At 59.1% G+C, this 57,671-nt stretch carries 47 protein-coding genes and 1 tRNA gene (2 of these 48 cut by a window edge); 19 read left to right on the top strand and 29 right to left on the bottom strand.

All coding sequences use genetic code 11. The features are described 5' to 3' along the window. Nucleotides 1–5,220 carry the 5' portion of a non-ribosomal peptide synthetase gene (locus Poly24_RS25180; RefSeq protein WP_145102082.1) on the bottom strand. Its footprint begins 90 nt before the window's first position, so 5,220 of the gene's 5,310 nt are visible here — the first part of the coding sequence; it begins with the start codon at nt 5,218–5,220; the stop codon falls past the left edge of the window. 279 nt (nt 5,221–5,499) lie between these two features. On the opposite strand from Poly24_RS25180, the gene Poly24_RS25175 reads away from it, so the two are divergent. After that, nucleotides 5,500–6,393 carry a hypothetical protein gene (locus tag Poly24_RS25175; protein ID WP_145102080.1) on the top strand — a complete coding sequence of 298 codons (894 nt, stop codon included), beginning with the start codon at nt 5,500–5,502 and terminating at the stop codon, nt 6,391–6,393. A 27-nt stretch (nt 6,394–6,420) separates the two neighbouring features. Here Poly24_RS25175 and Poly24_RS25170 read toward each other — a convergent pair whose 3' ends face one another. The 6 genes from Poly24_RS25170 to Poly24_RS25145 form a co-directional block, all read right to left on the bottom strand. Further along, a complete protein-coding gene (locus Poly24_RS25170) occupies nt 6,421–7,065 on the bottom strand; it encodes a peroxiredoxin-like family protein (RefSeq protein ID WP_145102078.1) in 645 nt (214 codons plus the stop codon). A 250-nt stretch (nt 7,066–7,315) separates the two neighbouring features. Continuing rightward, the gene (locus tag Poly24_RS25165; RefSeq protein WP_145102076.1) at nt 7,316–8,605 is read right to left on the bottom strand and encodes a trypsin-like peptidase domain-containing protein; all 1,290 of its coding nucleotides are present in this window, start codon (nt 8,603–8,605) and stop codon (nt 7,316–7,318) included. A 268-nt stretch (nt 8,606–8,873) separates the two neighbouring features. Continuing rightward, complete coding sequence (locus Poly24_RS25160; protein WP_145102074.1) at nt 8,874–9,746, bottom strand: dihydroorotate dehydrogenase electron transfer subunit; 873 nt, start codon at nt 9,744–9,746, stop codon at nt 8,874–8,876. 188 nt (nt 9,747–9,934) lie between these two features. Further along, nucleotides 9,935–11,119 carry a pseudouridine synthase gene (locus tag Poly24_RS25155; protein ID WP_145102072.1) on the bottom strand — a complete coding sequence of 395 codons (1,185 nt, stop codon included), beginning with the start codon at nt 11,117–11,119 and terminating at the stop codon, nt 9,935–9,937. A gap of 171 nt (nt 11,120–11,290) precedes the next feature. Beyond that, a complete protein-coding gene (locus tag Poly24_RS25150) occupies nt 11,291–11,545 on the bottom strand; it encodes a membrane or secreted protein (RefSeq protein WP_145102070.1) in 255 nt (84 codons plus the stop codon). A gap of 245 nt (nt 11,546–11,790) precedes the next feature. Next, nucleotides 11,791–12,759: a type I phosphomannose isomerase catalytic subunit gene (locus Poly24_RS25145; RefSeq protein ID WP_145102068.1), complete on the bottom strand. Its 969-nt coding sequence runs from the start codon at nt 12,757–12,759 to the stop codon at nt 11,791–11,793. A 502-nt stretch (nt 12,760–13,261) separates the two neighbouring features. Here Poly24_RS25145 and tatC point away from each other — a divergent pair. Continuing rightward, a complete protein-coding gene (gene tatC, locus Poly24_RS25140) occupies nt 13,262–14,524 on the top strand; it encodes a twin-arginine translocase subunit TatC (protein WP_231753343.1) in 1,263 nt (420 codons plus the stop codon). A 2,036-nt stretch (nt 14,525–16,560) separates the two neighbouring features. Here the strand turns inward: tatC and Poly24_RS25135 are convergent. The 9 genes from Poly24_RS25135 to Poly24_RS25095 form a co-directional block, all read right to left on the bottom strand. Beyond that, nucleotides 16,561–16,908: a P-II family nitrogen regulator gene (locus Poly24_RS25135; protein ID WP_145102065.1), complete on the bottom strand. Its 348-nt coding sequence runs from the start codon at nt 16,906–16,908 to the stop codon at nt 16,561–16,563. Nucleotides 16,909–17,231: 323 nt separating this feature from the next. After that, entirely contained in the window at nt 17,232–18,689 is a 1,458-nt protein-coding gene (locus Poly24_RS25130; protein ID WP_231753342.1) for an ammonium transporter, read from the bottom strand. A gap of 753 nt (nt 18,690–19,442) precedes the next feature. After that, a complete protein-coding gene (locus tag Poly24_RS25125; protein ID WP_145102063.1) occupies nt 19,443–19,724 on the bottom strand; it encodes a hypothetical protein in 282 nt (93 codons plus the stop codon). 288 nt (nt 19,725–20,012) lie between these two features. After that, nucleotides 20,013–20,867: a metalloprotease gene (locus tag Poly24_RS25120; protein ID WP_145102061.1), complete on the bottom strand. Its 855-nt coding sequence runs from the start codon at nt 20,865–20,867 to the stop codon at nt 20,013–20,015. 18 nt (nt 20,868–20,885) lie between these two features. Next, nucleotides 20,886–22,097 (bottom strand): MFS transporter, encoded by a 1,212-nt coding sequence (locus Poly24_RS25115; RefSeq protein ID WP_197452162.1) that lies wholly within the window; start codon nt 22,095–22,097, stop codon nt 20,886–20,888. Between the two features lie 312 nt (nt 22,098–22,409). Further along, a complete protein-coding gene (cyaB, locus tag Poly24_RS25110; protein ID WP_145102057.1) occupies nt 22,410–22,973 on the bottom strand; it encodes a class IV adenylate cyclase in 564 nt (187 codons plus the stop codon). Between the two features lie 403 nt (nt 22,974–23,376). Continuing rightward, complete coding sequence (locus tag Poly24_RS25105) at nt 23,377–24,273, bottom strand: hypothetical protein (RefSeq protein WP_145102055.1); 897 nt, start codon at nt 24,271–24,273, stop codon at nt 23,377–23,379. Nucleotides 24,274–24,281: 8 nt separating this feature from the next. Then, nucleotides 24,282–25,355 carry a thiamine phosphate synthase gene (locus Poly24_RS25100; RefSeq protein WP_145102053.1) on the bottom strand — a complete coding sequence of 358 codons (1,074 nt, stop codon included), beginning with the start codon at nt 25,353–25,355 and terminating at the stop codon, nt 24,282–24,284. A 77-nt stretch (nt 25,356–25,432) separates the two neighbouring features. Further along, nucleotides 25,433–26,908, bottom strand: a complete 1,476-nt coding sequence (locus Poly24_RS25095) for an outer membrane protein assembly factor BamB family protein (protein WP_197452161.1) — start codon at nt 26,906–26,908, stop codon at nt 25,433–25,435. A 168-nt stretch (nt 26,909–27,076) separates the two neighbouring features. Between Poly24_RS25095 and Poly24_RS25090 the strand changes: the two genes are divergently transcribed. Further along, nucleotides 27,077–27,150 (top strand) — tRNA-Arg (locus Poly24_RS25090). 8 nt (nt 27,151–27,158) lie between these two features. Here the strand turns inward: Poly24_RS25090 and Poly24_RS25085 are convergent. Continuing rightward, on the bottom strand, nt 27,159–27,341 hold the full coding sequence (locus tag Poly24_RS25085) for a hypothetical protein (RefSeq protein ID WP_145102049.1): 183 nt from the start codon (nt 27,339–27,341) through the stop codon (nt 27,159–27,161). 1,013 nt (nt 27,342–28,354) lie between these two features. Here Poly24_RS25085 and Poly24_RS25080 point away from each other — a divergent pair. From Poly24_RS25080 to Poly24_RS25055, 6 genes are all read left to right on the top strand, one after another. Beyond that, on the top strand, nt 28,355–28,798 hold the full coding sequence (locus Poly24_RS25080) for a transposase (protein ID WP_145102047.1): 444 nt from the start codon (nt 28,355–28,357) through the stop codon (nt 28,796–28,798). 99 nt (nt 28,799–28,897) lie between these two features. Further along, on the top strand, nt 28,898–29,617 hold the full coding sequence (locus Poly24_RS25075; RefSeq protein WP_231753341.1) for a polysaccharide lyase family 7 protein: 720 nt from the start codon (nt 28,898–28,900) through the stop codon (nt 29,615–29,617). 181 nt (nt 29,618–29,798) lie between these two features. Next, entirely contained in the window at nt 29,799–31,322 is a 1,524-nt protein-coding gene (locus tag Poly24_RS25070; RefSeq protein WP_145102045.1) for a sulfatase family protein, read from the top strand. A gap of 97 nt (nt 31,323–31,419) precedes the next feature. Beyond that, nucleotides 31,420–32,577 (top strand): glycosyltransferase, encoded by a 1,158-nt coding sequence (locus tag Poly24_RS25065; RefSeq protein ID WP_145102043.1) that lies wholly within the window; start codon nt 31,420–31,422, stop codon nt 32,575–32,577. A gap of 15 nt (nt 32,578–32,592) precedes the next feature. Continuing rightward, entirely contained in the window at nt 32,593–33,597 is a 1,005-nt protein-coding gene (locus Poly24_RS25060; protein WP_145102041.1) for a vWA domain-containing protein, read from the top strand. 132 nt (nt 33,598–33,729) lie between these two features. Beyond that, a complete protein-coding gene (locus tag Poly24_RS25055; protein ID WP_145102039.1) occupies nt 33,730–35,487 on the top strand; it encodes an alanine/glycine:cation symporter family protein in 1,758 nt (585 codons plus the stop codon). Between the two features lie 30 nt (nt 35,488–35,517). Here Poly24_RS25055 and dusB read toward each other — a convergent pair whose 3' ends face one another. Then, nucleotides 35,518–36,555 carry a tRNA dihydrouridine synthase DusB gene (gene dusB, locus Poly24_RS25050; protein ID WP_145102037.1) on the bottom strand — a complete coding sequence of 346 codons (1,038 nt, stop codon included), beginning with the start codon at nt 36,553–36,555 and terminating at the stop codon, nt 35,518–35,520. Nucleotides 36,556–36,687: 132 nt separating this feature from the next. Then, a complete protein-coding gene (locus tag Poly24_RS25045) occupies nt 36,688–37,122 on the bottom strand; it encodes a response regulator (protein WP_145102035.1) in 435 nt (144 codons plus the stop codon). Between the two features lie 416 nt (nt 37,123–37,538). On the opposite strand from Poly24_RS25045, the gene Poly24_RS25040 reads away from it, so the two are divergent. Beyond that, complete coding sequence (locus Poly24_RS25040) at nt 37,539–38,417, top strand: hypothetical protein (RefSeq protein ID WP_145102033.1); 879 nt, start codon at nt 37,539–37,541, stop codon at nt 38,415–38,417. Nucleotides 38,418–38,795: 378 nt separating this feature from the next. Here the strand turns inward: Poly24_RS25040 and Poly24_RS25035 are convergent, their stop codons facing one another. From Poly24_RS25035 to Poly24_RS25025, 3 genes are read right to left on the bottom strand one after another with little or no spacing between them, the layout of a single operon-like run. Continuing rightward, complete coding sequence (locus tag Poly24_RS25035) at nt 38,796–39,455, bottom strand: TadE/TadG family type IV pilus assembly protein (protein ID WP_145102030.1); 660 nt, start codon at nt 39,453–39,455, stop codon at nt 38,796–38,798. A gap of 32 nt (nt 39,456–39,487) precedes the next feature. Beyond that, complete coding sequence (locus Poly24_RS25030; protein WP_145102028.1) at nt 39,488–40,633, bottom strand: vWA domain-containing protein; 1,146 nt, start codon at nt 40,631–40,633, stop codon at nt 39,488–39,490. Further along, nucleotides 40,630–41,040 (bottom strand): TadE/TadG family type IV pilus assembly protein, encoded by a 411-nt coding sequence (locus Poly24_RS25025; RefSeq protein ID WP_145102026.1) that lies wholly within the window; start codon nt 41,038–41,040, stop codon nt 40,630–40,632. The genes Poly24_RS25030 and Poly24_RS25025 overlap by 4 nt, the downstream gene beginning before the upstream one ends. A gap of 488 nt (nt 41,041–41,528) precedes the next feature. Between Poly24_RS25025 and Poly24_RS25020 the strand changes: the two genes are divergently transcribed. The 3 genes from Poly24_RS25020 (at nt 41,529) to Poly24_RS25010 (ending at nt 44,980) form a co-directional block, all read left to right on the top strand. Next, nucleotides 41,529–42,749, top strand: a complete 1,221-nt coding sequence (locus Poly24_RS25020) for a peptidase associated/transthyretin-like domain-containing protein (RefSeq protein ID WP_145102024.1) — start codon at nt 41,529–41,531, stop codon at nt 42,747–42,749. Nucleotides 42,750–43,045: 296 nt separating this feature from the next. Further along, nucleotides 43,046–43,960: a dihydrodipicolinate synthase family protein gene (locus Poly24_RS25015; RefSeq protein WP_145102022.1), complete on the top strand. Its 915-nt coding sequence runs from the start codon at nt 43,046–43,048 to the stop codon at nt 43,958–43,960. 183 nt (nt 43,961–44,143) lie between these two features. Continuing rightward, nucleotides 44,144–44,980 carry a hypothetical protein gene (locus tag Poly24_RS25010; RefSeq protein WP_145102020.1) on the top strand — a complete coding sequence of 279 codons (837 nt, stop codon included), beginning with the start codon at nt 44,144–44,146 and terminating at the stop codon, nt 44,978–44,980. 135 nt (nt 44,981–45,115) lie between these two features. On the opposite strand, the gene Poly24_RS25005 is transcribed toward Poly24_RS25010, so the two are convergent. Next, a complete protein-coding gene (locus Poly24_RS25005) occupies nt 45,116–45,727 on the bottom strand; it encodes a tetratricopeptide repeat protein (protein ID WP_145102017.1) in 612 nt (203 codons plus the stop codon). 72 nt (nt 45,728–45,799) lie between these two features. After that, the gene (locus Poly24_RS25000) at nt 45,800–46,198 is read right to left on the bottom strand and encodes a hypothetical protein (protein WP_145102015.1); all 399 of its coding nucleotides are present in this window, start codon (nt 46,196–46,198) and stop codon (nt 45,800–45,802) included. A gap of 592 nt (nt 46,199–46,790) precedes the next feature. On the opposite strand from Poly24_RS25000, the gene Poly24_RS24995 reads away from it, so the two are divergent. Continuing rightward, nucleotides 46,791–48,452, top strand: coding sequence for a Na/Pi cotransporter family protein (locus tag Poly24_RS24995; protein WP_145102013.1), 1,662 nt, complete (start codon nt 46,791–46,793; stop codon nt 48,450–48,452). A gap of 357 nt (nt 48,453–48,809) precedes the next feature. On the opposite strand, the gene Poly24_RS24990 is transcribed toward Poly24_RS24995, so the two are convergent. The 5 genes from Poly24_RS24990 to accD form a co-directional block, all read right to left on the bottom strand. Next, the gene (locus Poly24_RS24990; protein WP_145102011.1) at nt 48,810–49,751 is read right to left on the bottom strand and encodes a glycosyltransferase family A protein; all 942 of its coding nucleotides are present in this window, start codon (nt 49,749–49,751) and stop codon (nt 48,810–48,812) included. A gap of 228 nt (nt 49,752–49,979) precedes the next feature. Further along, nucleotides 49,980–50,192: a hypothetical protein gene (locus Poly24_RS24985; RefSeq protein WP_145102009.1), complete on the bottom strand. Its 213-nt coding sequence runs from the start codon at nt 50,190–50,192 to the stop codon at nt 49,980–49,982. After that, nucleotides 50,170–51,009: a hypothetical protein gene (locus Poly24_RS24980; protein ID WP_145102007.1), complete on the bottom strand. Its 840-nt coding sequence runs from the start codon at nt 51,007–51,009 to the stop codon at nt 50,170–50,172. The genes Poly24_RS24985 and Poly24_RS24980 overlap by 23 nt, the downstream gene beginning before the upstream one ends. Nucleotides 51,010–51,306: 297 nt before the next feature. Next, nucleotides 51,307–52,260 (bottom strand): serine/threonine-protein kinase, encoded by a 954-nt coding sequence (locus tag Poly24_RS24975; protein ID WP_145102005.1) that lies wholly within the window; start codon nt 52,258–52,260, stop codon nt 51,307–51,309. 29 nt (nt 52,261–52,289) lie between these two features. Then, nucleotides 52,290–53,129 carry an acetyl-CoA carboxylase, carboxyltransferase subunit beta gene (accD, locus tag Poly24_RS24970; protein ID WP_145103503.1) on the bottom strand — a complete coding sequence of 280 codons (840 nt, stop codon included), beginning with the start codon at nt 53,127–53,129 and terminating at the stop codon, nt 52,290–52,292. A 261-nt stretch (nt 53,130–53,390) separates the two neighbouring features. On the opposite strand from accD, the gene Poly24_RS24965 reads away from it, so the two are divergent. The 5 genes from Poly24_RS24965 to Poly24_RS24945 form a co-directional block, all read left to right on the top strand. Further along, on the top strand, nt 53,391–54,182 hold the full coding sequence (locus Poly24_RS24965; protein WP_145102002.1) for a phytanoyl-CoA dioxygenase family protein: 792 nt from the start codon (nt 53,391–53,393) through the stop codon (nt 54,180–54,182). Nucleotides 54,183–54,260: 78 nt separating this feature from the next. Beyond that, complete coding sequence (locus Poly24_RS24960) at nt 54,261–55,337, top strand: Gfo/Idh/MocA family protein (RefSeq protein WP_145102000.1); 1,077 nt, start codon at nt 54,261–54,263, stop codon at nt 55,335–55,337. Nucleotides 55,338–55,371: 34 nt separating this feature from the next. Continuing rightward, nucleotides 55,372–55,698: a Rieske (2Fe-2S) protein gene (locus Poly24_RS24955; RefSeq protein WP_145101997.1), complete on the top strand. Its 327-nt coding sequence runs from the start codon at nt 55,372–55,374 to the stop codon at nt 55,696–55,698. A gap of 194 nt (nt 55,699–55,892) precedes the next feature. Next, complete coding sequence (locus tag Poly24_RS24950; RefSeq protein WP_145101994.1) at nt 55,893–57,563, top strand: DUF1553 domain-containing protein; 1,671 nt, start codon at nt 55,893–55,895, stop codon at nt 57,561–57,563. Between the two features lie 29 nt (nt 57,564–57,592). Further along, a protein-coding gene (locus tag Poly24_RS24945) for a DUF1501 domain-containing protein (protein ID WP_145101992.1) crosses the window boundary here: on the top strand, nt 57,593–57,671 show its 5' portion. The gene runs 1,217 nt beyond the window's last position; the window shows 79 of its 1,296 coding nt (coding positions 1–79); the start codon lies at nt 57,593–57,595; its stop codon lies off the right edge, out of view.

Here is a 57,671-nt window from a genome sequence, read left to right as displayed (position 1 = left end):
GTCCGAGAGGCTCTCCAGTTCTTCAAGCATGCGGATTTCATCGATATCGGCCTGTTGCAGCTGGTCCTGCACGATCGATTCGGCGATCGCTGCAATCGTTGGCGAATCGTACAGCAGCCGCAGCGGAATCTTCGCTTCGAATTGGTCGCGGAGCCGCGATAGCAGCTGGGCCGCTTGCAATGAATTGCCGCCGAGCTCGAAGAAGCTGACGTCGCGGCCGATCGGTCCGGTCTGCAAAACTTCCTGCCAGAGATTGGCAACCGCATGTTCCAGCGGCGACTGCGGCAGCGCAATCGCTGCGACCGCCACAGGCTCCGTGTTCGGCAGCGGCAACGCTTTGTAGTCGGTCTTGCCGGCGGGAGTTTGCGGGATCGCTGGCAGCCGACAAATCGTCGACGGCAGCATGTATTGCGGCAGCCGCCCGCCGATCGATCGGCGAATCGCATCGACATCGACGTCGGTTTGGCAGAAGGCGACGATCTGCTGTTGAGCAGCTTCGCCGCGAACGACGACCGCCGCGCGATGAACTCCCGCGACCGATTCGATCGCCGATTCGATCTCATCCAGCTCGATCCGGAAGCCGCGCAGTTTGATCTGCCGGTCGTTGCGAGCCAAGAAGTGCAGTTCGCCTCGGCTGTCGATTCGCACTTGGTCGCCGGTCCGGTAGACGCGCGGCGAGGGCTGGTCGGTTGTGGATGAGTCGTCGGCGGAGAAGGACGTCGGCGGCAGCGTGACAAATCGCTGGCGAGTTAGTTCGGGTTGATTCCAGTAGCCGCGAGCCACGCCGGCACCGCCGATGCACAACTCGCCCGAGACGCCGCGTGGAACGGGGCGCAATTCGGGATCGAGCAGATGGATCGTGGTATTATCGATCGCTTGACCAATGCAAACGCGTTCGCCTTCGACTCGGGAGATCGTCGACCAGACGGTCGTCTCGGTCGGACCATAGACATTCCACAGCTCGCAGCCGCTGGCCAACAACTGGCTCGCGAGATCGGCTGGCAACGGTTCGCCACCGCTGAACACTCGCAACTGCCGGCTGGGCGTCCAACCAGTCGTCATTAAGACACGCAGTGTCGAGGGCGTCGTCTGCAGGTGAGTGATCGGTTCGGTTTCGAGGATCGATTTCAGTGACTCCGGTTCGGTCGCCGCTCGATCGGCGGTTAACCGCACGTGCCCGCCGGCCCACAGCGGCAGGAACAGCTCCAATACCGAGATGTCAAACGAAGTCGTGGTTAGAGCCAAGATCGAATCGTCGGCGGTGAAGCCGGGACGCGCGGCAAAGCTGTTCAACAGATTGGCGACGCTGTGATGTTCGATCGCAACTCCTTTGGGTTTGCCCGTCGAACCGGATGTATAGATCACGTAAGCGAGATCTGTCGGCAGAGGTCCGTCCAGCGACAGATCTTGCGCATCCAATCGACTCAGTTCGGCGAACTGCCAGACGGGAACGTCGGCCTGCATCGATGTTGTATCGGAGAGGATCGCCGCGAGCCCGGCGTCTTCGATCATCATCGCCAGTCGCTCTTGCGGCAGTGCCGGATCCAACGGCACATAAGCCGCTCCCGCTTTCCAAACCGCCAGCATCCCGACAAGCATCTCGATCGATCGCTGCATGTCGACGCCAACCAGATTCCCGGCCGCGATGCCTCGTTGCCGCAAGACCTTGGCCAAGGCTGTCGATTGCGCGTCGAGAGCGCTGTAGCTGAGTCCGCGATGGTCGTCGGTGATCGCAATCTTATCGGCTGCATTGGCGGCGACATCGGCTAGCCGTTGGCAGAGCGTTGCCGAATCGCATTCCGCGGCGGTGGCGAGATTGAGTTGTTCGAAAGCTTTGCGATCGGTCGGCGATGCACTGGGCAAGTCGATCAGCGCACAAGCGGGATTGGCGGCGATCGCTTGCAGCGTCGCTTCCATCAGATCCAGAACGCCTTCCGCTGTCGCACGATCGATGTGATCGTTGTGCACCACCGTGATCTCGGTCGTCGACGACGGATGGATGACCATCGACAGGTCGTATGCCGTGACGGCGGCGTAGTCGGGTTGGACCGCTTGCAGCGTGCCGCCAGCGATCTCGATCGGGGCGTCGCTGGCATGCAGCGGCTGTTGGAACAGGAACATGTTTTGGGCCAGCGGCATCGCATCCAACGACCGCTGATGATCGATCGATTCGACCACGCGTTGGAACGGCACGTTGGCATGTTCCAGATCTTGCAGCAGATGGTCTCGCGTCGATCGCAGCAATCGCAGGAACGAGGCTTGGCGATCGATCTGGCCACGGAAGATGATCGGATTCATGAAGCATCCGACCGTTGCGGCCAGTTGCGACGAGGGGCGATCGGTCGTCGGCATCGCGATCGGCAGATCGGACGATCCGGTGTATCGCGAGAGGACGTGTTGGTAGGCGGCCAGGTAGACCATCGACGCGGTGGTGCCATGGTCGCGAGCGACGCTTTCGAGATCGCGAGCGAGCGAACCATCCAAGGCTCGCGTGATCGCTGGCGATTCGTCGGACGCGGCCACATCGGATTCCGCGACCGGCAGTTGTAGACGCTCGGGAATTCCGGCGAGTCGCGTTTGCCAATAGCCGACCTTTTGATCGATCTGTGCGATGTGCGATTCGGATTGATCCCACTGAGCGAAATCGAGATAGGTCAGCTGTTCTGCATCGACCGGAGCCGCGGCGATCAGATCTCGCAACAGGATCTCGACCGAGCTGGCATCACAAACGATGTGATGTAGGACGATCTCCAGCTGATATTGCGACGGACCGGTTTCGATCAGAGCCGCTCGCATCAGCGGTGCGGTTTGCAAATCAAACGGCTGGCGAACCAAATCGGCTCGGACTTTGGCGACGCTTTCGGGCGACGCGTTTAAACGTTGCAGCCGCAGCGGCGCGTCGTCCAGCACGCGTTGCATCGGCACATCGCCCGACATCTCGATGATCGTTCGCAGCGCCGGATGACGCTGGCAGATCGCGGCGAGCGAGGCTTCCAATCGATCGGCGTCGACGTCGCCGGTGATTTGCAGCGAGACGGGGACATGCAAAAACACGTTGGTCTGTTCCAGTTCGTGCAACAACCAGAAGCGTTGTTGCGCGGCCGACAGCGGCGCCACCTTGGCGTCGTGATCCCGTCGCGTGACTTCGTCTTTAAGGCGTCCTTCCCCCTCATCGATCGCAGCGGCAAGTCGGCCGAGTGTGCTGTGGCTGAAGAGCGTCGAGAGTCCGATTTCGACACCAAACTGTTCGCCGATCCGCGTGACCAACTGGCCAACCAGCAGCGACTGGCCGCCGAGATCGAAGAAGTCATGGTGTCGACTGATCTCATCGACATGCAGCAGTTCGTTCCAGATCGATGCCAGTGCGACTTCGGTCTCCGTTTCGGGAGCTTCGAATTCTGCAGCCGCCTGGGTTGCGGCGAACCCGCCCGCTTGCCAGCGTCGGACTTCGGAAAGCTCACCGTCGAGGAACATCTGCCGGCAATCGCGACGGCGCAGTTTCCCGCTGGATGTTTTGGGCAACGATCCCGACTTCACCAACACGATCGCATGGGGCGTGACCTGATGACTTTCGGCGATCGCTTCCAAGGCTTCGGGCAGCAGGTTGTCGATAGCAAATTTGCCCGGCCGCCAAACCTCTTGCAGCACGACCAGCTGCTCTTGCCCATCGTGGTCGATCGAAAAGGCCGTCCCCGAATCGGGCTTAAAGGCTTCGCTGATCGATTGCACGGTCGCTTCGATGTCGTGCGGATAATAATTGCGTCCGCCGATGATGATCAATTCCTTGATCCGCCCGGTGACGATCAATTGCCCATCGATGATGCAGCCCAAGTCGCCAGTCCGCAAGTAGCCCGATTCGCCCGTGTCGGCGATCGTCGCGTGAAAGGTGGCTTGCGTTAGTTCGGGTTGGTTCCAGTAGCCTGCGGCGATCGAACCGCTGCGCGCCCAGATCTCGGCGACCTGGCCTGGCCCCGCCAGACGACAGGTTTGCGGGTCGACGATTTCGACTTCCATTCCCAAAACCGCTTCGCCGGAACTGACCAACGTCTGCGTGCCAGGCCCCGGTGCGTCAACCTGTTCGATGCGGCCAGCGGCCAGCGCGCGGCTGTCGACTTCGTACATGATCGGCATCTTACCCAGCGGGCTGCCGGTCATGATAACTGTCGTTTCAGCCATCCCCATCGCGGGCGAGAAGGCGGATGGATCGAAGCCATACGGTTGGAACTTTTCCGTGAATCGTTTTGCGGTCGCAGCGCGAACCGGTTCGGCGCCCGAAACCGCAACTTTCCAGCTGCTCAGGTCGAGCCCCTCGCACTGCTCCGGCTTGATCTTGCGAACGCACAGCTCATATCCAAAGTTGGGACTGCCGTTGCTGGTCCCTTGGTAGCGGTCGATCGCTTGCAACCAGTGCAGCGGATTGGAGATGAAGTTCTTGGGCGTCAGGATGACCGTCTCGACACCTTCATAAGCGGGCAACAGGATCCCGCCGATCAACCCCATGTCGTGATAGGGAGGCAGCCAGTGCAACGCTTTGGCGCCGGGGAAGTGGTAGTGCCGGACGAGGGCTCGCAGATTGTGCATCAAGTTGGCGTGCGTCAGCGCGACGCCGCGAGGGATCCCTGTCGAACCGGAAGTGTATTGCAGCAGGGCCAGTTCGTCGGGGGCTGGTGCCGAGGGACGCCAGTCGTCGGCGGCCGACAGCGACAACTCATCGACCGCGATTGCCGCGGCGTTGTCGAGATTCCAGAGAGGGCTGAGTTGCGGACCGATGATCTCACGGCTGGAAAGCATCACTTTGGCGTCGGCGTTTTGAATGATCGCTTGCAGCCGACCCAGAGTGTGTTGTAGTCGCAACATGCTGGGCGGATAGACGGGGACCGCAACCGCACCGGCATACATGCACCCGAACAGCGAACTGACGTAGTCCATGCCGGGGTCGAGAACGATCAGCACGCGCTCGCCCGCGCCGCCAAGGGCTTGGATGCGAGCGGCGATCGCGCGGGCGCGATGGTCGAGATCGCGATAGTTTAATTGCGTGTCGTTGAAGTCATGATCCAAGACCATCGTGAACGCGGTGCGATCGGCGTGTTCGGTTTGCCCGTACCAACGCAAGCGATGGACCAGCGTCGGCAGCTCTTTTGGCGCAGAGGTAGCGACAGGTGCCGAGAAGCCCTGGTGGTGCGGATTGTGGTCGATGCTGTTTTCCGTCGCGTCCAACAATTTTGTACCTATCGATTCTCGCGAGCGCTTCAGATTTCGGAGCTTCACTGCGGGGTGTTTATCCGTCTCCACAAAGCTTGCGGATGGTGGCGTGCTGCTAGGTCACTGTCGTCCAACAGGCTGTAAAACTGAAGTTTAGGCTTATACGGTAGAATAGGTCGTCTGCAAGCAGAGACCACTCTACAATCTATTTTCCACTAAAGTGGGGTTTGGTGACAGGTTGACGGTTTGCATGTACACCTTCGGAATCTCTGCCTTGTGTCATTTGTTAGGAGAGCGATGTTGACGAACCTGAACATCACACGACGGTTCCATTCGGGCGATACGAATTGGAGATCTCCAGCGGTCACCGTTGCGGTGATCTACGTTGCGTTAACGGTCGGTACTATTCTGGGCGCCTGTCGTGCTGATGCGGATGATGAGGCTGCAATTTCAAGGCTTCCCGCCGGTTCTTTGGTCTCCGCCAATGGTTTGGAAGGTTGGTCGGATTTGGTTCTGGTGGCTACGCCTGATGTGACTGGTGGGGAAGTTTCCGGGGTCTCGCAGGTGGTGCTGCGGTATGCGGAAATGTTTACGACGGTGATTGCTGCGGATGTCCACCAGGTCCAGGGGGAACATCGTCTACAGCGGGTCGGGATTGGGATGGCCGTTGCCGACGGGGAAAATTTCCGGATTGTCAGCGACCAGGATGGGGCGGCGGGGCTGGGGATGATCGGGGCACAGGTGTTGCAAGCTGCCGAACAGTCTTTAGATCATCTGACCGTTGCGCTTCGACTGGCTACGGCGATTGTGATCGATTCTCCCGCGTTGGTCGCCGTCGATAAACGGCACGAAAAGGTCGTCGCGAGGCACCTGATTTGGGTGCAGCCCAAGTCGGGCTTGGTCAGTTCGGCCGTTTGGTTCATCCGCGGCGGGGAGCCGGCCGAAGTGGTCGATGGGCAGGGGATGTTTTTGCCCGAAAACTTCCGCGAGACGCGACACTTACATGTCGACGTCGGCGAATTTTTCTTGGGCATCCCCGGCCCCAAAGCCTTTGCGATGCAAGGCTTGCCGCGGGGGAAGCCGTTTCCGTTGGCTGCGCCTCACGCCGCTGCCGCTTGTGCGACACCGTTGACGATCGACGACTTCAGGGCGTTGGCTCAGTACCTGTCCGAGGCTGCCAGACACCAATAGGCGGTGCCGGCACGGAAATTGTTGGCACTATTTCAGTTGCTTCAACGCAGCGACAATCTTTCCGGTGTCCAGTCGTTCGCGGTAGTCGGGGTCGCTGTGAGCAAACACGATTTGGCCACTTTTGTCGACGATATAAACCGCCGGTACCGGGAGCGCGTGGTGCTTGAATCCGGAAGCTTTTTCGAGGTCGATCCCAAATCCTTTGTAGCGTTCCAAGGTTGGCGCATCGACTTGAAATGCGAGCCCAAACGCTTTGGTTGCTGTCAGATCGGAATCCGAAAGGATGGGAAACGGAATCGAATTCTTGGCGACGTTCGCTTGCGAATGCTCCGGATCATCGGGACTGATGCCGACCAGTTCCGCTCCCAGTTGTTTGATCGCAGGGTAAGCCTGGATCAACGTTTGCGTGTGCCGGGTGCAAATCGGGCACCAACCGCCACGGAAGAAGACCAAGACAACAGGCTTGTCTTGGTGCAGTGATGCGATGCTGACCGGTTTGCCATCGACCGATTTGACAGCAACATCAGGGAGCGTCCCGCCAACCTCCAGAGGCTTTGTTTGTTTCGCATCGCTAGCAATCGCAGGATCGTCGGCCTTTGCCAAAGTCGAACAGGCCAGGGTGGCGATCAGCCCAAGACTTAAACGAAGGGACCACAGATTTTTCAGCGACATCGAAATACTCTCCAGAGAAATGTTTGATACGTAAACGTTGCTCCATAGTAGACATGTCGTTCCATCGGCCCACCCCGCCGGCGGGTGGCGTGGTGGTGGGCGACGATCACCTGCGCGAGACTTCAATCGATGCGGGGGCGTCTTGCTTCAAGTATCTCCTGACCGGCAGGACGTTACTTTACTTCCGCAGTGCGCATCGGGCTGCGACGAGGCGTCGCCGCAGTTTGATCCAGTGGTGGGCGAGAATGGATCAACGATGCTGGGTCGTTAAACCCAGAAGTTTTAAAATGTCGGCTGTGGGTTCGGCGATGGTCTTGATCTGTGTTGGCGTGTCGGGACGGTTCTTGTCTCGCAAGATCACGATCACTTCTTGGTTGGACGCAGTCGCTGCGGGCGACGTTTGCGGCGCCGGTTGCGTTACGGCGGCCAATCGGGTTGGAGGCTCCGGAACGTTGTTGTTCCGTGGCGCCGAAGCAATTGCAGCACGCGGCTGATAGAGCGATGCGAGGTTGACGCGATCCAGTTGCCAATGGATCGTGCCGGGGCCGGCATAGATGCCGATGTCGTCTTCAAAGTCGGCGGCGTTGCAGACGCCAACAATTCGGCCCTGGTGATCGAACAATCCGCCTCCGCTGCGGCCGATCGTCGGGGCGCCGGCGATCTCCAGATTCGAAGCCCCCAGGTGTTGGTTGTATTTGTTGACGGCGGTGATTCGCGTGTCGCGACGACTCGGATCGGCGCCGCGGTCGCAGCCAAAGCTGAACGCGGCCACGCCCGATGCGGGCAGCTGGTCCTTCGTAATCACTGGCACCGGCTGGATCGGGAAGCCCGGTTGGATCGAGACCAAGGCGATGTCGCGGGTCTTCGCATCGTAGTCGATTAATTGTCCCGGCACTGTGTGAATCTGACCTTGGACGAACAGTTCGACTTCGATCGGTGCTTTGCCTTCGGAATCGCGAAATACGTGTCCGCAGGTGAGCACCAAAGCTTCTTGGCCGTGGGTGTCGATGATCGTTCCCGTTGCGACTCCCACCGCTCCCTGTTCGCGAACACGAATCCGAACCGTCGCGGCTTGGGCACGTTCCACAGCGAGGGCCAAGTTGACGCTGGGCATCGATTCGCCGGAGACCGTTGCGGCGACAGGACTTGCCGCCACGGCGGGTGTCAGGTTGGAAAGCTGCGTCTGCGGAACTTCCGGTTGGACATTGCGAGCCCCGGTGTCGCGAATCCGTTCGCCCTGCCGGTTGGCCAGAGCTTGTCGCAGGTTTTGAATCGGTTGCGTTCCCTGCAGGCGAGCGATTTCGCGTCCGCCCGAAAGAACGAGGTAGGTGGGGAAGCTGGCGACGCGATAGCGTTGAACGAGATGGATTTCCCGTGCGGCGTCGACGCGGCGGATGGCAACGCCTTCACGCTGCAATTGCGCGACGACCGGTTCCATGGTGGTACAGGCGTGGCAGCCGGGCTGCGTGAATTCGACGAGAACCGAATCGCTGCTGCCCGTAATGCCAGCGGCGAGCAATAAATAGCACAACATGTGCATTGCCAAAGTCCCTCCATGGACGGCTATCAAGCGAGCCAAAGTGAACCCAATTGCAAGCATCCATGCTGCGAGGCTCACGGCGCGGGTGAGGTCGAACGAAGTGGGATAGTGCTTCAGCGACCGCTGGCAGAGCAAGGGCAAGTTGTCCGGTGGGAATTCCTATTGCAATCCGTAAGCTGTTGCTGGACAAAGGCTTAGGCGGTTACTGTCGCTGGCGGAAATTTTTGAATTCGGAAAAGAATCGCTAAAGTTTCCCCAGCAGGGTGGATCACCAGACAACGCTAGCAGCATCGAAGACCGGACCTTCAACGCAGGTTCGTTTGTAATCCCAGCTGCCATCGGCTTGCTTGATTTTGGCGACACACGAAAAACAGATCCCAATCCCGCAAGCCATCGGGGTTTCCAGGGAGACCGTGCAGGGGACGCCTGCGGCGGCGCAAACCTCGGCAACGCGATGCATCATGATTTCGGGGCCACAGCAAACGACGCGGGTCTGCGCGGGGAGGTCGCCGGCGGCCAATAAGTCGGCCAGGCGATCGGGCACTAACGCTTGCGTCCCCAGGCTGCCGTCATCGGTGCAAAGATCCAGTTCGATTCCGGCGGCGGCGAAGTCGTCGAGCCCGGCGGCGAGGCTGGCGCTGCGAACTCCGTACAGCAGCGTCGCTCGGGTTGCGTACCCGCTGGTTCGGCCGGGGAACGACTCTTGTCCCAACGCTTCGGAGCCGAGGGCGAGGAACGGCGTCTGGCCGATGCCGCCGGCTGCCATGATCAGATGTTCGCACTCGATCGTCGAGAAGCCATTGCCCAGTGGGCCCCAAATGCCGATGTGCTGGCCGATCTGGATGCGCGACAGACGGGTCGTCAATTTCCCTTTGGCGATGTAGACAACCTCCAGTTCCTCCGCCGGCTGGTCGCCGTTGCGAACGACGCGATAAACCGCCAGGGCGCGGCCGATCAGCGGGTCGTTGAATCCGTCCAAGCGGATCATCACAAATTGCCCAGGGACAATCTGGCTGGCGATCTCGGGGGCGTGTAATCGCAGACGGTATGTCTTCTCGGCGATCAGATCGGTGGCGGTCACTACCGCTCGCAGCGAAGTCGCACCGTCGGCGTAATGTTGGGCATGAAGCGGGCTGTTCATCAAGCGATCCTCGCAAGTAAAGGGCGGGCGAAAACTGGCCTCACGCGCCAAGTCCTTGGAATCGCGGCCGGTTTCGATCGACAGGAAGCACCGGGGCGCTTCGCGTCGTGGCGTCGTTTCGTATCCGGGAAGGGGCGATCGTTCCCGGCGAGCCTCCTGGCGGCCGCGGGATCGATGCTGTCGCGATGCTAGCGACGTGGACGTTTTCCACGGCTCGCAGCACCACCGCGCGGCGAACGCTTCTTGGCCGTGCGGCGATTCCCAGCGGGGCGCTTCGCCTTCGCGGGGGGAGCGGCCAATTCGGGAGCTCCGATCACGGTCCCCGATCCGCTGCCGGTCGCTTCGGACGAAATAATGATATCGCTTGCAGCGGGGCGGCGGCCAGCGGGCTTGGCCGGGGATCCCTTGCGAGCTGGCGTGCCCGACTTCGAACCGCCGCTCGATTTGCCAGAGCCACCGCGTGGGCCTGTCGGTTTGCCGGCGACGGTTTTCCGAGTGGGGGAATTTCCGCTCGGTCCAGCCGATCTGGAAACGCTGCTCTTACGTGGGGCCGACTTGCGTGCGGGCTTCGGCTCCGCGGCTTCGGTCGCCTGCATCGCAGCAATTTCATCGCGGAGCTTCTTGACTTCACGACTGTTCAGTGGTCGGTAGGCCCCCGTCGGTAGATCCCCCAGTTTCAGGCTGCCGATCGCGGTTCGCTTCAGTTGGACGACTTTGTGCCCCAAGCGGGCCAAGATTCGGCGGATTTCGCGATTCTTGCCTTCGCGAAGCACGATGTCCAGTTCGGTCGCCTTGCCGCGGGTCCGCCGGATGCTGACCCCTTCGACTTGGAAACGTCCTTCGTGGAAATGGACCCCTTCGCGCATTTGTTTCAGCGTTTCGGGGGAGACCAGGCCGGCTACCGTCACTTGGTACGATTTGCGGACACCGTGCCGGGGGTGAGCGAGCATTTCCGACAGATCGCCATCGTTGGTCATCAAGATCAGGCCTTCGCTGTTGCGATCCAATCGCCCGACCGGGAAGACCCGTTGGTGTTCGTTGATCAGATCGATCACGCGTGGTCGGCCCTGCGGGTCGCGGTTGGTCGTGACGATGCCGACCGGTTTATTGAGCGCGAAATAAACCAGCTTCGCCTGTTTGATCGTCACGCCATCGACGCGGACCTTAGCGGTCTGCGGATTGACGCGGGTCCCCAGCTCGGTCACGGTCTGGCCGTCGATGTCCACGCGGCCGTCGGTGATCAATTCCTCGCACTTGCGTCGGCTGCCAAACCCGGCCGATGCCAAAATGCGTTGCAACCGAACCGCGGAGGTTGTTGTTTCGCTGGCGGAGGAGGATTGCGGGCTCTTTTTCTTGCGGGGCGGGTTGGGCATGTGACTTGCTTGCTGTTGTTACGGGCGATTCAAACAACAACGATAACGTAAACCCTGCGGGATCGAGTAGGGTACAAATGCACACAAATGCCGCTTATCGCCCGACTTTTCCCTATCTGCGACCGATTGGGAGGGTGGTGCGAAGATCCGTTGCGCCACCACGCAAATCGTTTAGTTCGAGAACCAAGAGCGTTTCTCGGTGTACATCTTATCGCGGACCGGTTCGGCGATCGGTTTTTGATAGTCCCGCGGGCGACCACCGACAACTTCAGGCCCTAAGTCGTTTTCGGGGTAGGGATCGTGCGCGACCGCTTCAAATCGTTGCTGTTGAGTCGTGCCGGGAGACGTGTTAAACGGCGTCCTGTACCCGCGGCAGCCAACCGAAACGAAGCCAATCGCAGCGATGATCGCAAGGGAATATCGCATGGGATGTGCCTTTTGCCAGTAACTGATGGAGAGGGAGTGGGGTGGGAGCATAGGTTTTCCAGCTGCCGCCCGCCAATGGCAACTTCACTTGCTAGCAAAGCGTCATGACTGCTGTTAGGGATCGGCACGACAGGCAAGTCGACTGCAGTCTCGACAGCGCTCCAGAAAGGATCGCTAAACGCGGCACAGTTTGCGCGATGACGCCAAATGTCAGATTCCGTTCTGAGGCTGAAAACCGGAGGCCTTTACGGCATCCCCATGCATAGGACCACCGATTCGGGGTCGCTTCCGGTCAATGTCACTTGGCCAACCGCCGCCGGGATCAGTGCGGTCTGGCCCAGTGGCAACGCCATCGAGTTCCCGTCTCCCCAGGCGATCGTCGCTTGGCCCGCGACGACGGTCAGAATCCGGAACCGATTGTCCCCTCCGACTTCGGTCGCTGCGGTGCCACCGAAACGATCGAGGAAGAACTTATCGCAGCCAACGAGTCGCTGGCCGCCGGAGGCGAGATCTTGCGGGGTTTGGAAATCGACGGGGCCTCGATCGTAATCGGTGACTTCGATCGCTTGGCTTACGTGCAGTGGCCGTGCGTTGCCCGTGTCGTCGACTCGGTTCCAATCGAACAAGCGGAAGGTGGTATCGCTGGACTGTTGAATCTCGGCCACCAGCAAACCGCTGCCCAGGGCGTGGACGGTCCCGGCGGGAATGAAGACGCAGTCCCCTGCGGAGGGTTGCAAGGTGTGCAGGACATCGTCGGTCCGGCCGGCGGCGCAGGCGGCACGCAGCTCCTCGGGGCCTACTCCCTGTTTGAGGCCCGCGTAGATCAGGCTGCCCGGTTCGGCGGCGATGATGTACCAAGCTTCGGTCTTGCCCAGGTCCGGCGGCGTCATTTTTTGAGCATAGGTGTCGTCGGGGTGGACTTGGACCGACAGGACGCGGTCGCAATCCAGGTATTTCAGCAACAACGGGAAGCGATTGCAAACCAGTTCCGGTCCCAGCAGGTCAGCGGCCGAGGTGCGGAGTAGTTCCGATAGCGACCGGCCCGCCAGGGGGCCCTCGGCAACGATGCTCTGGTCGGCGCCATGGTCGACGATCTCCCAGCTTTCGGCGTACCGCGGGGCGTCGCCGATCGGCTTGCCCAGCACGCTGCCCAGCCGCCGCGCACCCCAGATGTATTCGCGAAACAGGGGTTGAAAGCGGAGTGGAGCATGCATCGGCGGAGCTTCCGGGGGGGTGGGAGGAGAAGATTCGGAGAAGTCGAGGCGCCGCGCGGGGGGCGGTTTCGGGCAGCATTCAAAAACAAACAAGAACGCTATTGTATTGCTTTGTGCAAGGAATCAACTAGACTAAAAAGGCTTTCTCATTCACCCGGCCCGGGCCTGTCGGTTCGACCCGGTGAATGCCAGGGTTCACATCCTGGATAGGGAAAGGCTTTGCAAATTCTCGCGGTCCAAACAGTCCCCATTGGGTTGAATTGTTTGCTTTCGCCGTGGCTAAAATCGTCTCATTCACCACGGCAGAGAGATCCTATGGCCACTCTATTCGCTCGCAATCGCTGCGCCGCAGCAGCGCATCGGGCGAATCGTTCCCGCTGATACGACAAGCCATCGTCAGCCTCCGACGCGGGGGCTGTGGGCTGCAACCACCTTGGCGGGGGCACTTCGTGTGCCAGCGAACTCCTTCCATCCAATTACCTTTCAGTCGTTTGATAGAACCGTGAATCAAGCCAAAGCACAAAACCACCCGAATTCGGCCAAAGCTTCCAAGGACGATCTGTTCGAGAGTTCGACGATGACATTCGGCGAACATCTTGACGAGCTGCGCAAATCGCTGCTCAAGGCGGCGATCTGGCTGGCCTTCGGTCTCGCGATCGGACTCTATTTCGCCGATCGAGTCGTCCAGTTCGTGCAGCTGCCGCTGGAAAAAGCGATCACCCGGTTCTTGGCCGATCAGACGCTTTACAAGATGGACATCGATCCAACGACCGACCAGGCAGCGCCGATGCGGAAATGGCTGGTCGAAAAGGGGATGATCTACGAGACCGTCTACATGGTCGATCAGCAGGCGGTTGAGGAAGAGGAAAACCAACGCCAGGAGAACGAAAAAGCAGCGGCCGCTGCCGCTGCTGCGAAACCCAAACCGGCAGCCGCTGCAAACGTGGAGCCCGCGGACCAAGCAGCTGCAAAGCCGGACGATCCATCGAAGCCCGCAGCCAAGTCCAAGCCAACCGACGCCAAGCCGCTCGCCGACCCGCCCGCGGGCGAGACGGAACGTGAGCCCGCCGTGGCGACGGGCGGTTCTATGACAACGATCGATGCCCAGGTCCCCGACGCGGTTTTTGAGAACCCCGAGAAGAATCTGAAACCGGTCACGATCTGGCGACCCGCTGGGGCGGGGCTAAGTTCGTTTCAGATGGAAGAGACGTTCATGATCTGGTTGAAAGCGGGGCTCGTGATCGGGGCGATTTTGGGAAGCCCTGGGATCTTCTATCACATCTGGAGCTTTGTGGCGGCGGGATTGTACGAACACGAACGCAAGTACGTTTACGTCTACATGCCGTTCAGTGTCGTCTTGTTCATCTCCGGTGTCGTGCTGGCCTTCTTTCTCGTGCTGCAGTACGTGATCGACTTCCTGTTGACCTTCAATGCATCGCTGAACGTCGACCTGGTGCCGCGTTTGAGCAATTACGTGAACTTTGTGCTGTTGTTGCCGCTGGGCTTTGGGATCGCGTTTCAATTGCCGTTGGTGATGCTGTTCCTGCAGCGGATCGGGCTATTTGAGACCGATGCCTACGTCTCCAGTTGGCGGATTGCCGTGTTGGTGATCGCGGTCCTCTCGATGGTCCTCACACCCGCGGATATCTACAGTATGGTCGCACTGATGCTGCCTTTAATCCTGCTCTACTTTTTGGGCATTGGGCTTTGCAAATTCATGCCGAAAGGCCGTGGAATCGGCCGCGAAGGCTACGACCCGGCCTAGCAAGCGCTGGAGTGGAGGCTTCAGCCGAACCGTGCGAGTCGTCCCCAAAGATCCCGCAGGGATCGTAGTGGGTAGCCGGTGGTTTGAGCGCAGCGAATACCAGCGGAAACGTTCACGTTATCGAACGCCGTCTCCGGCGGGGCGCACATCGATCTGCGATCCCTGCGGGACCAGCGCGGGTTCCGGAGGCCGCCGCTGCGCGACGACCTCCGGCTACCTTCTGGAATCCCTTTGGGATCCCGCTTGCCACAGAGGTCGCCGAGCACACAGAGGAAACCAGCCAAGCGCCCAATCCTCGGTGGCCTCTGAGTTCTCTGTGGCAAAAATCGTAACAGCCACCGAATCCGGACGGGATCGTAGGGGGTAGCCGGTGGTTTGATCGCAGCGAATACCACCGGAACCGTTCACGTTATCGAGCGCCGTCCCCGGCGGGGGCGCACATCGATCTGCGATCCCTGCGGGACCAGCGCGCGTTGGGGCCGCGGGTTCCGGAGGCCGCGCTGCGCGACGACCTCCGGCTACCTTCTGGAATCCCTTTGGGATACCGCTTGCCACAGAGGTCGTCGAGCACACCGAGGAAACCAGCCAGTCGCCCAATCCTCGGTGCCCTCTGAGTTCTCTGTGGCAAAAATCGTAACAGCCACCGAATCCCGACGGGATCGTAGAGGGTAGCCGGTGGCTTGAGCGCAGCGATTACCACCGAAACCGTTCACGTTATCGAGCGCCGTCCCCGGCGGGGGCGCACATCGATCTGCGATCACTGCGAGACCAGCGCGGGTTCCGGAGGGCGCCGCTGCGCGACGACCTCCGCCTACCTTCTGGAATCCCTTTGGGGGATACCGCTTGCCACAGAGGTCGCCGAGCACGCAGAGGAAACCAGCCAGGCGCCCAATCCTCTGTGGCCTCTGAGCTCTCTGTGGCAAAAATCGCAACAGCCACCGAATCCCGACGGGATCGTAGAGGGTAGCCGGTGGCTTGAGCGCAGCGAATACCACCGGAAACGTTCACGTTATCGAGCGCCGTCCCCGGCGGGGGCGCACATCGATCTGCGATCACTGCGGGACCAGCGCGGGTTCCGGAGGCCGCCGCTGCGAGACAACCTCCGCCTACCTTCTGGAATCCCTTTGGGATACCGCTTGCCACAGAGGTCGCCGAGCACACAGAGGAAACCAGCCAAGCGCCCAATCCTCGGTGGTCTCTGAGCTCTCTGTGGCAAAAATCGTAACAGCCACCGAATCCCGACGGGATCGTAGAGGGTAGCCGGTGGCTTGAGCGCAGCGAATACCTCCGGAACCGTTCACGTTATCGAACGCCGTCTCCGGCGGGGCGCACATCGATCTGCGATCCCTTCGGGACCATCGCGGGTTCCGGAGGCCGCCGCTGCGAGACAACCTCCGGATACCTTCTGGAATCCCTTTGGGATACCGCTTGCCACAGAGGTCGCCGAGCACACAGAGGAAACCAGCCAAGCGCCCAATCCTCGGTGGTCTCTGAGCTCTCTGTGGCAAAAATCGTAACAGCCACCGAATCCCGACGGGATCGTAGAGGGTAGCCGGTGGCTTGAGCGCAGCGATTACCACCGGAAACGTTCACGTTATCAAACGCCGTCCCCGGCGGGGGCGCACATCGATCTGCGATCCCTTCGGGACCATCGCGGGTTCCGGAGGCCGCCGCTGCGAGACAACCTCCGGATACCTTCTGGAATCCCTTTGGGATACCGCTTGCCACAGAGGTCGCCGAGCACACCGAGGAAACCAGCCAGGCGCCCAATCCTCGGTGGCCTCTGAGCTCTCTGTGGCAAAAAACACAACAGCCACCGAATCCCGACGGGATCGTAGAGGGTAGCTGGTGGCTTGAGCGCAGCGAATACCAGCGGAAACGTTCACGTTATCAATCGCCGCGGCCGGCGGGGGCGCACATTGATCTGCGATCCCTGCGGGACCAGCGCGCGGTTGGGCGCCGTTATCCGGAGGGCGCCGCTGCGGGATCGATTCGTGCGAAATTACCGCGAACGTTGGGATCGTCGCTAATCCGCTCTAGATCGCTTCGCTGCCCCGTTCGCCAGTGCGGATTCGCACGCAATCATCCATTGGCAGAATGAAAACCTTTCCGTCGCCGATCTGTCCCTGCTGGCCCGTCCGTCCGCCGGCCAGGATCGCATCGACGGTTGGCTGGACAAATTCGTCGTTGACGGCAATCTGCAGTTGAACTTTGCGAAGCAGAGTGACGGAGAATTCGTGACCGCGGTAGACCCCGGTCTGTCCCTTTTGGCGTCCAAAGCCTTGGCAATCGACGACCGTCAGGCGGAAGACTTCGACCTCGGTCAGCGCCTTCTTGATCGCTTCCAGTTTATCGGGCTGGACAATGGCAATGATCAGTTTCATCAGCAGGCTTTCCGGTGGATCGGTGCGATCGTGTCGATGGGAATTCTGGGATGAATCTAGCCAACGTTCCCTCGATGTGGCAACCAGGCTTGATCAAGTGAGCACGGCAAAGAGCGATGTGCCGCATCGATCGCGAGAGCGTCGCAATCGTCCAACCGACGCAATCGGTCGGCGGCAAGAAGAATAGAAAAAACCCCGGCCCGGGTGAATGAGGCGGACATCCACCGCGGGCCATTGGGGTATCCTCTGGCCCAGGCAAGAGCCGAGAAGATTCAAATAGTGGCGGTGAGCCAGGCAAGCTCACCGCCACACTTGAGCGAACACTAGCCAGCCGCTGGGGCTAGGCTGTCTGCTGGGTAAGCGTGCATTCCGTGCTCGGAGATATCCAAACCAGCGGTTTCTTCTTCTGCCGAAGCACGCAGGATGCCAATTCCCTTGAGGATCACAAACAGGATCATCATGGTGACAAAGGCCCATGCACAGATCGCGGCAGTACCGATCAACTGAACCATGAAGCTTGTCGAGCCACCATCCAGGTGAGTGTTTGGCAGGAATCCGATGGCCATGCAGCCCCAGACTCCACACGCACCGTGTACCGGGAAGGCACCGACGGGATCGTCGATCTTCAATTTGTCCAAAGCGACGATCGCGGCGACAACAATCACACCCGAGACGGCACCGATAACGATCGCCCACATGTTGCTGAAGCAATCGCAGTTAGCGGTGATGCCAACCAATCCACCCAATGCACCGTTGAGGCTCATCGAAAGATCGGGCTTGCCGAACATGATCCAGCTGACGATCGTTGCAGCGACAACACCAGCGGCTGCCGAAAGGGTTGTGTTGACGGCGATGAAAGTGGTCGCGTCGATGTCGGCTGCCGATTGGAATGCCAATTGGCTACCAGGGTTAAATCCGTACCATCCAACCCACAGGATGAAGACACCCAGGGCTGCGAAAGCGATGTTGTGACCAGGCATTGGAACCGATTTTCCGTCGCTTGAGAAACGTCCCAAGCGTGGGCCCAGGACGATCGCACCGGCCAGGCCAGCGAAACCGCCGCAAGCGTGAACGACTGCCGATCCGGCGAAGTCTTGGAAAGCCAATCCGCCATCGAACTGGGTCAGCCATCCGCCGCCCCACTTCCAGTAACCGCTGATTGGGTAAATGATTCCGGTCAGGATCGCGCTGTAGATCAAGTAAGCCTTGAATTGCATACGGCCGGCAACCGCACCCGATACGATCGTCGCAGCGGTCGCTGCGAAGACGGCTTGGAAGAACCAATCGACATCGGGGCTGAAGGTTTGACCTTCGCTAGGAGCGTAGATTCCCACGCCACCAAAGTCGAAATAAGGGTTTGGATCTTCTTTGTAGCTGCCTGGATACATCAATCCAAAGCCGATCACAAAGAACAACAACGCACCGACCGAAAGGTCCATCACGTTCTTGTAAAGAATGTTGATCGTGTTCTTGGCGGCATTCAAACCCACTTCGACCATCGCGAAGCCAGCTTGCATGAACAAAACCAAAACAGCACACAAGAACAAGATCGCGTTGTCTAACGCGTAACCAACTTCCGAACCCGCTTCGGCTTCTTCTTCAACTACCACTTCTTCTTCGACGGGCGGAGCGTCACTTACGCCGGCAGCCTCTGTGGCCTCCGTGGTCGCCGATTCCGCATCCTGCGCAAATGCAACCGACGTAAGTGACAGACTCACCCCCAACAACCCAATAGCAATGATCGCAAGCGACCAACCTGAAATTCGTCCAACCTGTGACATAAATGATTCTCTTCTGTTTTCTGAGGACTCGTTGCGTTGAAACGGCAGAAACGCTCAGCCGCCTAAAACTGTGCTGACATTCCCTCGCCTGGATTCCGTTGTTTGCCCGGGCCATGTTGGTCTCGACCGGATCAAGCAAGGTCAGCGTTGGGTCCTTATTGCAACGGCCGTGCCAATCTTGGTCCGCCGTTAGGGGCGAAACGGCGTAACCGCTGTAAAATGCAGGAGTAAAACATTTCAAAATTTCTTAACGGAGCGTTCAGGCCAACCGTGTAAGGGGGCGGGTGCCTATCGCTTGGGCATTGCAGGTCGCGAATTTGGGCATGCCTCTGCCCATTAGAAGGCTCATTTGATAGGGCCTCGTTGTGGGGCTTGCGGGAGGACGTCGGCGAGCTGACGGTGATCGTTTGGAGCGGCCGAGCGACGGGCTTGCCCCCCGTCGACTCATGGCATTCGACGATACTCAAGCCGTACCGGTGGGCGGCGGAATCGTGTCGATTTCACCGTAGTGTCTCGGGAGGTCGCGGCGAAGGTGGATTGCGAGGGGCGTCGCCTGGGCGGGCGGAAATGGAAAGAGGTTCAGCTGTGAGCGGGTGATCGCGGCATGAGGGCGTCGAGGGCTCAGGGGCGCGGACGACAGCGGCGAAGGTCGCTTCGTGACGAGAAGGCGGGAAGATCTGCGAGCGCACAAAAAAAACGCTGTCCCGCACTTGAAGCGGAACAGCGTCTTGAGTGGTCGACGGCTGTTGTAGCCTACGACTTTTTCTTGGTGGTCTTTTTCTTGACAGCAGCCTTCTTTTTGACGGCAGCCTTCTTGGTGGTCTTTTTCTTGACGGCAGCCTTCTTTACAGGAGCCTTCTTGGCGGTTGCCTTCTTTACAGGGGCCTTCTTGGCAGTTGCCTTCTTCTTTACGGGGGCCTTCTTCGCAGCCGCTTTCTTCGCAGGTGCCTTCTTGGCGGTTGCTTTCTTGGCAGGTGCCTTCTTGGCTACTGCTTTCTTCGTAACCTTCTTCTTGGTCGCTTTTTTCTTTGCCACTGTTTTCCTCCGCTTGGGGAATGCCCGGCGGGATCTTGTGTCGAATGGTTGAAACGACACCGGCCACACCCGCCGACGAATTGAACACCGTGATGGTGTATGCGTCTTGACCGTTCAAGACGCTAAACGCAGTCCACGACTGGCGTTCTGGTGCGTAACTGTACGAACATTGCAAGTTAATGCAACATCTTTTCCACAAAAACAGCGTGTCGGAAACCGACTTTTCCGCCCTCGATCCGCCCCCAAAAAAACACGCTTCGCAGCGTCTGCCGCGATCGGCTGCGGAGTTCAAAAGCGGCCTCTCGAACCACCTCCGGTTAACATCTCGTAGTTGCTGTACGCTAACGACGCGAACAACAGGGTCATGAAGAGGCGCCCCGACATTACCCCATAGGCGGCCATTAACAGGGCACAGCCCATCGAGAGGACAATCGCGTGGTAGAGGGTGCCGCCAAAAAGCTCAATGATTTCCTTGGCAATTTGGCCTCCATCAAGGGGATATACCGGGATCAGGTTCAGCAGCGCCCACATCACGCTGGGCCAGACCAAGAAATTGACCAAGCCAAACATACCCGGGGAATCGATGGGTTGTCCCCCTGCCAAGCTCGGCACGCTGGAGAGAAAGTCGGGCATCAACAAAATTTCAAAGTCGCGTGCTCTGGCCACTCCGATCACGATTGCCGCCAGTGTCAACTGGGCCAACGGGCCCGCGGCGGTGATAAAAATTTTTTCTGCTTTCGAGCTGTTTTTTTTGGAAAACCTCGCGCCATACGCGTTTTGCGGAATCGCTAAGCCGCCAAAGTGATACAGCACGATCGATGCCTGCTGCCCGCACATTCGCATCGCAACGGCGTGACCGAGCTCATGAACCAGGATCGATACGAAGACCGAAAAGATCCACAACAGCAACAACGGACCCCGGCTGCCAGGAAACAATTGCGACAATTGCGAGACCAGGTCGTACCCAAAAACGAGCGCCATGATCCAGAATCCGATCGAGATCCGAACGGGAAATCCCAGCAGGCCAAAGTTCACGTCGTAAGCTGTCCGTCCCGGCTCGGCTAACATCCCCATACCACCTTTAAAATCTCGATTTTCAAACAACCCAAACCAACAACCGATCGCATCACACGATCGACGCATGCGCTTCGACGCGAACTATCATCGCTCGCCATGAGGATCCGAACAACGTGGCTCTTCCAGTCGTCCCGAAATCCACCACGCCGCGACGCCACACAGCGAAATCATCATAAACACCGGCGAAAAACCTATCCGATCGATCATCATTCCAACAACCGGAGAACAGAGCACCGGCAGTCCCGTGGCGACGCTGATCGCCGCCAGATACGACGGATGTTTGTCGCTCGGTGCGACTTCCAAGGTGTAGTTCATGAACAATCGCAACAGCACCGGCGTCAGTCCAACCAGCACGAAGACGATCGGGAATGCCCACGCGATCTCGGTCCAGACCAATCCGATCGCCAACAACGGCGCTGCGGTCACGCCGATCAATCCCAATCGCAACGCGATCCGGTTGCCGCGACGATCGGCTAACGGCCCGACGACCATACTGAACGCCGCGGTCCCCAAATTCTGCACGATCAACCACCACATCAGGCTGCGAAAATCGCCCCCCAGCAATCCGCCGCGGCCAAGCGATTGATAGTGCGGAAACAACATGATCGTCGAACCAAACAAGGCCGCTGCGATTGCGAGGCGCCGAAAATTGGAATCCTCGCGAAATGGTAAGACAGCTTCCGCATACCGCGCCCGAATTCCTTTGACCGCCGCGGGCGTTTCCACGATCACAGCCGGTTCATCGACGCACCAAGCGATGGCTGCAGCGACAAAAAAGGCGACCGACGATGTGGCAAACAACCAATGGAATTCGACGCCTTCCGCCGTTACCCAAGCGGGCATGCAGATCCAAACGGCCCCGACCGCCGCAGTCACGCCAACCACATTCGTCACCAACAGCAAACGGCCGCGATCTCCCGCCGGAATCAATTTGCCCTGCAGCGTATGAAACAGCACCTGCGTCATCCCCGTCGCGACAAAGAAGATCGCGTAGATGGCGATGAAAAAGACCTGCAGCCCGACGGGATGGGCATCCATCAGGCGAAACCCAACGGCTAGCAGCGCAAAACAGATCGCCATCAACACCGTGCATCCGCACAACCAGTTCTTCTTCTGCGGGGCCTTTTGCATCGGCCCAGCCAACAGCAACGCTGGCACGCTTTGGCAGATTCGGTTGATCGGCGGCAGCAAGCCGCGCAGCATCCCGCTGCCTCCCAAAAAGTCCAACACCGCCGGCATGATCACGCTTTCGGTCTTGAAGATCCAACCGACCCGCAAGACCACCTGAAAAAGCATCAATTCGATGAAGTTCTTCGATGCTACGGCGGACGATCGGTCTTCGGCAGACGATTCCCGATGCGGATCGGTTGCGTCGTCATTGGCGGCCGAGGAGCTTTCGATGAGCTCGGAGATGATGGATTCCGGGGCTGGGAGAAAGGATGCGGAGCGTCGCGTCGAATCGCGCGACCCCATTTGGGCAGGACGTTCCGCCGATTTGCGGAACCGTTAGCAGTTTAAACCGCGGCAGCCAAAACGAACAAAGGGGGATCGCTCCTCGGTTTGCCCTGGGCGATCCTTGGCTGCCACTGCGCTCCGCCGCGAGAGGACCTAGGCGTCGGCTTGCAGCAGCATCCGCAGATAGCTTCGTTTTTCGGGATTCTGCAAGCCCAACGATTCGGCGAACGCTTGGACATATTCCTGAGCCCGCTCGATCCCGTCGGCTTCGGCGATGCATTCGATCTCCGCATACGTGCCGACCCGCTGCACATCGTCCAACGTCACCGTCAACTCGCTCGACGGCGCCTCCGGCTGAACCGCAAACGACTCTCGCTGCTTAGCGACCTCGGCGACGCGGCGGAATCCCAGATGAACCAACAACGCTTCGGTGTTCGAACCATCGGCATCCCCCGCTCCCAACGCCCACTCCAGCTCGATCCGGGTCTTCACCGGACTATCCAGCTTGGCCCCTTTGTAGGTGATCATCGGCTGATCATCGACGCGGCGGATCCGCAGCGCCTCGTGCGTCTGAGCAAAATCTCGGCAGGGATGGTTGTAATAGGTATCGCGATGCTGTTGGATCCCCAGCGGCCGCGCCCCGCGATCGATCAATTGCGTGCGAAGCGCCGCCAGATCGGCGACCGGGAATTTCAGTTCGACTTCGTATTGGGACATCGTTGCGCTCGTTGGATTGGTCGGGTGGCGGCAAGCAATCAGTGGATAAACCGCGTGCTGAAGGTAGGTTAACTGACGTTGGTCGCGAACCCGTCACCTTTGAATATTCACAATCCTAGCCGCCGCAGCGATTGGCGGGCACCGGCGGACTGGACTAAGCGGCGACTGGCCAGCTAGATCCCCGAACGCACGATTCAATCATCGTGCTCGTACTCGCTCGGGCAACGAAAAGGAGCGTCGATCCGTCGCAAGGATTAGCGGCGGGATGTAGTGGACGAGGTTACGAGTCCCAGCGATTGGGTCTGATGGATGCAAAAGGACTCGTAGCCTCGTCCACAATGCCGTTCGTTGAACGGCATTGTGTTTAAGCGAGGACCGTTGCTTTTTTTTTAACTGCCGTCCGCTAGCGAGGGATCGCGACGCGGATCAGTGGCGCCGGCTTCTTTTCGCTCGTCAGCCAGACAGCATCGTCGTGGCGGTCGAAGCAGATCGCTTCCCCCTGGCGACGCCAAGGCGTCCGCAACAGCGTCGGCGTTTGAGCGAAGGTCGCTTCCCAATCGACCTTCCCGCCGCCAGCAACCTGTTTCCGCGGAAAGATCATCGCGTCGACATACGATGCGACTACGACCCGCCCGTCGCGCGGATCGATATCCATCGCGGTGATCATCGGCATCCCGATCGTCCCCACCCGTGTCGCCGTCACCTGCGCATCCTTCCGCCCTGTCTCCAACGGAACGCTGTAAACCTCCGCGGCAAAGTTTCTCACCTTGCACGCCAACAGGATCACCCGCTCCCGGACATCGACAGCCACCGCTTCGCAATCGCGCGGCCCGTCGGGGTATTGGATTCGCCAGATCTGAGCGACCTCGACCCGCTTGCTGTCCAAATTGGGTTCATTCACGCGATAGCAGACGACTTCTTTCCGCCGCCGCGCGTTGTCGCCGACGTCGGCGATCATCAGTTGCGGTTGGCCGTCCAACGCATACGACGCGATGTCCTCCCAATCGATGTGCTTGGCACCCGAGATCTCGACCTCGTGGCGGTGACGCCCCTGCTGGTCCATCGCAAACAATCGCGGCGAATCGCCCGAATCGTTATGCGTCCACAAGATCCCCTCGTGCCGCCACGACGCCGCCACCCCACTGCTCTCCCCCACGTCGTTGCACTCGATCGTGCACTGCGTGCTATCGATCGCCGCGTCGTCCGCAGTGGGCCCCGACGCAGCCCCGCCGATGCCGACAACCAAGATCAACAGCATCGCCGACAACAAACCAACAGCTCCTCGGCTCGAAAACTTCATCGACACGTTCACCTATTTGTTGCTTCGTCCTGCCGCAGCAGGCGTTGTTTTAGTTCCGCCACCATCGCCGCTGGCGACTCGCTCCGCGTGATCGCTCCCGCCACGGCAACGCGCGAAAATCCCGCGTCGAGCACATGTTCCAGGTTTTCCACCCCGATCCCGCCGATCGCAAACGCAGGCAGCGTGGTCGTTAACGCTGCATCTCGCAGGAAATCGGTTCCGGGAAACGCTTCGAATGACTTCGTTCCCGACGGAAAGGTCGGCCCACAACCGATGTAGTCCGCTCCATCGGAAACCGCTTGCTCGACCTGCGCCACGCAGTGCGTCGACACGCCCAATAATCTTTCGGGACCGATGATCTGACGGACAACCGTAGCGGGCAGTTCGTCTTGGCCAACGTGCACGCCGTCGGCATGCACCGCTGCGGCGATGTCGGGGCGATCGTTGACGATGAACAGACATCGGCTGGGCCTCAGCGTCGCCGCAGCTGCCGCGGCGTGTTCATACAGTTCGCGATCGTTCAACCGCTTATCGCGCAACTGGATCAAATCGGCTCCCGCCTCCGCAAGCTCTGCGATCGTCGCGGTCATCGCTTCGATCGAATCGCCGCCGTCGACCAGCACATACAGCTGGCAATCGGCCAACCGATCGCGCCGTTGACTCAATTGTTCCAGCGTCGCAAACAGCGTGTACGAGCGGTAGCGGCAGGCTTCGAACGCGCGGCCGATCCCGCTGTCGACAATCTTGCCGTACTCCTCCAGGCAACGCAGCGATTGTTGCACGCGAGCCGCAGCGGCGATCGCCACCGCTAACGCGTCGACACGCTCGGTTTCGGTAGGCGTTTCGATCGCGGTGCCGACATCGCCGGGCGTGTCGCGAGCGGCCAACAGCTGCGAACGCGGCAAGCCCTCCGCTGCGGTAGCTGTCTGATGGCGCAGCTGTTTCAACTGTTCGGACAACTGCGGATCGCCGAGCACAAACCGCGCGTACTCCTCGATCGTCCGCAGCCCTTCGCTGGCCCGATTCAACGACGCGTCCAAGATCCGCCAGACACCGCTGGCCGTCGATTCCTTTCCATCCATCCGTTTATACTCCCATACCGATGCGATCGCGCAGGTCTTTTCCCTGCCTGAAACCCCGCATCTTTCCATCCACTCTTTTATGATCCCGCACCGATGTCGTAACAGTGGAGTTCGTCTTGATCGCGCAGATACAACCGTTTGCCCGCGATCACCGGATGCGCCCAAGCTTTGCCGTTGACCGACGCCGGCTTGAACTCTCCCTTTAATTGGTAGCCGCCGGGATTCGCTTCGATCAAAGCCACGACGCCATCTTCGTAGCGAAAGATCAAATGCCCATCGGCCGCCACGATCGCCGCCGACCCTTTGCCCGGTCCGCGTTGTCCCTCGCCCCAAACCGTCCGTCCGCTGCGCAGATCGACACAGCGGGGAAAGCCTTGGTTGTGGCCATGCCCCATGTAGATCTTGCCATCGATCAGGATCATCCCGCCGTGATGATTCTGCAGCGTGCGGTTGTCCTTATAATAGACTTCGCGATACCGGATCGTCCGCCCCTGTTTCTTCAGTTCCAACAGCGCGCTGCCACCGTCGCCATACCCGCTGGAACAGAAGACAAAATTCCCATCGACAAGCGGTGTCGGCACATTGGCAGTGGTGTTTGCAACGCGAGGGTAGTGCCACAATGGCTCGCCATCGGCGGCGCGAATGCCGATCAATCCCTTGCCGACCAGATTGACATATTGTTTGATCCCGCCGGCGTGGCTGATTACCGGCGACGCGTACCCCGCCGTTCCCTCTTGCATCGGCGTCTGCCAGATCACATCCCCTGTCTTTTTATCGAGAGCTGCCATCACCGCCCGATCGCTGCCGGGAGTGCAGATCAGTCGATCGCCATCGATCAACGGCGATTCGCTGTAACCCCACATCGACATCATCCGGCCGCCGAAATCATTGGGAAAGTTCTTTCGCCAAACGACAGCGCCGTCGGTCGCCGACGCGCACAGCAAGTCTCCGGCATGCGAGAGTCCGTAGACCAGACCGGCTTCGACATCCAACGTCGGCGTGCAATTGGGATCGCTGCCGTCGCCGACCGGCGTTTCCCAGATCACCGTCCCGTCGTCGCGGCTAGCGCAGACCAATTGAACCTGGCCACCTTTTTTTCCCATCGTGTAGATCTTGTCGCCGGCGATCGCCAAAGAGGAAAACCCGTTGCCGAGTCCGCGCGAAGACCACAGAAGAGGCGGTCCGCCGCTGGGCCATTCTTTCAACAGCCCCTGTTCGCGCGAGATCCCATCGCGCTGCGGACCGCGCCAGCCGGGCCAATCGGTCGACGCCAGAGCTTCCGCTGCCGAAGCCGCCGGCTCATCGGTCGGCATGGTCTGCCGTTTCATCTCCGCCCGAACCCACACCTGATCGCGTTGGCTCAAGCGTCCGATCGGCAGTCGAGAGATCGAACCATCGGCCTTTTTAAGTTCCACGGTCGTGCCGTCGAAGCCAACAAAATCGGCTTCGATCTTGTAAGCTCCCGTGCTATCGATCCAGGTGCGAGCCAAGGCGGGCGATGCGAACAGCAGCATCCCCAGGCAGAAAGAGTAGGTGATTGAAGGCGAAGACATGACGAGCATCCAGCGAGGAGCGAGAAGTCGGCGGCAGCCAACGCCACCGATTTACCGCTCCAATTCTAGCCTAAACCCCTCTCCCAATCGCCCACAACGATTTGGAAATTCATCCTCAGGCACCGTTTACCAACGCGACAAGGGAAGCGATAATCAGCCCCATCAACCGCCCTGGTAGCTCAGTTGGATAGAGCAACGCTTTCCTAAAGCGTAGGTCGTGGGTTCGAGTCCCGCTCAGGGTACTTTTCATTCATTGTGGCTGCGTCGCAGGAGTCGAGGCTTCAGCCGAACCGTGGGCAAGATCGCGCAGGGATCGCATACGGTAGCCGGTGGTTTGAGCGCAGCGAATACCACCGGTACCGTTCACGTAATCGATCGCCGCCCCCGGCGGGGGCGCACATTCGTCTGCGATCCCTTCGGGATCATCGCGCATTAGGGCCTTGCATTCCGGAGGCCGCCGCTTCGCGACGACCTCCGGCTACCATCTGCGGTCCCTTCGGGAACGTTGTTTGCCACAGAGCAAGCAGAGCGGATCCAATCCTCGGTGGCCTCTGAGTTCTCTGTGGCAAAAATCGCCAACCGCCACCGAATCCCAACGGGATGGATTTGCGCTCCCTGCGGGAGCGTCGCGCGTTGGGGTCGTCGCGTACCGGAGGCCGCCGCTTAGCGACGACTTCCGGCTACCTTCTACGGTCCCTTCGGGAGCGTCGTGTGCCACAGAGCAAGCAGAGCGAATCCAATCCTCGGTGGCCTCTGGGTTCTCTGTGGCAAAAATCGCCAACCGCCACCGAATCCCGACGGGATGGATTTGCGATCCCTTCGGGATCATCGCGTTTCCGGAGGCCGCCGCTTCGCGACGACCTCCGGCTACCATCTGCGGTCCCTTCGGGAACGTTGTTTGCCACAGAGCAAGCAGAGCGGATCCAATCCTCGGTGGCCTCTGAGTTCTCTGTGGCAAAAATCGCCAACCGCCACCGAATCCCGCAGGGATGGATTTGCGATCCCTTCGGGATCATCGCGAGTTGGGGCTCTTGCTTTCCGGAGGCCGCCGCTTAGCGACGACCTCCGGCTACCTTCTGCGGGTCCCTTCGGGAACGTTGTTTGCCACAGAGCAAGCAGAGCGGATCCAATCCTCGGTGGCCTCTGAGTTCTCTGTGGCAAAAATCGCCAACCGCCACCGAATCCCGACGGGATGGGGCTGCGCTCCCTGCGGGAGCGTCGCGCGTTGGGGTTCCCGCGTACCGGAGGCCGCCGCTGCGCGACGACTTCCGGCTACCTTCTACGGTCCCTTCGGGAACGTCGTGTGCGCTGGGGCCTTGAGTACCATCCAAAATCCCTTCGGGATTGTTCCGCGCACGTTGGGATTGTTGCACGCGTTCCTAACATCCCGACCCAACCGGGGCTTTGCTCCCGATTCGAACGAACATGTCTTCGGAGAGAACGCGCATGTCGACTTACCATTGCATCCACTTCCACATCATCTTTTCCACCAAACATCGCAAACCATGGATCGATGATGCGTGGGTCCACCAATTTCACGCTTATCTCGGCGGGACACTCAAAGGACTCGAGGCGGTGCCGCTGAAAATCGGCGGCGTATCGGATCATGTCGACATGCTAGTCGGCTGCAAAACAACGCACTGCCCCGCCGACTTGGTCCGAGAAACAAAAAGTGCCGCCACGCTGTGGGTTCACAAAGAAATCAAATTCGCTCCCTTTGCATGGCAGGAGGGATACGCGATCTTCTCACTCAGTCCCGATGCCTGCCCCGGAGTCGCGAAATACATCGAGCATCAAGCCGCTCATCACCATAAGAAATCATCGCTCGATGAATTGAAAGAACTGCTGGCCAAGGCGGGCGTCCAATACGATCCAAAGTATCTCGAATAGGACATTTTTCATCAGCGACACATCGCGTCACACGTACAATACGTTCTGGGCAAATTCACTGTCGATGCAGCTCACAAACGATGTTACCTGGAACGGACCATGCCCCGATTTGTTGTAATGTTCTTCGCTCTGGCGATCCCCGCTTCGCTGGCCGCTGCCGATCCGCCGGGGAAACTTCTGGACCTGTCGAACTGGAAACTGACACTCCCCATCGATGCCGATGATTCGGGGAAGGCGGATGAGATCGTTTCGCCCGAGCTCAAGACGTTTGTCGATCCGCGATACTTCTTCGTCAACGAGGGGGGCGACGGGATCGTCTTTCGCGCCCATTGCGGCGGCGCCACAACAAGGGGTTCGAAATTCCCTCGCAGCGAACTGCGGCAGATGATCGATCGCGGCCGAGAGGATGCCGACTGGAGCACCGCCGGGCAAACGCTCCATACGATGACGATGCGCGTCGCGATCACGAAGACGCCAACAAAAAAGAAGCACGTCGTCTGCGCTCAGATCCACGACGCTCAAGACGATCTGATCATGATCCGTCTTGAAGGAACCAAGCTGTTCGTCGAACGCAATGCGATGGAGACGGTGATGCTCGACCGCAAATACCAACGAGGAACGCCCTTCGATTTAAAGATCCAAGCTGGCGGCGGGCGCGTGAAGGTTTGGTATGAAGAGGAGCTGAAGATGGATTGGCAGGTCTCGCGATCGGGATGCTACTTCAAAGCCGGCTGCTACACCCAATCGAATCCCAGCAAAGGGGACGCCACCGACGCCTACGGCGAAGTGGTCATCTACCGGTTGCAGGTCATGCCGTAGGGTGCCTCAATCGATCGAGATCCGTCGACGGGGCCATTGGTGGGGAATCCCGGCCGTCTCGTGGGAAAGGTTCCATCGGCGATAGAAGCGGGCTCGCGGGTTACTACCTTGTGGGTTGATACCAACTACAATGGACGAGCCGCCCATGCTCGTTATTTCCTCGTCTTGTAAGTTGTGTTGTATGTCCAAATCCCTCACCGCTTGGTTGTCGATCGGTCTGTTGGTTGCGTTAACGAATAACGCAGTTTCCCAGACGTCCCATCCCAATATCGTTCTGATCTATGCCGACGATCTCGGCTACGGTGACACAAGCTGCTACGGTGCGACCGCCGTGGCGACTCCTCATATCGATCGGATCGCCAGCGAAGGGATCCGGTTCACCGACGGGCACGCTCCGGCGGCCACTTGCACTCCGTCGCGGTATGCGATGTTGACGGGCCAGTACGCATGGCGTCAGCAGGGAACGGGGATCGCCAAGGGGGACGCGTCGGCGATCATTCAACCCGGTCGCGTGACGCTCGCTTCGATGTTGCACGACGCCGGCTACAAGACCGGTGTCGTCGGCAAATGGCATCTTGGATTGGGACCGGCAGAAGGGGCCGATTGGAATGGCAAGATTGCCCCGGGGCCGTTGGAGATTGGATTCGATTACTGTTTCCTGATCCCGGCCACCGGCGATCGCGTCCCCTGTGTCTACGTTGAAAATCATCACGTCGTCGATCTCGATCCGGACGATCCCATCCATGTCAGTTTTAAAACGAAGGTGGGCAATGAACCAACAGGGGCGGAGAACCCGGACCTGCTGAAGATGCATCCCAGCCATGGCCACGATCGCACGATCGTCAACGGGATCAGCCGGATTGGCTATATGACCGGGGGCCATCGCGCTCGTTGGGTTGATGAAGAGATGGCCGATCGGATCACATCCAAAGCGGTTGCGTATATCGAAGAGAACAAAGACGATCCGTTTTTCCTGTTCTTCTCACTGCACGACATCCATGTCCCACGTGTCCCGCATCCGCGATTTGTCGGCACGACGGCGATGGGACCGCGCGGCGACGCGATCGCGCAGACCGATTGGTGTACCGGCGAGATCCTGGCGGCACTGGATCGATTGAATTTGACGGACAATACAATCGTGTTGTTCACAAGCGACAACGGTCCGGTCGTCGATGATGGCTACCAAGACGAAGCGGCGGAGAAGCTGGGGGATCATCAACCCGCGGGCCCGTTGCGGGGTGGCAAATACAGCAGCTTTGAAGGCGGAACGCGGGTGCCGTTTGTGTTGCGGTGGCCCGCGAAAGTTAAAGCAAATCAAACCAGCGACGCGTTGGTCTGCCAGATCGATCTGCTGCATTCGTTTGCCACGCTAACGGGGCAGACGTTGGCTGCGGAGGCTGGGCCCGACAGTCACAATCTAATGGCCGCTTTGCTGGGCGAGGATTCCCAGGGACGCGACCATTTGGTCCAGCAGGCACGCACGTTGTCGTTGCGGCAGGGAGACTGGAAATATTTGGAGCCAGGTAGGGGGCCAGCGATCAATAAGAACACCAACACCGAGGTGGGTGTCGCCCCCCAGGCTCAACTGTACAATCTACGTGCCGATCTGGGGGAACAAAAGAATCTCGCCGATCAACATCCACAGCGCGTGGATAAAATGAAGGCGACGTTGGGTCGGGTTCGATCCGAAAGTTCCAGTCGATAAGTCAATCCGCGGTCATGCGAAAACGCTTGGCCGCATCGCTGCGTCAACCGCGTGTCGGCGATTGCATGCGTTAACCACGATCGGTGACAGGCCGCCCATGGCAAGACCGTACAAAGTAATGCTGATGGCCGGGTCGATGGACGGTGGCGGCAGCGAACGTCAGACCCTAAATCTTTTGCGGCATCTCGATCGGCAACGATTCACGCCGCATCTGTTTTTGTGTTATCGCCAAGGAAGTCTGTTGGACCAAGTTCCCGACGACGTGCCAGTGTTCTCGTTTTGGGATCACCACCGTTGCCCCCGGGTGAGTCTTCCGGGGACGATCCACCGGATGCAGGTGCGCTCGCTGCGCGATGAGATCATGTCGCGGAAGATCGATCTGGTGTACGACCGTACGTTTCACATGTCGATGCTGGCGTATCCGGCGACGCGAGGATTGCAATGCGGTCGCGTCGCCACGATTGTTAGCCCCCCGGATCGCGATGTGCCTTCCGTGGAACGTCGATTCGTTGCGGTCAAGCGATGGCTGTTAGCGCGGTCATATCGTCGCGCCAACGCGATCGTGACGGTCAGCCAAGCGGTGGCCGATGCAGCAGCGGGTTATTACGGAATCGATCGGCGACGCTTTCAAACGATCCATAGCCCGATCGATCTTCAGGCGATCCAACGCGAAGCGGCGACGGGGGCCGAGGATCTGGTGATCGATCCGGTCGACGTCAACATCGCCTGCGTGGGGCGGATGAGTGAAGAGAAAGGCCACCGCTTTTTGATTGAGGCGATCGACAGCCTGCGCGATCATCCTGTGTTCGATTGTTTACACCTGTGGATGGTCGGGGATGGGCCGTTGCGTTCGGCATTAGCCGCGCAGGTCGACGAACTGAAGCTCGAACGACAGGTCCATTTTGTTGGCCAGCGGCCCAGCGCGGTGCCGATCATTGCTCAGTGCCAGCTGGTTTGTGTGCCGTCGCTGTACGAAGGCTTGCCCAATGTGGTGCTCGAATCGATGGCGCTGGGCGTGCCCGTGATCGGGACCACCGCCGGCGGATCCCCCGAGCTGTTTGGTGATCGCACCTTTGGCGAGCTTGTTCCGCCGGGAGATAGCAGGGCGTTGGCCTCGGCGATTTTGCAATTTGCCGAAGAGCCCGAATCGGCGCAGGCGAAATCGATCCAGGCGAAGCAGCATGTGTGTGACAGGCATTCGATCGAAGCGGTCGTTCCGCAAATCGAACAGGTGATGTTAAGTGTGGTCGAATAGATTTCCGCGGAGGTAATGGATTTGACGCCCGCGTACCGTCCCGACGATTTCACGCCGCCCCATCGCGGATTCCCGGGGTGGATGTTTTCGACGCTGCTGCATGGGATCCTACTGGTCAGCCTCGCGCTGTTGCTGGGGCGGGATTCGCAGGGTACCGGTGAGGCTCCCGATCGGCCCGTCGGGATTGCGATCGTGCATCGGATGCCCGACCGCACGGAGTACGAGATGGCGGCGGAAACGGCTTCGACGTCCGATTCCGCCGCTGCACCGCCGGCAGCTGCGGCGGGAGAAGGGTCGCAAGCGGCGCTACCGGCCGACGCTGCACCACCGCTGGATCTCGACGGATTGTTGGCCGCGGCCCTCGACACCCCGCTTCCATCGGGTGGTTCGGGCGATTCCGATGCGTTGCAAGCCGCCGCTGCGTCGGCAGGGAAACCGAGTATGAACCTTGGTCCCAGCGGGTCGCAGCATACGACCGAAGTCTTTGGAATCTCGGGGACGGGCAGCCGGTTCGTGTACGTTTTTGATCGCTCCGAAAGTATGAACGGTTTTGGTGGTCGGCCGTTGATGGCCGCCAAGATGCAATTGGTTCGCAGCATCCAATCGCTGGGGCCCGAGCAAGAATTTCAGATCATCTTCTATAACAATCAGCCGCGGGCATTCATCCCCGGCGGTCAAATGGTGCGTCTGCTCAACGGCGACGATCAGACCAAGCGAAGCGCCGAACAGTACGTTCGCGCGATGACCGCTTTCGGGGGGACGCGGCACATGGATGCGTTGTTGATGGCGTTGCGGATGAGTCCCGACGTGATCTTCTTTTTGACCGATGCGCGAATCCCACGCCTTAATGGGGCCCAATTGCAGGAGATCCGCGCCCGTGCGCAACGCAGCGGCACGACGATCCACACGATTGAATTTGGCGACGACCTCGAACCGCCGCGAGACAGTTTTCTGCGTGGCCTTGCCACGGAGAATGGAGGTCAGTATCGATACCTTCCCGTGGGAGGCTTGGACGGTTAAGGCCCTCCACTTAATTCCGTCGCATGGGTTTTTTTGTCCCACGCCTACGATACGATAGCATTCCGAAAGCCAACGCCTCCGGACTGCTTCGCCCCGCCCTGTGTTTCTCTTCCACTGAAGGAGCTCGACGAAATGTCGCTCATAGATCATCGCTTCCGCCTTCCCGTCACGACCTTGCTATTGGCCCTCAGCCTCACGGGGCTGGCGTGGGGGCAGGATGAATCCGCGACCGAAGTGGCCGCCGCCGAGGCGGCGGCAGCGGAGTTCGTCGAGGTGGATGCCGAGCCGGAGCCGGCGGTCGTGTCCAAGAAGGCGGCCTGGGTGGTCGCCGTCGATACTTGGTTTGGCGAACAGTTGGTTGGACCGTTGGCGACCTTGTTCTTTTATGACTTTGGCACCGGAGTTCCCTTTGTCGTTGCCTGGCTGTTGGTCGCGGGAGTCTTTCTGACGCTCCGCTTGATGTTCATCAACATCCGTGGATTCTGGCATGCGCTGCGGCTGACGCGTGGGGACTACGATGATCCCGCCGACGTCGGCGAGGTCTCTCATTTCCAGGCGCTGGCGACGGCGCTCAGCGCAACGGTAGGACTGGGAAACATCGGCGGCGTCGCCGTTGCGATCGGAATCGGCGGCCCGGGAGCTGCATTCTGGATCTTTGTCGTCGGTTTTCTCGGGATGAGCACCAAGTTCGCCGAATGCACGTTGGGTCAGTTGTATCGGACAACCGATTCCGACGGACATACGTTGGGCGGCCCGATGCGTTACCTGAAAGCTGGTCTGGCGGAGATGCGGCTCGGCTGGCTGGGGATTTTTCTGAGCACGTTGTTTGCAATCCTTTGCATCGGTGCCAGCTTTGGCGGCGGCAACGCCTATCAGGTCAGCCAATCGCTTTCGGCGATCAAAACGGATGTCGTCTTTTTGCAAAGCTATCCCTGGGTCTACGGGTTGGTGATGGCGTTGGCCGTTGGTGTGGTGATCATCGGGGGAATTCAGTCGATCGGACGCGTGGCATCGAAGATCGTCCCTTTGATGTGTTTTGCATATTTTGCGGCGGCGTTGTGGATCTTGTTTCAAAACGTTTCGGCGCTGCCCGATGCCTTGGCATTGATCGTGTCGAGTGCGTTTGAACCCTACGCGCCGTTGGCGGGCGGAGCGATGGCTGTGTTGGTGATGGGGATCCAACGCGCGGTCTTCAGCAACGAGGCGGGGGTGGGTTCGGCGGCAATCGCCCACTCCGCCGCCAAGACCAACGAACCGGTCAGCGAAGGGATCGTGGCGTTGTTGGAACCGTTCATCGATACGATGGTCGTCTGCATGGTGACCGCCCTCGTGTTGGTGGTCAGTGGCACCTACAACCCACACATTCAAGACGTGGATTCGCCCGATAGGTTCGCGTTTGTCGAAACCCATACGCCCGAAACGGTTGTGGCTTCGGTTTTGGGATCTGTCGATCCCGACCAACCGATCGAAACCCAAGTCGACGCAGCGCGCGCTCGACTGGCGCATATGGTCGAGCATAAAGAAGGAGCCGGGATGACCTTGGTCGCCTTCCGCAGCAGCGGATTCCATTGGTTCGGTTACATCCTGTTTGCCGCCGTGGTGCTGTTCGCCTTTTCGACCTGCATCTCGTGGTCGTATTATGGAGAGCGCTGTTGGGTCGGACTGTTCGGAACGCGGTCCTCGGTCCTCTACAAACTGCTGTTCGTCTCCTTCACCTTCCTCGGCTCGATCGTCACGGCGACCAACATCCTCGAATTCAGCGATCTGATGATTCTCGGCATGTCGCTACCGAATCTGCTGGGAGTCTTTTTGCTCAGCGGTGTCGTCAAACGCGCCCTCGATGCATACTGGCGAAAGTACCGCTGTGGATCGCTGGAAAGGATTCTTTAAAGCGATGGTGGGCCGTTGATACGCCGCCAGCTATTGTGAGGCGGCTTCGATGGCGTCGAGATCGCGAGGGAAATACTCTTCCACGACCCCGTAGAATTCCGAAGCGGTCGAGACCCGGGCGACGTGCGTTCGGAAGTGCCGGGCGCCGAATTTGCCTTGCGCGTAACAGCAGGCGAACTTACGCATCAAGACGGTTCCCTTGGCTTCGCCGAACCGCTCGACAATCATGTCGTAGTGCCGCAGCATGCATTGGCGCTGCAGTTCCAAAGTGGGTTCTGGAGGAACCGGTTCGCCACGTAAAGCGGCGTGCGCCTGGGCGAACAACCATGGTCGGCCCAGCGACGCCCGCGCGATCATCACCCCATCGACACCGTAATTCTCGAACGCAGCAACCACTTTGTCGGCGCTGTCGAGGTCGCCGTTGCCGATCAATGGAATGTTGCGCAGGTGTTGTTTGATTTCGGCAATCCGGTCCCAGTCGGCGCTGCCGCTAAAGAAGTCTTGCGCGGTGCGTCCATGGACGGTCAACGCCGCAGCGCCCGCTTCTTCGACCACCTTGGCGATGTCGTCGCAGTTGACGTTATTGCGAGTGCAGCCCAAGCGAATCTTGGCGGTCACCGGCGTAGGGGCGCAGGCCTCGACCAAACGGCGGATGATCTCAAACATGGTCTTGGGGTGCTTCAGCAGATAGCTGCCGCTGTGCGCTTTTTCGGTCACCTGTTTCACAGGGCAACCAAAATTGATGTCGACCACGCTGACCTGGTAATCGTCGACCAACCGCTTGCCGACCTTGGCCATCACTTCGGGCTGATTGTCCCAGATCTGAACTGCCAGAGGGCGGGCTTCTTCGCGAACGCCCCACAATCGATCCGGGTGTTCCGCTTCGTTTTCGTCGAGCCAGACGAAACCGCGGGCGTTGACCATTTCGGTGGCGTGCAGTCCCACACCCCCATACTCGCGGACGATCTGGCGAAAGGCATAGTTGGTGAACCCCGCCATCGGTGCTTGCAGGATCGGCGGATCAACTTTGATAGAGCCGATCCACAGGGGGGGAGGAGTCGATGTCATGCTAGAAAGATTTGCCGGACCAGGAATGGGATCGCGCTAGCGCTTGCGCGGAATTTCTAGCTTATCAAGCCTGGTTGCATTTCAACAAGTCATCGGACCGCAGGACGGAAAGCTCATGCGTCGGCCGTCGTATCAGACGGTTACCGGTTCCGGCATCGGGGGAGCGAGCGTTTGGGTGATGTGATGCTGCAGCTTGGGCCACATGCCGGTCGACTTGGGAACGAAGTGCGCGTTGTCATCGCGGACACGTTGGATCATCGGAGCGGTGGCGGCGCCGCTGACGACGACGACAGGAATTCGCGACCAAGCCCATTCGCTGCGAAGCATTTCCAGCACGCACATTCCGTTTCCGGCGGGCATGTGGATGTCCAGCACGATCATGTCGGGTCGATCGCGTTTGATTAGCACCAGAGCCGACAATGCGTCGTGGGCGATTGTCACGCGGAAGCCCAAGTGCGTGATCCGGCGCGTCATCGCGGCGACGAGATCACGGTCGTCGTCGGCGATCAGGATGGTTGGAACGTTATTTGGTTTGGGATCGATGTCCCTGTCGATGTCGTCGAACATCAAAAAAATTACACAGATTCAGGCGTGAATCTGCCCCCTGGATTTTGGAATCAGTTGAATCATCAGACGTTGCCCCGACCACGACGTTGCCTCGAAGTCACGATCTGTCTGTTGCGAGTATACGTTGCGAAATCTCCGCGGCAGCCGAAGCAGGCGAAGCTGCGGTTATCCGCAGGTGTTGCAAAAAGGCGACGTGCGTGCGATCGGTGGTGTTGTCAATTCGCGACGCCACCGCGCCGGGGGACGCCATGATCGAAGGCTCTCCGAACGATTTTGACTAGTGTTTTGCCGATCTGTGGCTGGGAATCCGATCCGGTGGCCCAGTCGTTGGCATCGCTTCTGCATTGTTCCAGATCCGCTCGGGCATCGGGCCTGAACGAATTCACGACAAGCACCTCGCGGAAGCAACCCAAATCATGCACGCTGCAATGCTGGCCGAACTGGCTGCCTCGCTCGCAATTCACGGACCACGTTTGCTGGCCGACGGGGATTCGATTCCGGCCGCCGCCCTGCAAGATTACTGGATTGCGTCGCGGAATCGATCGACCCGCTGGCACCAAACGCTCGCCCTGCATCGCGAATTCGAGCGTTCTGGCAATCTCACGGGCTTGCGAGCGTGGTGGGAAAACCAGTTGCCGACGTTGGAAGAAATTTTGGTCAGCGAAATCCTGACCCGCGTTTATGCCTCGCTGGGGCACGGTTTGGATGCCAAGCTTGCCGAACCCGAGGTCTATCCGGTGGTCCACAGTGTCCATGTCAGTCATCTGGAAGCTCGGAATCGAGTGCTGGGAGTGATGGTCAGCCAACGTGGTGCGTCAAGCGAAGCGGTGGCACGGCTGAATCGATTGCGGAAGACGGTCGAACGTTGGACCGATGTGTTGGTCGGCCAGGTGGCGGCAGTCTTTCCCGAAGCGGCCCGCTACGGCAGCGTTCTCGAACGGACGCTCTCATTTGCTGAAGATGGCTGCGACCAAGCGGCACGCACCCGGCAAACGCAAGGTTGGCTGTTAATGGCCGCGATCCGTGACAGCTTGCTGCGGCAGATGAGTGCAAATGCGGCCAACCCGATCGAAAATGGCAAGATCAGCGATTCGGTGCTGGTTTGCTTGCGTCCGGACATGTTCGATGCGTTGGGCACGTTGCAGTCGTTGTGGTTGCATCGGCTGCGTCATTCAGCCCAGCAGACCGATTGCGTGTTGTCGCAATTATTGGTCCCCAATCTTGACGCGGCGGAAATGTTGCCGGGGTTTGAAGCGGTCCGCGATGCCGACTTTGCACGCCGAATGCGACGGTAGGGTGTGAACCCTCTGTTTCCCAACAGCGTTGGAAGAAAAGAAATAGAACCAGCGAGGATGTCGGTCGCAATCCAACGCGTGGCAGCGGCTGTTATCTCCAAGCTGGTCCCGGATCAGAACGCGTGAAGACCATGCAAATCCCGCAGCCATCATCCGGGATTTTCTGGAAAGATATCAATCTATCCCTCATTGTCTGCTTAAGGATGCCTTGCGTTGCCTTTAAGGGGGCTTGCTGTCACATTGCTGGGCGGGACCGCTTGGGGGAAAGCGGTAGGAAAGCAGCGGCGAACGGAGGGTTACCGCGGCCGCTGGAACTGGATGATCCAATAGAAGGGGCCCCGAGCGGCACTTAAATGACGGCGCCGGCGGTACCGCGGATCAGAGCATCGGTGTCGGACGCGGTGCCGGAGTGGGCGTAGGCGTTGGGGCCGGCGTGGGCGTCGGGGCAGGTGTTGGTTCCGGAGTCGGCTCGGGTTCAGGCTCGGGTTCAGGGTCCGACGTAGGAGTTGGAGTGGGGTCTGGATTCGGCTCGGGTTCCGGAGTGGGCTCCGGCTCGGGGGGTGGCGGGGTCGCGATCGCGGAAGCCACGATTGTCGCGGCCCGTTCGGTCAGCAACGCCGTTTCGGCCGACAGTTCGCTGCCACCGGTATATTTGGTCAGGTACCACGCATTCTCCGCCGCCTTGGCTGTAATCAGAACGGTGACCTCCGGAGTGGTTTCCAGGATCTCCGCGGGCGTGACCTGAATCTTTGCGACCGAAAGCCCGTAGCGATTCAAGATCTCGTTCGCCTTCGCTTTTGCTTCCGAAGTCGTCGCTCCGGGAACGATCACTTTCCGGCAGGCTTCGTAAGACGCCGAGTCGATGGCGTGGCGAATATTTGAAATCCGCACAAACTCAATCGAACCCAAGATCAGCATCAAGAGGATCGGTAGGATCACCGCGCATTCAACCACATACGCACCGCGGCGAAGTGTCTGTGGACGCGATCGAAGGATCGAAAGCTTGCAACGTTCGTAGCGAGAAGGACGTAAGTTCATGGCGGGGTGGGTGTTCGCGGGAGGAAGGTGGGTTATTTGGTCAGCAACGTCGGCATGCGTTTCGCGATTTCGGCGAAGACAATTTTCAGTTCGTCGCCGTTCTGGGCGTGAAAGTGTTTGCCATAACCTTTTTCGGCGACCTTCTGCATACGGTTTTGATCCGCTTCGTCGGAGAAGGTCACACTGAAGATCATCGCACCGCCACTGCTGGCTTGCTTCGCAGCGGAGACCGGGTCGGTCCCTTGATTGTGGATCCCATCGGTCAAGACAACGATCACTTTGCTGGCACCGGTCCGCGACTCGACACGGTTGATCAATGCTTCGATTCCCTGGCCAATCCCTCCGCCGATGTTTGTCCCTCCGGCACACAACGATTGGGTGTAGGTGTCGAGCGTGGTGGCGATTTTGGTGAAGTCCGCGGTCAATGGCTGATCGATAGTCGCCGAACCGTTGTAGGTCACCACCGCAACACGTTCGTCAGTGGGAGAGTTGGTGATCTCGGTTGTGAAAACATCCACTGCGGCGAGCATGTCGCGCCAGCGGGAGATCGGGGGAGCAGGGTCGCAGAAGTCCCAGCCTTCGGGAGCCGAACTTGGGGAGGGGGGATAGACCGCCGGTTCGTTGGATGCGTATGCCATCGATCCCGATCGGTCGATCACCAAGGCGATGTCGACGAGCACCTGAGTTGAGATCGCGTGCTGTTCACTGTTGACCGCATGGTGCCCCAAAATTCCAGGAAACGGCAGCGACAAAGGGCCGTCGGCCGAGCCCGTTTTGCGACGGGCAAAGATCCGCACCGAATTGGGATGCGGGGTCCCTTGGGTGAAGTCGTAACGCGCGGTTCCCTGACGCATGGCCGTCCCAAATTCAATGTCGCTGTCCTCTAGCGTCAGTGGAACGTTGCCAACCTTGTTTCGCTTTGCCAGTTGTTTCGCGCGTCGCCGCGCCGCCTCTTCGCTTTTCGACATCGTCAGTTCGCGGCTGCCGGCACGCGCTGCAATGTCGCTGACAATCGTCATTTCGGTTCGGCGCAATTCGATGCTGGCGGAGTTGATGGCAAAGGCGGCCAGGATGAGCATCATTGGCAGAACAATGCTCATCAGAACCAACACGCTGCCTCGACGATCTACCGCGGTCGGATTCGTCCGCCGCGAGGACGTTTTTGGATTCACAATCATGATCCATGCTCCTTCATCACGGTGACTTCGCCCACGACCGTGCGGTTGGACAGTACCAACAGCGGACCAAGACTATTGCCCGACAGCTCGGCACTGACCTTGATCGTGATCTCGGTTCCGTAAGCTTTCGTTGGGTAGTCCGCGGGGGTCACCAGCACGGTCGCGTTATTGACCTGGCGGGTCAGCAAAATTTTGTCGCACGTCGCTTTCACGTTGGCTTCGGTCGTGTCGGGCTGCAACGCAACGCGCGCCGCTTCGTAAGCACAAATCGTCAACGTCTGCTGCAGATGGATTGCCGCGGTCACTTCCTGGACGCCAAAAGCGATCAGCAAGATCGTTGGGGCGACGACTGCCATTTCAACCGCTGCCACGCCTCGGCGGGCTCGATTCTGGAGGGCTTGTTTCACTGTTGTATCACCGGGGTTGAGTGAGTTGCTGGCGACGTTGTCCGACCGAACGCCTTCGATCGCTGCGTTGAGAACCGGTCGGGGAGACCGCTGTTCTGCTGTCACTGCCTTGCCGCAATGGGAACTTAGGTCAGTCGGAATCACCGCGCTTCGCGGAGCGGGGGATCGCTGGAGGGAACTCCGCGAACGGGTCCGGAAACGCGCCGTTCTTGGCAGTCGAATCGGTTGTGAGGCTGCGTGTTTTACGCGGAATACACAGGTTTTCTTGGCTTTGTTGTGACGTTTTGATCCACCCAGATCCCCCTAGCTTCCCCAGTTGGTTGGTAGGGCACCGGGATGGAAATTATTGTCCGTTGCTTGCAAGCGGATGTTAGTCTCGATAACGTTGGTGTATGTGTGTTCATTGTGGGCATGTGTGATCATTCGTGCGGGCGGCTCGATTGTGGGGCTCGTCGGTTCAAAACGGCAACTTCTTGGAGTTTTTAAACATGCGATTTCGTATTCCAATATTGGCAATCGGAGCCGGCGTGACGGCGTTGCTCGTGATGCTCAATTCGAGTGCCGCGGCCGTCGAACCGCTCCCTAGCCCAGGGCAATTTCCGGCCCAGCACTGGGTTGCTCTCGATGCTCAGGGGGCGCTGACCGGATGGGTCGCGATGGGGGACGGAGACGAATCTTTGGGCGTCGCGGACACCCAAGTGATCTTGGTTCCGTTGGCCGATCCTGAGAAACGTCTTTGCACGCGAACCGATGCACAGGGGAAGTTCCGCATCGCCGATGCGCGGGTGGGCGTCTACGGTCTGGTGGCCTACGGAAAACAAGGGCTCGCCAGCTACACCGTCCATGTTCTCGGTGGCGGCGGGGCGGATCCCGCGACCTTGTTTCCCCAATCGGAACTACGGATATCGATGGCCGCGGCCGATCGCGATCTGTCCAAGCGAATGGTCCGCAGCTACGGGCCGGTGGCCACGGGCTCCCAACGGATGCAACGGTATTCATTGGCCAGTGCAACGAGTGCGGTGACCGATGTTCGGACCGGCTGCCGCGTCGAATTGTCGGCCAACGGAGATTTGGAAGGTCAGCTTCGCTTGCCAGCGACCATGGCTGGAGATGTCGAAGCGTTGGATAGTTTGAATGTGATTTTGGTTCAAGCCAATCAGATCGTCGCCCGAACCACGGTCGATCGCGAGGGACGGTTCCATGTCGTCAACTTAAAACCGGGTGCTTACGGATTGATCGCGTCGGGGGCGGCGGGCTTTGGTTCGTTCGGATTCGACGCGGTCGCCAGCACCCAGCGTTCGGCGGAAAATCGCGGCGCGTCGCAAATCAAGCTCGTCGCCATGCAAGGTCCATTGGTTCCAAGCGTGATCGGTTGTCCGCCGATGATCTGCGAAATCTGCCCCACACCTGTGATCACGATCGTTGAATCGTGCATCGAACATGTCGATACATGCGGCTGCTGTGTCGAGGAAGAGATCCTTGTCGAAGAAGAGGTCCTCGCGGGTGAAGAAGAGCTTTCGCCAGTTGCTTCGCTGGGCGGCGGCGGTTTCACTTCCGGGGGCGGCGGTGGTGGGGGAGGCAGTGGCGGCGGACTCGGCGGGCTAAGTGGATTGGCCGGGCTAAGTGGATTGGCCGGGCTTGCCGGGCTCGCGGCGGTGCTGGCCAGCGACGATGACCACTCGCCAGCCAGTCGTGCGTACCCTCATTAGGTTCACCGTCGATCGAAGCTCCGTGGGGCTTCGAGACGCTTGCCGTTTGTGCCGCGGGTGACTTGGTCCCAAGTCGCTCGCGAGCCGCTCCGGGCCATTGGCTCAAAGTCGATCAGTGCTCTCTTCGATGCATCGCGCTGCTTGCGAACCTCCGCCGCGTGGTTCGGCCCTGACGCGTCGCCGGATCGCGTCCCTTGCAGGTCTATAGATTTGCATTAGACTCCAGGGCGTCAACCATCCTGCCTCTCAAGGCGAACCTCGTGAGTAGGGGGTGACGTAGCGTACGGGAGAAAGCGATGAAGATCCAAGGTATTGTTCCGCCGTTGGTTACACCATTGGCCGATCAGGACGCGCTCGACCACGCCGGGTTGCAACGGCTGATCGAGCACCAGTTGACTGCGGGCGTCGACGGGCTGTTCGTGCTCGGGACGACCGGCGAAGGCCCCAGCCTGAGCGTCGCGCTGCGAAGTGCGATGATTGCCCAGTCGGGCCGATGCATCGACGGACGCGTTCCGATGTACGTCGGGATTACCGATACCTCGCTGGTTGATGCGGTGAAGTTGGCGGGGGTTGCCGCCGACAGCGGAGCTGCCGCCGTTGTTGCCGCGCCGCCGTTCTACTTTCCAGCCGGGCAAACCGAACTGCGCGGTTGGTTCCAGCGACTGGCCGATGCCTTGCCGTTGCCGCTGCTGCTGTACAACATGCCCAGCTGCACCAAGATTGCTATCGAACTGCCGACGATCGAAGCGCTGATCGATCACCCCAACATCGTTGGCCTCAAAGATAGCTCCGGCGACCTGAAATACCTCGGCGAAGCGGTTCAATTGGCGGCCGCTGGTCGTCCCGACTGGCCTGTCTTGGTCGGCCCCGAGGCGCTGTTGGTCGAGGCGATGGGATTGGGAGCTGTCGGTGGCGTTGCTGGCGGTGCCAACCTGGCTCCCAAGCTGTTCACCGAACTATTTGCTGCGGTGCAACGGAAAGACCAAACGACGATCGATCGGCTGCAGGCAATCGTGATCGAATTGCAAACGCTGTACGGTTTTGGCAAATATGGATCGTCTTACCTGAAGGGGCTCAAGTGCGCGTTGGATTTGCGTGGCATCTGCTCCGGTTTGCTAGCTGCACCGTTTGATGTTTTCAAGCCTGCTGAGCGGCAGCGTGTGGCGACCTGGCTGGACGGATTTGCCGACTCTGGTTTCCTGGCTCAGTAATTTTTTCTGACGCAGCAAGTTGGAATCGTCCGAAGTTTTTTCAGCAATTTCGGTCCCCCCTCTGCTCATCGCTTACCGATTTTGCCGATCCGTTCAAGGTGTGGCTGGCTGTCGAATGGACCGGTCGCCCCACGCCAGCGCCCCTTCACGCGGCGCGATGTGATTTTTCTCGGGGGGGAAACGATGCGCGTCGATACTGAAAATCCATTTCTGACTCAACACTCGCGGGGCCTGCAGCAGGACCGTCAAGTTCAGGGGCTCTTCAGCCAGATACTCGAATCGGTCGGACGGCAAGGTTACGCATCGGCCGAACCGGTCAGCGAGGAACCGATCACAAGCGATCAGATTACCGAATCGTGGGGAACATGGTTCGACATCCATCGCGCCGATCAATACTCCAACGCGGCGCAGCCGGAATCTTTGCGGCAAGCCTACGGTGAAGTGCTGGTGGGGGCCTACAGCGACGGTGGCTACGTCGACCCGAAAACGTATTTGAAGGGACTGTCGAGGGATCAACTGAAAACCGTCCAGGAGGTCAACGGATTGGCCGATTCGATCGACGTTGATAATTTGACCGAGGAGGGGGCGCTCAATCTGTTGCTGCCCCGCGCGGCGCAGGTCGACGCCAATCGCGATGGCTTCACCCAATCGGGACGCGCCTACGGTTTTCGATTCCCTGACAGCACCACGCCGGCCGACGTGGTCCAAGCGTGGGACGAAACAACCGCCGGGATGTCGTGGGGCGAGCGTGCGGTGCATGAGCTGCAAATGAAGTTGCCGTTGATGAGCGCCAACTTTTTTGTCGACGAGAACGGAGCCTACTCGCACCACTACGAGCCGGGAGATCCCGAGTTCACCAACCCGATGACCAAACCGGGCTACTCCTACCAGAAAGCGGCCCAAGGCTGGTTGGATCACTACGAATACCTGAAGAACGAAACGCCTCCCGAACAATACGCCGAACAAACCGACTTCTGGAGCCGGTTTAAATCGGCATTGATCGCGAAGGGAGCCGAGTAGGTCGCGCCCCGGAGAGGCCCGACGCGACCACGGCGATGGCGGGCGAAACGGTCAACATCTCCATCCCTCGCGTTCGCAACTGCGAAGGATGGAGTCTTTCGATCTGTTGGTTCGACGGATCCTCAGGTTCAGCGTTTAGACAGCAAGCCCATACGTTCCGTTGGACGGTCCCGTTGGTTTTCGTAGGTCGATTTCGAAATCCAATTCCCCCGGCTCAAAGTCGATTGGGACATGGCAGTTCGCCGGTTCGAGCAAGTTGATCTTCCAATTGATTCTCGGCCACCAAGGCAACGAATCGGCCCAGTTGCGAATCGCGGTGGAGATGCAAACGGCCATCGGATGCTCCGGTTCTCGCGTGTCTCGCAATACCGACAGCGCACCGCTGGGCGTTCCCTTGAGTAACAGTGCGGTGGCAAAGTTTCGTTTGTACGCGTTGCAGATCTCTCGCTTCTCGGAGACTCCATCGGCACTTAAGACGAATTGACGGAAGACGGCGACCGCTTCTTCGGATCTCCCCAACCGCATGAGACAGACGCCCAAGGCGTTGCGGACTTGGTTGTCATAGCCGGCGGCACGTAGCACTTCGACAGCTTCGCCATAGTCGGACTGTTGAATCAGACTGGCAACTCGATGCAGTGCTTGATGTTTGTATCCGGGCGGTGACTGGACCGGTTGGGACGCGTGGGGACTCTTCTCGGCCCCACGAGGGTTCTTCTTCGTTTGGTTGGTTTTATGGCGCGCAGACATGGAGACAGCTCTCTATCAAAAGATGAATGTGTGGTAAGTGAATACAGATTTGCAACGAACCGATGGGGTCGTTTAAATCTGCAAACGCACATTCATGTCGACGAGCGTCGCGGTGCGACGCGGCATCGATCGCAGAGAACTTGTGGCAAGTGATGGCGAACGAAATCGAGGCGACGCAGCGAACATCGGAGCCAAGCCATCGTCCAGTGACTTGAACTCTTGCGGTCGCAGCTCTCCCTGCCGAGTGACGGTGGGCAGCTTAACGACTGCGAACGCCTTGGCGTTCAATGCAGCCAGTAGCGATGTCGATTCCGCGGCGCGACCGTGCATCGCCAAGGGGCGAATCGCAACAGGGGCCACCTGAGACAACGCAACCGCCAACAGCAATCCGATCGCTGGCCCCACGTCGCGCAGTGCTCCCGCGGGCCGTTGCCTTCGTTGTGATTCGCGGAGAGAGAGGGGATGCTTCATCGATGGATGATGTAACGAAGTCGGCGGACATTCAAAATGAAAGAGCCTCGCTTCGGATACCTGGTATTATCGGCGTCCAATTCTTTGCGGCAAGAGCGATTTTAAAATCGTCCCGACGGGATGCGTTGGTTCGGCAATCCGAACGTGTCCCAACCTTTACCCCAATGCCTGACCAGGGGGATTGAATCGAAATGCCCCGGACCGATTGATTTGACGGGAGGGTCGTCGTTCTGTCTGTAATCGGAAGGGAGCTGCGGTGAAAGCGGTGACGCTTTCGGAAGTCTGTTTATAAGAGCGTTCCCGGACCTACGACGCCGGGAACCTCATGTGTCACGCACGCTCAGCCCCCCGCCAGGGGGCTGGCTTATTGACGCGTCCAAAACGCTCCGGTGTGGGGCCGCGACGCGATTTCTCTTTGCAAGAACCGTCCCATTCCCTCGCGGGAGGTTCTTGTAACCGCCTGCGGTCGCTCCCTTTGGGGTTCGTTGCCAAAACGGTTCGGCAGATTTAAACTGGGCTCTCTTCATCAAAGCTTCATAAATCTCCTCCATTATTGATCGGCAATCTCTTGGCTTTCTCCTCAGTGATCGAAATGATTTGCATGCTCGCGGGTGGATTGGGGATCTTCCTGCTGGGCATGAAAAACATGTCCGACGGAATGCAAGCCGTCGCTGGAAGCAGCTTGCGTCGGTTGATTGGTGCCGTCACGAACAATCGGATTCTTGCAGCCATTGTTGGTGTGATCGTCACCTGTATCGTTCAATCGAGCTCGATCACCACCGTCATGGTGATCGGCTTTGTCAACAGCGGTGTGATGGGATTGGCACAGGGGATCGGGGTGATCATGGGGGCCAACATCGGCACGACGATCACGGGGTGGATCTTAGTGTTGAAGGTCGGGAAATACGGGTTGCCGATACTTGGCTTTTCGGCGTTCGCTTATCTGTTTTCCAAAGGCGATCGCTGGCGATACTGGGCGATGTTTTTGATGGGCGTCGGGATGGTTTTCTTTGGCTTGGAAATCATGAAGGATGCATGTTCGGTGATCAAAGAAGTACCGGACTTCGAGGCCTGGTTCGCCAAATTTAATGCCGACACGTATTGGGGAGTGCTCAAATGTGCTGCCGTCGGTTGCATCCTCACGACGCTTGTTCAGTCTTCTTCGGCCACGCTTGGAATCACGATCTCGCTGGCCACTCAGGGAGTGATTTCCTATCCAACAGCTGCCGCATTGGTGTTGGGGGAAAACATCGGCACGACGATTACCGCCTTTCTGGCTTCGTTGGGAACCACGACTCATGCCCGCCGCGCCGCCTATTTTCATGTCATCTTCAATCTCTTCGGAGTGATGTGGATCACGTTCGTTTTCCAATGGTACATTCGTTTCATCCAGTCGATTGTGTCTGTCGACGTGGCCCAGGCGGTGATGGTTGACGGCAGTCCAACCTATCCAAATGTCGTTGCGGCGATCGCGGCGACACACAGCGTCTTCAATATCGCCAATACGCTGATGTTCTTGCCTTTCGTGGCGCCGATGGTGCGCTTTCTTGAGTGGGCTGTTCCGTCCCGATCCTTCAAGGAAAAGCCGCGGTTGACGGATCTGGATGTACTGATCCTGGAAACTCCCTTGCTGGCGATCGAACAGTCGCGCAAGGAGATCCTCAAGATGGGCGATGGCTGCCTGAAGATGCTCGATTGGTTGCTGCAGCTGATGAATGAAGATGAGCCCGACAAGACGCTTGCCGATCGCTTGAAACAGCGAGAACGGGTGTTGGACAGCGTTCAAGACGAGGTTGCCGAGTTCATTACCGGGCTGCTGTCGTCGGGCAATGTTTCTCATTCGACAGCGGAAGAGGCACGGCGGCAATTGCGGTTGGCCGATGAATACGAATCGATCAGCGACTACATCGCCAACCTGGATAAATTCGACCGCAAACTGCGTCGCGACGGCTTCCGGTTTCTGGACTCCCAGCGCGTCGACCTGGGAGAACTCAACCGTCACATCATGGAGTATGTTGCCGCGGTCCATGATGGGCTGGTCAAAGAAAATCGCAATGTCTTGGCATCCACGAGTGCGGCAGAGAAGCGGATTCGCGATGAAATTAAATCGCTGCGTCGTAAACACCTCGAAGAGTTGTCGACCGACCCGATGGTGCCGATGGTCAGCGTCGCGTTCTTGGCGGCGTTGAACGCTTACGACCGCGTCCGCGATCACACCCGCAATATTGCCGAAACGATTGCCCACGATAAATAAGCATTGCGACCAGGCATGCGTTTCCCGACCGTACGGGGCGGTCATCCGCAGATCCATGCTTCGCTGTGGTCTCCGTTTGTCGCGGTCCCACGAAGACGCCTGGTAGCGTCCACTCAGCCATCGCACGTGCCGACGACCACCGTGGACGCAGCGAACACGTTCACGTGTCGACAGGAGACTACGACGTTGCTGGCAAGCTGCCGCACAACGCGTCGAGGGATCTGCTTGTGACGGGGGCGGCCGTCACGGAATTTTGCCTGCAGGACCCGATGCTGGCGACGATCGAGGCCGTCGCCAGGTTCACGGTTGTCCGTTGCGGCTTCGCGGGCGACAAAGGGCCCGCGAAGGGGGATCGCACTATGCGGCTCGTCGAAGCGGTTCGGAGGCAACCGGGAACGCGAGCGTCTGCGGCGTCTCGTCTTCGAATGCACTCGTACCGGAGATCGATGCGGACAAGATCGCTTTGAGATCTCGATCGATCGCGTGACGACGTTTTCCGCCCCAGATCGATGCAGCGATCCGACCCGCCGCCGTTGTCCAGCTGCTGATCCGATGTGGCTGTGTCAGACACGACAGCATGGCGAAGCCGATGGTTGCGGGAACACCGCTGGCGGGACTGGCACAATGCAATTGGAAACCGGTTCGGAAACCAACACTCTCCAATTCCGGCGCGTCCTCATACGTTGTCACACGTGAATCGACGGCGATCTGGATTTGATAGTCTTCCTTTTTGAGCCACCGCGCACAGACGGCTTCGAAGTCTGCAGCGGTCGCGACGGAACGGGCCTTCAGGAGCTGTCGCAGCGCCGAGACTTTCCAGAACGACGCTGCCAGAAACAGCCCGCTGATGCGAGCCGCTTCCAAACGACCCACCGCCGTCGCACCGCTGGCGATCGGCCGTCGCAGACGCAGCGCATGGTTGGCCCAACCAGCGGCCAAGATCAGTTCGTGATCGTCCATGTCGCAAACCAACGGCGACGCGCAAGCGACGTCGTGGTCGGCAAACGTTTCATCGACGTAGTCGGTCCAGCCAGCCGTCGCTTGAAACCCATCGGCCAATACGTGCACGATCGGGCTGGTGGCAATTTCACTTCCCGCGCGAACCAGGTTCAACAGCGAGCAATCGCTGCCGACAGCAAAACAAACTTCGCCGGCAAGCTCAAAGGGGTCTTCGTAGCTGCCGTCGTGGGCAACGATCACTTCACAATCATCGGGACGATTCTCCAGTACGGAAACCAGCGTGGTTTCGAAGTCTTCGGAATGGGATCGCAGCGGAATAATGATCGATAAACGTGGCACGTTTACCTCCTGACACACATCGCTTGAGATAGCGGATGGACCTGAATGGCGGGCCTCAAATGTTGTCGCTCGCATCTAGCGGATTTGATCGGAACGCGATGCAAGGCAACGCAATCAATCCAATTCAGATGGCAGATAAAATGCACTCTGCCAATGTCGCCACTTTGCCAATCGGTACAGCTTACCGATTGGCGGTGCAGGAAGAATAGCTAGCAATAGGCCAGCTGGCTAAGCCAAGAAGTGCCGCATGATGGGGGCAATCGACGCCGAAGCGGGCTGGGCGTCGCGAGTGTTCCAATATGGGAAATCGCCATACGCCTTCAGTTCGTAGTACAGCAGGATGCAGGCGATCAACAATGCCAAGGCACTGCAGATCAACATCACGGTGTAGACGCTTAACGCTTGCTTCTGTTTGACGTTATTTGATGCTTGTGTCGACACGGTCGCCCTCCTTCATGATTCCGCTCTGCAGTTCGGGCAGGATCTCAGCAACGCTTTGATTGGGTTCGGTCTTGCGAACTCGCAGCCGTCCCAGATACTTGCCGCCGCGCGTGACTTCCAGAAAATGTCCTTCTCGTAAGCCTTCGTCGTAACCGATCGAAACCTGGACCAAGCGACTCGGCTGGCTGACCAACAATACGACGCCATTGCGTTTAGGCGGTGCGTTATCGATCGGGTCTTCGGGATTGATATCCGCGGCGGTGATGACTTCTTTGTAGCGGGTGTTCTGTGCGATCAATTGCGTGTTGCGTTCTTGCATCTCGGAAACGACGCCCTTGGTCGCGTTCAGCTCATCGCTGACCCGAGCTGCGGTGTAGAACAATTGATCCCGGTCTTCACGCTCTTTACGGATCTGAGTTCGCAGATCCGAGTTCTCGGTGGTCAGACGGGTCAGTTCTTGGGTCTGTGTGTTGACTTCTTGAGTCAACGCGGTCTTCAAGCCTTCGAGCGTTTGAACTTCGCTAACCGCATTTTGCAGGTTGGATTTCAGTTCCGCCGCCTCGGTCTGCAGCGCTGCCAAGGCCGTTCGCCGAGCGGCGCGTTCGTGAGCCAACGCGACTTCGGCACGCGTCAGCGATTCCTGCAGTTGCTTGATGCCACGCTCCTTCGATTCGACCATCTGCTTGAGACCGGTCGAAGGATTGATCGCGGCGTCACGCCAATTTTTGTGTGTTGCCGTGACCATGATCGCAAGCAACAAGAAGCTCATGCTGAGCACAAAAATCAGCGCTGAAAATATCTTTCCCAACAAGGTCATGGAAGGTTTCCCTACACGTTACGGAGCGAACCGAGTTTGCCCGTCAGGTCGTTCGAGATGTGGACGACAGACAAGGTTTGGACCGGACAAATATTGAAGCACGTTTGAAGTATAGTCAGCGCCAGAAAATGATTCAAACATTAAACCACGAATCCAGAAATGCCCCGCTGGAGGGGGCGCGATTGCAGCGAATGAGCGAATTGCTAGTGGTGCGATGAGTTGCCGGCCAGGGAAACGGCCCGAGAATCAGGGTTGGGCAACGGGTGCGGGGAGGTGTTTGGCGACATGCCAAACGTCCTAGGTCTCCGTTTTCAGCTCCGACTTCACCCCTTTGATCTGCCTCAAAAAGGCTTCCATCGAGAGCATCCGGTCTTGGACGTTGGGATGGATGCAACGCATGATCGCCGTCGCCAGCACCGGATTCAGATCGGGGCGGAACTCCAAGATTGGAGTCGGCGGGTGCGTGTCGTGCTGCAATGCCGCCTTGCCCGTCGTGTCGTTGACCGGCCAGGGGAATTCGAAAGCGCACAGCGTGTAGATCGAAACGCCAAAGGCGAACACGTCGACTCGCTGGTCGGTGTGGCGGCGACGAACGATTTCCGGAGCCATGTAGAGCGGGGTTCCCGTCCGGTTGCCCGGTTGCATGTACGGAGGCAGTGCGGGAACGGTCAAACCAAAGTCGATAAGCTTCACCCGCTCCATATCGGCCGAACAGATGAAGTTGCGAGGGCAGATGTCGCGGTGAATGAATCCCTTCTCGTGGACGTACTTCATCCCCTCGGCCATCTGCCGGATCAGCGATAAACGCTTTCCAGCCAAGGTCTCTTCTTTCCGCGTTTGGATGATCTGCAGCAAACCGGGGCCGTCGACATACTCCATCACCAGATAGGGTTGGCCCTGTTTGGTGGTTCCGTATTCGTAGGTCTCCACAACGTTGGGGTGCTGCATTTGCACAGCGATCTCCCCTTCGATCGGTTTCTTGAGCCCTTTGAAACGGGCTTCGAAGGTGGCGACTTTTTCCGCGTCGCACAGCTTCAGCCCCACCACGCGGTTGTATTGCCGATCCCGCGCGGTGATGAAGTTACTCATCGTCCCCGAGACCGCCGACCGCATCCGCTCAAAGCGGGCTTCGACATCCAGGCTGTTGCTCCCCTTGGTCCGCTTGCTTGTCGGAACCGCCGCGGCATCGGAATCTCCTTCTTCCGTCTTCTTTTTGCCGATCAGCGATTGAATTTTATCCAGCAGACCCATAAACGTATTCGTAATCGAGAGGAGGAGTGTTATTTGCCACAGTAGTCAATAACGCGGGCGATCTCCGATTTCAAGCGATCGCGAGCGACGATCCGATCGATAAAACCATGCTCCAACAGGAATTCGCTGGTCTGAAAGCCCTCGGGCAATTCGATGCCAATCGTCGCTTTGATCGTTCGCGGCCCAGCGAAACCGATCAACGCCTTGGGTTCGGCGAAACAGAGATCTCCCAACGAAGCGAAACTGGCAGCAACACCACCCATCGTGGGGTTGGTCAACACGCTGATAAACAGCCCGCCCGATTCGTGATACCGAGCCAATGCTGCGGAGACCTTGGCCATCTGCATCAGCGATAGGATCCCTTCGTGCATCCGAGCCCCGCCGCCGGAGCCGCTAATAATGATCAAGGGAAGGTTCTGTTCGGTCGCTCGTTCGATCAGCCGCGTCAACCGCTCGCCGACAACCGATCCCATGCTCCCCATGATAAACGCACTGTCGGTCACTCCAAACGCAACGCGGCGCGCCCGGATCATCCCGGTGCCCGTCAGGGCGGCATCGACCAATCCGGTCCGCTTCTGTTCGGCTAACAATCGCTCGGCATAACGTTTTCGGTCGGCAAATTCCAGGGGATCGGTGGGACGCAGCTGTTCGTCCCAGGCCTCAAACGTCCCTTCATCTAAGACCTGTTCGACCCGATCGGCGGCCGAAACGTAAAGATGATGGTCGCATTTAGGGCAGACATTCAGCCGCCGTTGGACCTCTTTGCGGTAAACGCTCGACAAGCATCCCGGGCATTTGATCCATAAACCCTCGGGAATTCCACGTTTTTTGGTATTCGGGGCTTCGCTGTTCGATTCGACGGTCGCCATGCAATTATTCACCCATCAAAGGGTCCGTGAAGATTTTAAGTTCGCGTTGTTCGCAACCCAAGTGTATCGGTAATCGCGATTTTTCGCTGCATCGAATAGGGCGATTCAACTTGGGGCCGCTCCCGGCGACGCTGCGACGTCCGATTAGCCTACGATACCACCAAGGATTCTTCTAGGCATATAGCGTGGGATGTTTGCGCGTGAGAGCATAGACGTTTATTGTAATCAGCTTTTGTTGTGCCGCACGCAAGGTCCCTCGAAATGAACAGCCGCTTGCAGATCTCCGCCGACGACAAAGCCACCTTCGACCGCGAGGGGTTTTTGATGGTCTCCCAGCTGCTCTCGCCGCCGGAGGTCCAGTTGTTGGAACAGATCGCCCGACGCGACCGCGAGATCGAATCGGGAGCCACCGCCCGCAGCGACGCCGCCGGCGGCCAAACCGTGCTGGCGGTGCGCGATCATTTATCCGACGACATGTTCAGTGCCATCGCTCGCTGCCAACGCGTTGCCGGGTCGATGCAGTCGCTGATGGGAGAAGAGATCTACCATTACCATCATAAATTGATGCTCAAGGAGCCGCGCGTCGGCGGTGCCTGGGAATGGCATCAAGACTATGGCTACTGGTACAATTACGGCTGCCTGTTTCCGAGAATGGCCAGCTGCTACATCGCGATCGATCGCGCCGGCCGTGACAACGGTTGCTTGCAAGTCATCCCTCAGTCGCAACAGTTGGGGCGGCTGGAACATGGCAAAGTGGGGGGCCAGACCGGTGCCGATGAAGCCCGCGTCGATCAGATACTCAAACGTTTGCCCCTGCTGCATGTCGAAATGCAGCCCGGCGACGCCCTCTTCTTCCATGGCAATCTGCTGCATCGATCCGACCAAAACCGCAGCGAGCATTCGCGTTGGTCGCTGATCTGTTGCTACAACGCTCGCAGCAACAATCCCTACGAAGTCCTTCGCCACAACGGCTACCAGCGGCTTGAAATCATCGACGACGACGACGTGATCACCGCCGGAACGAACCAGTGGAACGCGCTCACCGAAACCTAATCGGGCAGCCCGTTACCACCGGACACGCGTCCTATGAACTCGACTTCGCGAACACAGACATCCTGAAAGACACACCCGATGGCACGTTGGAAAATCGCCGGTATCAACTTCGAACATTTTCATATGGGCGACAACCTGCGGCTCGCCGCGGCGCTTCCCGACGTCGAAATCGTTGGCCTGTGCGATGAACAACCCGATCGGATGCAGCAGGCGATCGAGGAACTGCAACTGCCCAGCGAAAAGGTCTTCACCGATTGGCAGGCTTGCCTGGAACAGACGCAGCCCGACATCGTGCTGCTGTGTCCCGCCGCCGCGGGGCACGGTCTGTGGACCGAGCGCGTGATGGCCCATGGCGTTGATGTGCTGATCGAAAAACCGATGGCGGCGTCGCTCGCCGAAGCCGATTCGATGATCGCTGCGGCGCAGCGGGCCGGTCGGACGCTGGCGATCAATTGGCCGATGACTTGGTTTCCCACCCACCGCACCGCCCATCGATTGATCCGCGAAGGGACGATCGGCGACGTGATCGAGGTCCATTATTACGACGGCAATCGCGGACCGCTGCACCATGCGGCGGGCAAGCAGCAGCGAACGGCGGAGCAGATTGCCGCCGACAAACCGAACAGCTGGTTCTATCAGAAGGCGGCCGGCGGCGGAGCGTTGTTGGATTACCTGGGCTATGGAGCGACGTTGGCGACATGGTTCAACGGCGGCCAACGCCCGATCGAAGTCACCGCAGTCGTCGACCAACCGGCGGGGCTGGAAGTCGATGAGCACTGCGTGGCGGTGCTCCGTTATGCAACCGGACTCAGTAAGCTGGAGACCCGGTGGGGAACGTTCACCGATCCCTGGACCCATCAACCGCAACCGCGATGCGGATTTGTGATCGTCGGCACCGAAGGAACGATCGGCTGTTACGATTACCAACCGACGGTGCGACTGCAGACCCGCGAAGAGCCCGCTGGCGTGGAGATCCCAGTCGACCCACAATCGTTGATCGACAGCAATCCCATCGCCTACCTGATCCATTGTTTGGAAAACCGCCTGCCGGTCGAAGGGCCACTCTCACCGGAAACCTCCCGGATCGGACAACAGATCGTCGACACCGCGATCGCCAGCGCTGCGGCCAAGCAGACGCTGCCGCTGTTGGACTAAACGAACACCTTCCGCACTCCCGAAACGATAAAATATGAACGCCGCTGAAAACTGGACCACGATCGCGAAATCCGAAGAGATCGAAGAGGGGATTGGACGCGAGTTCCTGGTCGGCACGCGGATCGTCGCCGTTTTTCGAGTCGATGGCCAATTGTTTGCGATCGATGGAATCTGCCCGCATCAAGGGGGCCCGTTGGCCGATGGAGCGGTTCGCGACGGCTGCGTCACCTGTCCCTGGCACGGCTGGCAATTCGAACTCACCTCGGGCCGGCATACGATCAGCGGCCGCAGCTTGGCCGAAACGTTCCCGATCCGCAATCGCGACGGCATCGTCGAATTGATCGTCGCCGACGAGGTCTGAACAATATTTGCGAATCTCAGGTTTTCCGACCAAGCTTCCCTGCCGTTCAGCGAACAACGATCGGTAGCCTTTCCTTTCCTAGAAAGCCAGGCAGTGAAGCATGTTGGTCGCCTTTCGCTCCGCGAAAGTGCGTGCGGCCAACTCGATAACCACAATTCCCTGCGAAACCACAAATCGCGTCCGGTGATGACAACATGAAATGGTATCAATCGCTCGCCCGTTGGACGCTGCTGGCCGCCGTTGGCTTGATGGGCGTCGGCTACCTCGCCAACGGCCTCTCGGGCGATGGACGATCGACACAGCCGCCACCGATCCCCAAAGGGACCAGCGAGACCGCCGATTGGATGGAGGTCGTCGCCGACGTCGACGCCGAATTTGAGACGACCTGGACTCGCGAGAGCTTGGCGACCGCACCGGACGCCGATTGGCAGACGGTCAGCCGCCGCGTCTCGCTGGCTCTGATCGGCAGCAGCATTTCGCTGGAGGATATGCGTTGGTTGGAGTCGCTGCCCGAGGGGACGCAGGTCGATGCGTTGACCGAGCGATTGTTGGCCGACCATCGCTTCGCCGACTACTGGGCCGAACGTTTAGGCCGCGCTTACGTCGGCGCCGACGAAGGTCCTTTCATCGTTTACCGCCGCCGACGCTTTATCACTTGGCTGTCGCAACAACTGCACGATCGAGTTCCCTATTCTCAGATCGTTCGCCAACTGATCACCGCCAAAGGGATCTGGACCGAAAATCCGCAAGTCAACTTCCTCACGGTGACGCTGGACACCACGGAGAAGGGACGCGTCGATCCGGTCCGTCTGGCAGCCCGCACCAGCCGCGCGTTCTTGGGAATGCGGATCGATTGCCTGCAGTGTCATGACGACTTTCTCGGCAACGTCACCTTGGGAACCAATTCGGATCCGCTCGAAGGAACGCAGCGCGACTTCCATCATCTCGCCGCCTTCTATAGCACCGCGGCGAATTCGATTCAGGGGATTCGCGACGACGGCAAGACTTACGAATATCAATTCCTTTATGAGGACGAGACCGAAGAGGTCGAACCGATCGTCCCGTTCCTTCCCGAACTGCTGACGACCGATCCCGCGGCAGAAAAACTTCCCTCGCGGCAACAGCTTGCCCGCTGGGTCACCCACCGCGAAAACATCCCCGCCGCCCGCGCTGCGGTCAATCGCGTCTGGGCGTTGATGTTTGGGAAACCGTTGTCCGATCCGGTTGATGACATCCCGCTGCACGGTCCCTTCCCCGCGGGCTTGGATCGCTTGGCTCACGATTTTGCCGAGCACGATTGGGACCTGCGTCGCTTGATTCGGATCATCAGTCATCTGCAAACCTTTCGACTCGACAGTCGCTGCGACTTCGAAGTCACCAGCGAACACGAACAGGCCTGGGCGGTCTACCCGTTGATTCGACTGCGTCCCGAACAGGTCGCCAGTTCGATCATCCAGTCGTGCCGTCTGGCCACGCTCGATCGCCAATCGGCGCTGTTGGTTCAACTGCAAGCCTTCGGCGAGAAAAACGACTTCATCAATCGTTATGGCGACACCGGCGAAGATGAATTTGGACAGGATGCGATCACGATCACCCAACGGTTGTTGGCGATGAACGGCAAAATGGTCAACGAGCGGACGGGGGAAAACCCGTTCATGAACGCGTCGTCGCAGATCGCGATGTTCGCCACCGATGACGCCCACGCCGTGGAGATCACCTATCTATCGATCTTAAATCGGCGGCCGACCGACGAAGAGGCGGCCGCTTGGATTCGACAATCCGAACAGGGCGTCTCGCGTCGCCAGTTTGTCGAGGACCTGTATTGGATCCTGATCAACAGCAGCGAATTCAGCTGGAACCATTAACCTTCAACTCGCCTGCGGAAGTCCATTCCATGAACATCGACTGCGGTTCACACGATCACCTCTCGCGGCGCTCGCTGTTGCAATCCGCCGGCGCGCTCAGCATGACTG

Source organism: Rosistilla carotiformis (assembly GCF_007753095.1).
Classification (GTDB): domain Bacteria; phylum Planctomycetota; class Planctomycetia; order Pirellulales; family Pirellulaceae; genus Rosistilla; species Rosistilla carotiformis.
The sequence above is the reverse complement of the archived record's forward strand: the minus strand, read 5'-3'. Positions and strand labels throughout refer to the sequence as shown.

What these genes read in the sequence shown, in the direction of transcription:
- Poly24_RS25145 (WP_145102068.1), bottom strand. Translation starts at nt 12,759, where the DNA reads ATGCATGCTCCACTCCGCTTTCAACCCCTGTTTCGCGAATACATCTGG.
- Poly24_RS24955 (WP_145101997.1), top strand. Translation starts at nt 55,372, where the DNA reads ATGAACGCCGCTGAAAACTGGACCACGATCGCGAAATCCGAAGAGATC.
- Poly24_RS25075 (WP_231753341.1), top strand. Translation starts at nt 28,898, where the DNA reads ATGCCCCGATTTGTTGTAATGTTCTTCGCTCTGGCGATCCCCGCTTCG.
- Poly24_RS24980 (WP_145102007.1), bottom strand. Translation starts at nt 51,009, where the DNA reads ATGACCTTGTTGGGAAAGATATTTTCAGCGCTGATTTTTGTGCTCAGC.
- Poly24_RS25060 (WP_145102041.1), top strand. Translation starts at nt 32,593, where the DNA reads ATGGATTTGACGCCCGCGTACCGTCCCGACGATTTCACGCCGCCCCAT.
- Poly24_RS25045 (WP_145102035.1), bottom strand. Translation starts at nt 37,122, where the DNA reads ATGTTCGACGACATCGACAGGGACATCGATCCCAAACCAAATAACGTT.
- Poly24_RS25010 (WP_145102020.1), top strand. Translation starts at nt 44,144, where the DNA reads ATGCGCGTCGATACTGAAAATCCATTTCTGACTCAACACTCGCGGGGC.
- Poly24_RS25175 (WP_145102080.1), top strand. Translation starts at nt 5,500, where the DNA reads ATGTTGACGAACCTGAACATCACACGACGGTTCCATTCGGGCGATACG.
- Poly24_RS25080 (WP_145102047.1), top strand. Translation starts at nt 28,355, where the DNA reads ATGTCGACTTACCATTGCATCCACTTCCACATCATCTTTTCCACCAAA.
- Poly24_RS25035 (WP_145102030.1), bottom strand. Translation starts at nt 39,455, where the DNA reads ATGAACTTACGTCCTTCTCGCTACGAACGTTGCAAGCTTTCGATCCTT.
- Poly24_RS25070 (WP_145102045.1), top strand. Translation starts at nt 29,799, where the DNA reads ATGTCCAAATCCCTCACCGCTTGGTTGTCGATCGGTCTGTTGGTTGCG.
- Poly24_RS25130 (WP_231753342.1), bottom strand. Translation starts at nt 18,689, where the DNA reads ATGTCACAGGTTGGACGAATTTCAGGTTGGTCGCTTGCGATCATTGCT.
- Poly24_RS25155 (WP_145102072.1), bottom strand. Translation starts at nt 11,119, where the DNA reads ATGCCCAACCCGCCCCGCAAGAAAAAGAGCCCGCAATCCTCCTCCGCC.
- Poly24_RS25160 (WP_145102074.1), bottom strand. Translation starts at nt 9,746, where the DNA reads ATGAACAGCCCGCTTCATGCCCAACATTACGCCGACGGTGCGACTTCG.
- Poly24_RS24965 (WP_145102002.1), top strand. Translation starts at nt 53,391, where the DNA reads ATGAACAGCCGCTTGCAGATCTCCGCCGACGACAAAGCCACCTTCGAC.
- Poly24_RS25030 (WP_145102028.1), bottom strand. Translation starts at nt 40,633, where the DNA reads ATGATTGTGAATCCAAAAACGTCCTCGCGGCGGACGAATCCGACCGCG.
- Poly24_RS24960 (WP_145102000.1), top strand. Translation starts at nt 54,261, where the DNA reads ATGGCACGTTGGAAAATCGCCGGTATCAACTTCGAACATTTTCATATG.
- cyaB (WP_145102057.1), bottom strand. Translation starts at nt 22,973, where the DNA reads ATGTCCCAATACGAAGTCGAACTGAAATTCCCGGTCGCCGATCTGGCG.
- Poly24_RS25170 (WP_145102078.1), bottom strand. Translation starts at nt 7,065, where the DNA reads ATGTCGCTGAAAAATCTGTGGTCCCTTCGTTTAAGTCTTGGGCTGATC.
- Poly24_RS25105 (WP_145102055.1), bottom strand. Translation starts at nt 24,273, where the DNA reads ATGAAGTTTTCGAGCCGAGGAGCTGTTGGTTTGTTGTCGGCGATGCTG.
- Poly24_RS25165 (WP_145102076.1), bottom strand. Translation starts at nt 8,605, where the DNA reads ATGCACATGTTGTGCTATTTATTGCTCGCCGCTGGCATTACGGGCAGC.
- Poly24_RS25120 (WP_145102061.1), bottom strand. Translation starts at nt 20,867, where the DNA reads ATGCGTCGATCGTGTGATGCGATCGGTTGTTGGTTTGGGTTGTTTGAA.
- Poly24_RS25000 (WP_145102015.1), bottom strand. Translation starts at nt 46,198, where the DNA reads ATGAAGCATCCCCTCTCTCTCCGCGAATCACAACGAAGGCAACGGCCC.
- Poly24_RS25055 (WP_145102039.1), top strand. Translation starts at nt 33,730, where the DNA reads ATGTCGCTCATAGATCATCGCTTCCGCCTTCCCGTCACGACCTTGCTA.
- Poly24_RS25065 (WP_145102043.1), top strand. Translation starts at nt 31,420, where the DNA reads ATGGCAAGACCGTACAAAGTAATGCTGATGGCCGGGTCGATGGACGGT.
- Poly24_RS25085 (WP_145102049.1), bottom strand. Translation starts at nt 27,341, where the DNA reads ATGCGCGATGATCCCGAAGGGATCGCAGACGAATGTGCGCCCCCGCCG.
- Poly24_RS25100 (WP_145102053.1), bottom strand. Translation starts at nt 25,355, where the DNA reads ATGGATGGAAAGGAATCGACGGCCAGCGGTGTCTGGCGGATCTTGGAC.
- Poly24_RS25020 (WP_145102024.1), top strand. Translation starts at nt 41,529, where the DNA reads ATGCGATTTCGTATTCCAATATTGGCAATCGGAGCCGGCGTGACGGCG.
- Poly24_RS25015 (WP_145102022.1), top strand. Translation starts at nt 43,046, where the DNA reads ATGAAGATCCAAGGTATTGTTCCGCCGTTGGTTACACCATTGGCCGAT.
- dusB (WP_145102037.1), bottom strand. Translation starts at nt 36,555, where the DNA reads ATGACATCGACTCCTCCCCCCCTGTGGATCGGCTCTATCAAAGTTGAT.
- Poly24_RS24950 (WP_145101994.1), top strand. Translation starts at nt 55,893, where the DNA reads ATGAAATGGTATCAATCGCTCGCCCGTTGGACGCTGCTGGCCGCCGTT.
- accD (WP_145103503.1), bottom strand. Translation starts at nt 53,129, where the DNA reads ATGGCGACCGTCGAATCGAACAGCGAAGCCCCGAATACCAAAAAACGT.
- Poly24_RS25040 (WP_145102033.1), top strand. Translation starts at nt 37,539, where the DNA reads ATGCACGCTGCAATGCTGGCCGAACTGGCTGCCTCGCTCGCAATTCAC.
- Poly24_RS24975 (WP_145102005.1), bottom strand. Translation starts at nt 52,260, where the DNA reads ATGGGTCTGCTGGATAAAATTCAATCGCTGATCGGCAAAAAGAAGACG.
- Poly24_RS25005 (WP_145102017.1), bottom strand. Translation starts at nt 45,727, where the DNA reads ATGTCTGCGCGCCATAAAACCAACCAAACGAAGAAGAACCCTCGTGGG.
- Poly24_RS25150 (WP_145102070.1), bottom strand. Translation starts at nt 11,545, where the DNA reads ATGCGATATTCCCTTGCGATCATCGCTGCGATTGGCTTCGTTTCGGTT.
- Poly24_RS25095 (WP_197452161.1), bottom strand. Translation starts at nt 26,908, where the DNA reads ATGTCTTCGCCTTCAATCACCTACTCTTTCTGCCTGGGGATGCTGCTG.
- Poly24_RS25115 (WP_197452162.1), bottom strand. Translation starts at nt 22,097, where the DNA reads ATGCTTTTTCAGGTGGTCTTGCGGGTCGGTTGGATCTTCAAGACCGAA.
- Poly24_RS25135 (WP_145102065.1), bottom strand. Translation starts at nt 16,908, where the DNA reads ATGAAACTGATCATTGCCATTGTCCAGCCCGATAAACTGGAAGCGATC.
- Poly24_RS24995 (WP_145102013.1), top strand. Translation starts at nt 46,791, where the DNA reads ATGATTTGCATGCTCGCGGGTGGATTGGGGATCTTCCTGCTGGGCATG.